The sequence below is a fragment of the Halomonas sp. NPDC076908 genome (genome assembly GCF_050269715.1).
Lineage (GTDB): Bacteria > Pseudomonadota > Gammaproteobacteria > Pseudomonadales > Halomonadaceae > Vreelandella.
This window is the reverse complement of the sequence record NZ_JBNNIW010000005.1, coordinates 1-56,325: the sequence shown is the minus strand read 5'-3', so window position 1 is coordinate 56,325 and position 56,325 is coordinate 1. Positions and strand designations below refer to the sequence as shown.

General features: G+C 52.9%; 56 protein-coding genes (1 of these 56 only partly in view). 33 read left to right on the top strand and 23 right to left on the bottom strand.

The window, feature by feature from the left end; translation table 11 throughout:
• Positions 1-111, bottom strand: partial view of a 2-isopropylmalate synthase gene (locus ACQKE4_RS04335; protein ID WP_427387066.1) — the start only. Its footprint begins 1,581 nt before the window's first position; only the first 111 of its 1,692 coding nucleotides appear in the window; it begins with the start codon at positions 109-111; its stop codon lies off the left edge, out of view.
• Between the two features lie 208 nt (positions 112-319).
• Here ACQKE4_RS04335 and ACQKE4_RS04330 point away from each other — a divergent pair, with 208 nt between their 5' ends.
• Positions 320-805 carry an Lrp/AsnC family transcriptional regulator gene (locus tag ACQKE4_RS04330; protein WP_427387065.1) on the top strand — a complete coding sequence of 162 codons (486 nt, stop codon included), beginning with the start codon at positions 320-322 and terminating at the stop codon, positions 803-805.
• Between the two features lie 108 nt (positions 806-913).
• A complete protein-coding gene (locus ACQKE4_RS04325) occupies positions 914-1,270 on the top strand; it encodes a RidA family protein (RefSeq protein WP_427387064.1) in 357 nt (118 codons plus the stop codon).
• Positions 1,271-1,305: 35 nt separating this feature from the next.
• Here ACQKE4_RS04325 and ACQKE4_RS04320 read toward each other — a convergent pair whose 3' ends face one another.
• From ACQKE4_RS04320 to ACQKE4_RS04305, 4 genes are all read right to left on the bottom strand, one after another.
• Positions 1,306-2,169 (bottom strand): MurR/RpiR family transcriptional regulator, encoded by an 864-nt coding sequence (locus ACQKE4_RS04320; protein WP_427387063.1) that lies wholly within the window; start codon positions 2,167-2,169, stop codon positions 1,306-1,308.
• On the bottom strand, positions 2,159-3,925 hold the full coding sequence (locus tag ACQKE4_RS04315; protein WP_427387062.1) for an EAL domain-containing response regulator: 1,767 nt from the start codon (positions 3,923-3,925) through the stop codon (positions 2,159-2,161). The genes ACQKE4_RS04320 and ACQKE4_RS04315 overlap by 11 nt, the downstream gene beginning before the upstream one ends.
• Positions 3,922-4,284 (bottom strand): response regulator, encoded by a 363-nt coding sequence (locus tag ACQKE4_RS04310; RefSeq protein ID WP_427387061.1) that lies wholly within the window; start codon positions 4,282-4,284, stop codon positions 3,922-3,924. Before ACQKE4_RS04310 ends, ACQKE4_RS04315 begins: the two co-directional genes overlap by 4 nt.
• An 88-nt stretch (positions 4,285-4,372) precedes the next feature.
• Entirely contained in the window at positions 4,373-5,728 is a 1,356-nt protein-coding gene (locus ACQKE4_RS04305; RefSeq protein WP_427387060.1) for an aldehyde dehydrogenase family protein, read from the bottom strand.
• 247 nt (positions 5,729-5,975) lie between these two features.
• Between ACQKE4_RS04305 and ACQKE4_RS04300 the strand changes: the two genes are divergently transcribed.
• The 12 genes from ACQKE4_RS04300 to lpxL all read left to right on the top strand — a co-directional run bounded on the left by ACQKE4_RS04300 (position 5,976) and on the right by lpxL (position 16,586).
• On the top strand, positions 5,976-7,124 hold the full coding sequence (locus ACQKE4_RS04300; protein ID WP_427387059.1) for a GNAT family N-acetyltransferase: 1,149 nt from the start codon (positions 5,976-5,978) through the stop codon (positions 7,122-7,124).
• Between the two features lie 136 nt (positions 7,125-7,260).
• Positions 7,261-7,596 carry a cell division protein FtsB gene (ftsB, locus tag ACQKE4_RS04295; RefSeq protein WP_290835361.1) on the top strand — a complete coding sequence of 112 codons (336 nt, stop codon included), beginning with the start codon at positions 7,261-7,263 and terminating at the stop codon, positions 7,594-7,596.
• A complete protein-coding gene (ispD, locus tag ACQKE4_RS04290; protein ID WP_427387058.1) occupies positions 7,593-8,303 on the top strand; it encodes a 2-C-methyl-D-erythritol 4-phosphate cytidylyltransferase in 711 nt (236 codons plus the stop codon). Before ftsB ends, ispD begins: the two co-directional genes overlap by 4 nt.
• 13 nt (positions 8,304-8,316) lie before the next feature.
• Entirely contained in the window at positions 8,317-8,799 is a 483-nt protein-coding gene (gene ispF / locus ACQKE4_RS04285; RefSeq protein WP_427387057.1) for a 2-C-methyl-D-erythritol 2,4-cyclodiphosphate synthase, read from the top strand.
• The gene (gene truD / locus ACQKE4_RS04280; RefSeq protein WP_427387056.1) at positions 8,796-9,827 is read left to right on the top strand and encodes a tRNA pseudouridine(13) synthase TruD; all 1,032 of its coding nucleotides are present in this window, start codon (positions 8,796-8,798) and stop codon (positions 9,825-9,827) included. Before ispF ends, truD begins: the two co-directional genes overlap by 4 nt.
• 52 nt (positions 9,828-9,879) lie before the next feature.
• A complete protein-coding gene (surE, locus tag ACQKE4_RS04275; RefSeq protein ID WP_427387055.1) occupies positions 9,880-10,626 on the top strand; it encodes a 5'/3'-nucleotidase SurE in 747 nt (248 codons plus the stop codon).
• Positions 10,613-11,290 carry a protein-L-isoaspartate(D-aspartate) O-methyltransferase gene (locus ACQKE4_RS04270; RefSeq protein ID WP_427387054.1) on the top strand — a complete coding sequence of 226 codons (678 nt, stop codon included), beginning with the start codon at positions 10,613-10,615 and terminating at the stop codon, positions 11,288-11,290. Before surE ends, ACQKE4_RS04270 begins: the two co-directional genes overlap by 14 nt.
• On the top strand, positions 11,287-12,246 hold the full coding sequence (locus ACQKE4_RS04265; protein ID WP_427387053.1) for a DUF368 domain-containing protein: 960 nt from the start codon (positions 11,287-11,289) through the stop codon (positions 12,244-12,246). Before ACQKE4_RS04270 ends, ACQKE4_RS04265 begins: the two co-directional genes overlap by 4 nt.
• A gap of 18 nt (positions 12,247-12,264) precedes the next feature.
• Entirely contained in the window at positions 12,265-13,344 is a 1,080-nt protein-coding gene (locus ACQKE4_RS04260) for a peptidoglycan DD-metalloendopeptidase family protein (RefSeq protein ID WP_427387154.1), read from the top strand.
• A 184-nt stretch (positions 13,345-13,528) separates the two neighbouring features.
• Positions 13,529-14,503: an RNA polymerase sigma factor RpoS gene (gene rpoS, locus ACQKE4_RS04255; protein ID WP_427387052.1), complete on the top strand. Its 975-nt coding sequence runs from the start codon at positions 13,529-13,531 to the stop codon at positions 14,501-14,503.
• Between the two features lie 55 nt (positions 14,504-14,558).
• Complete coding sequence (gene alr / locus ACQKE4_RS04250; protein ID WP_427387051.1) at positions 14,559-15,659, top strand: alanine racemase; 1,101 nt, start codon at positions 14,559-14,561, stop codon at positions 15,657-15,659.
• A 12-nt stretch (positions 15,660-15,671) separates the two neighbouring features.
• Positions 15,672-16,586 carry an LpxL/LpxP family Kdo(2)-lipid IV(A) lauroyl/palmitoleoyl acyltransferase gene (lpxL, locus tag ACQKE4_RS04245; RefSeq protein ID WP_427387050.1) on the top strand — a complete coding sequence of 305 codons (915 nt, stop codon included), beginning with the start codon at positions 15,672-15,674 and terminating at the stop codon, positions 16,584-16,586.
• A gap of 90 nt (positions 16,587-16,676) precedes the next feature.
• On the opposite strand, the gene speD is transcribed toward lpxL, so the two are convergent.
• From speD to ACQKE4_RS04225, 4 genes are all read right to left on the bottom strand, one after another.
• A complete protein-coding gene (gene speD, locus ACQKE4_RS04240; RefSeq protein ID WP_427387049.1) occupies positions 16,677-17,471 on the bottom strand; it encodes an adenosylmethionine decarboxylase in 795 nt (264 codons plus the stop codon).
• A 235-nt stretch (positions 17,472-17,706) separates the two neighbouring features.
• Positions 17,707-18,126: an OsmC family protein gene (locus ACQKE4_RS04235; RefSeq protein WP_427387048.1), complete on the bottom strand. Its 420-nt coding sequence runs from the start codon at positions 18,124-18,126 to the stop codon at positions 17,707-17,709.
• Between the two features lie 101 nt (positions 18,127-18,227).
• Positions 18,228-18,884, bottom strand: a complete 657-nt coding sequence (gene murU / locus ACQKE4_RS04230) for an N-acetylmuramate alpha-1-phosphate uridylyltransferase MurU (RefSeq protein WP_427387047.1) — start codon at positions 18,882-18,884, stop codon at positions 18,228-18,230.
• Between the two features lie 17 nt (positions 18,885-18,901).
• Positions 18,902-19,924, bottom strand: a complete 1,023-nt coding sequence (locus ACQKE4_RS04225; RefSeq protein ID WP_427387046.1) for an aminoglycoside phosphotransferase family protein — start codon at positions 19,922-19,924, stop codon at positions 18,902-18,904.
• A 70-nt stretch (positions 19,925-19,994) separates the two neighbouring features.
• Here ACQKE4_RS04225 and ACQKE4_RS04220 point away from each other — a divergent pair, with 70 nt between their 5' ends.
• Genes ACQKE4_RS04220 through apaG form a run of 5 tightly spaced genes read left to right on the top strand, consistent with a single transcriptional unit; the run spans position 19,995 to position 25,824 of the window.
• Positions 19,995-22,445 (top strand): LPS-assembly protein LptD, encoded by a 2,451-nt coding sequence (locus ACQKE4_RS04220; RefSeq protein ID WP_427387045.1) that lies wholly within the window; start codon positions 19,995-19,997, stop codon positions 22,443-22,445.
• A gap of 37 nt (positions 22,446-22,482) precedes the next feature.
• Positions 22,483-23,505 (top strand): peptidylprolyl isomerase, encoded by a 1,023-nt coding sequence (locus ACQKE4_RS04215; RefSeq protein ID WP_427387044.1) that lies wholly within the window; start codon positions 22,483-22,485, stop codon positions 23,503-23,505.
• Positions 23,505-24,596, top strand: coding sequence for a 4-hydroxythreonine-4-phosphate dehydrogenase PdxA (gene pdxA / locus ACQKE4_RS04210; RefSeq protein ID WP_427387043.1), 1,092 nt, complete (start codon positions 23,505-23,507; stop codon positions 24,594-24,596). Before ACQKE4_RS04215 ends, pdxA begins: the two co-directional genes overlap by 1 nt.
• A 26-nt stretch (positions 24,597-24,622) precedes the next feature.
• Entirely contained in the window at positions 24,623-25,450 is an 828-nt protein-coding gene (gene rsmA / locus ACQKE4_RS04205) for a 16S rRNA (adenine(1518)-N(6)/adenine(1519)-N(6))-dimethyltransferase RsmA (protein WP_427387042.1), read from the top strand.
• Positions 25,447-25,824, top strand: coding sequence for a Co2+/Mg2+ efflux protein ApaG (gene apaG / locus ACQKE4_RS04200; protein WP_427387041.1), 378 nt, complete (start codon positions 25,447-25,449; stop codon positions 25,822-25,824). The genes rsmA and apaG overlap by 4 nt, the downstream gene beginning before the upstream one ends.
• 5 nt (positions 25,825-25,829) lie before the next feature.
• Here the strand turns inward: apaG and ACQKE4_RS04195 are convergent, their stop codons facing one another.
• A complete protein-coding gene (locus tag ACQKE4_RS04195) occupies positions 25,830-27,296 on the bottom strand; it encodes an FAD-dependent oxidoreductase (protein ID WP_427387040.1) in 1,467 nt (488 codons plus the stop codon).
• The gene (locus ACQKE4_RS04190; RefSeq protein WP_427387039.1) at positions 27,296-27,475 is read right to left on the bottom strand and encodes a hypothetical protein; all 180 of its coding nucleotides are present in this window, start codon (positions 27,473-27,475) and stop codon (positions 27,296-27,298) included. Before ACQKE4_RS04190 ends, ACQKE4_RS04195 begins: the two co-directional genes overlap by 1 nt.
• A gap of 199 nt (positions 27,476-27,674) precedes the next feature.
• Between ACQKE4_RS04190 and ACQKE4_RS04185 the strand changes: the two genes are divergently transcribed.
• Positions 27,675-28,487 (top strand): symmetrical bis(5'-nucleosyl)-tetraphosphatase, encoded by an 813-nt coding sequence (locus ACQKE4_RS04185; protein WP_427387038.1) that lies wholly within the window; start codon positions 27,675-27,677, stop codon positions 28,485-28,487.
• Positions 28,488-28,510: 23 nt separating this feature from the next.
• Positions 28,511-29,647: a polynucleotide adenylyltransferase gene (locus ACQKE4_RS04180; protein WP_427387037.1), complete on the top strand. Its 1,137-nt coding sequence runs from the start codon at positions 28,511-28,513 to the stop codon at positions 29,645-29,647.
• A 16-nt stretch (positions 29,648-29,663) separates the two neighbouring features.
• Here the strand turns inward: ACQKE4_RS04180 and folK are convergent, their stop codons facing one another.
• Both folK and folB read right to left on the bottom strand, forming a co-directional pair.
• Positions 29,664-30,212: a 2-amino-4-hydroxy-6-hydroxymethyldihydropteridine diphosphokinase gene (gene folK / locus ACQKE4_RS04175; RefSeq protein WP_427387036.1), complete on the bottom strand. Its 549-nt coding sequence runs from the start codon at positions 30,210-30,212 to the stop codon at positions 29,664-29,666.
• Complete coding sequence (gene folB / locus ACQKE4_RS04170; RefSeq protein ID WP_427387035.1) at positions 30,209-30,589, bottom strand: dihydroneopterin aldolase; 381 nt, start codon at positions 30,587-30,589, stop codon at positions 30,209-30,211. The genes folK and folB overlap by 4 nt, the downstream gene beginning before the upstream one ends.
• 103 nt (positions 30,590-30,692) lie before the next feature.
• On the opposite strand from folB, the gene plsY reads away from it, so the two are divergent.
• Positions 30,693-31,265, top strand: coding sequence for a glycerol-3-phosphate 1-O-acyltransferase PlsY (gene plsY, locus ACQKE4_RS04165; RefSeq protein ID WP_427387034.1), 573 nt, complete (start codon positions 30,693-30,695; stop codon positions 31,263-31,265).
• Positions 31,266-31,286: 21 nt separating this feature from the next.
• Here plsY and tsaD read toward each other — a convergent pair whose 3' ends face one another.
• Positions 31,287-32,345, bottom strand: a complete 1,059-nt coding sequence (tsaD, locus tag ACQKE4_RS04160; protein WP_427387033.1) for a tRNA (adenosine(37)-N6)-threonylcarbamoyltransferase complex transferase subunit TsaD — start codon at positions 32,343-32,345, stop codon at positions 31,287-31,289.
• Positions 32,346-32,584: 239 nt separating this feature from the next.
• Here tsaD and rpsU point away from each other — a divergent pair, with 239 nt between their 5' ends.
• The 3 genes from rpsU to rpoD all read left to right on the top strand — a co-directional run bounded on the left by rpsU (position 32,585) and on the right by rpoD (position 36,931).
• Positions 32,585-32,800: a 30S ribosomal protein S21 gene (rpsU, locus tag ACQKE4_RS04155; RefSeq protein WP_008956349.1), complete on the top strand. Its 216-nt coding sequence runs from the start codon at positions 32,585-32,587 to the stop codon at positions 32,798-32,800.
• A 208-nt stretch (positions 32,801-33,008) separates the two neighbouring features.
• Positions 33,009-34,853, top strand: a complete 1,845-nt coding sequence (dnaG, locus tag ACQKE4_RS04150; RefSeq protein WP_427387032.1) for a DNA primase — start codon at positions 33,009-33,011, stop codon at positions 34,851-34,853.
• Positions 34,854-35,086: 233 nt separating this feature from the next.
• Positions 35,087-36,931, top strand: coding sequence for an RNA polymerase sigma factor RpoD (gene rpoD, locus ACQKE4_RS04145; protein WP_427387031.1), 1,845 nt, complete (start codon positions 35,087-35,089; stop codon positions 36,929-36,931).
• Between the two features lie 191 nt (positions 36,932-37,122).
• Here rpoD and ACQKE4_RS04140 read toward each other — a convergent pair whose 3' ends face one another.
• The gene (locus ACQKE4_RS04140; protein WP_427387030.1) at positions 37,123-38,694 is read right to left on the bottom strand and encodes an AbgT family transporter; all 1,572 of its coding nucleotides are present in this window, start codon (positions 38,692-38,694) and stop codon (positions 37,123-37,125) included.
• 192 nt (positions 38,695-38,886) lie between these two features.
• A complete protein-coding gene (locus tag ACQKE4_RS04135) occupies positions 38,887-39,534 on the bottom strand; it encodes a hypothetical protein (RefSeq protein ID WP_427387029.1) in 648 nt (215 codons plus the stop codon).
• A gap of 201 nt (positions 39,535-39,735) precedes the next feature.
• Here ACQKE4_RS04135 and ACQKE4_RS04130 point away from each other — a divergent pair, with 201 nt between their 5' ends.
• Positions 39,736-41,106 (top strand): L-serine ammonia-lyase, encoded by a 1,371-nt coding sequence (locus tag ACQKE4_RS04130; RefSeq protein WP_427387028.1) that lies wholly within the window; start codon positions 39,736-39,738, stop codon positions 41,104-41,106.
• A 56-nt stretch (positions 41,107-41,162) separates the two neighbouring features.
• Here the strand turns inward: ACQKE4_RS04130 and ACQKE4_RS04125 are convergent, their stop codons facing one another.
• Positions 41,163-42,059, bottom strand: a complete 897-nt coding sequence (locus tag ACQKE4_RS04125; RefSeq protein WP_427387027.1) for a LysR family transcriptional regulator — start codon at positions 42,057-42,059, stop codon at positions 41,163-41,165.
• Positions 42,060-42,233: 174 nt separating this feature from the next.
• Here ACQKE4_RS04125 and ACQKE4_RS04120 point away from each other — a divergent pair, with 174 nt between their 5' ends.
• From ACQKE4_RS04120 to mtgA, 3 genes are all read left to right on the top strand, one after another.
• Positions 42,234-43,343 carry an S-(hydroxymethyl)glutathione dehydrogenase/class III alcohol dehydrogenase gene (locus ACQKE4_RS04120; RefSeq protein ID WP_427387026.1) on the top strand — a complete coding sequence of 370 codons (1,110 nt, stop codon included), beginning with the start codon at positions 42,234-42,236 and terminating at the stop codon, positions 43,341-43,343.
• 88 nt (positions 43,344-43,431) lie between these two features.
• Entirely contained in the window at positions 43,432-44,286 is an 855-nt protein-coding gene (gene fghA / locus ACQKE4_RS04115; RefSeq protein WP_427387025.1) for an S-formylglutathione hydrolase, read from the top strand.
• 10 nt (positions 44,287-44,296) lie between these two features.
• A complete protein-coding gene (gene mtgA / locus ACQKE4_RS04110; protein WP_427387024.1) occupies positions 44,297-45,013 on the top strand; it encodes a monofunctional biosynthetic peptidoglycan transglycosylase in 717 nt (238 codons plus the stop codon).
• A gap of 35 nt (positions 45,014-45,048) precedes the next feature.
• Here the strand turns inward: mtgA and ACQKE4_RS04105 are convergent, their stop codons facing one another.
• Positions 45,049-45,738 carry an EAL domain-containing protein gene (locus ACQKE4_RS04105; protein WP_427387023.1) on the bottom strand — a complete coding sequence of 230 codons (690 nt, stop codon included), beginning with the start codon at positions 45,736-45,738 and terminating at the stop codon, positions 45,049-45,051.
• A gap of 108 nt (positions 45,739-45,846) precedes the next feature.
• Positions 45,847-46,779 (bottom strand): DMT family transporter, encoded by a 933-nt coding sequence (locus tag ACQKE4_RS04100; protein ID WP_427387022.1) that lies wholly within the window; start codon positions 46,777-46,779, stop codon positions 45,847-45,849.
• Positions 46,780-46,925: 146 nt separating this feature from the next.
• Between ACQKE4_RS04100 and ACQKE4_RS04095 the strand changes: the two genes are divergently transcribed.
• From ACQKE4_RS04095 to ACQKE4_RS04085, 3 genes are all read left to right on the top strand, one after another.
• A complete protein-coding gene (locus ACQKE4_RS04095) occupies positions 46,926-47,318 on the top strand; it encodes a DUF4168 domain-containing protein (protein WP_290835435.1) in 393 nt (130 codons plus the stop codon).
• Positions 47,319-47,546: 228 nt separating this feature from the next.
• Positions 47,547-49,457 (top strand): DUF294 nucleotidyltransferase-like domain-containing protein, encoded by a 1,911-nt coding sequence (locus tag ACQKE4_RS04090; RefSeq protein WP_427387021.1) that lies wholly within the window; start codon positions 47,547-47,549, stop codon positions 49,455-49,457.
• A gap of 1 nt (position 49,458) precedes the next feature.
• Positions 49,459-50,184: a 3'-5' exonuclease gene (locus tag ACQKE4_RS04085; protein WP_427387020.1), complete on the top strand. Its 726-nt coding sequence runs from the start codon at positions 49,459-49,461 to the stop codon at positions 50,182-50,184.
• Between the two features lie 81 nt (positions 50,185-50,265).
• On the opposite strand, the gene ACQKE4_RS04080 is transcribed toward ACQKE4_RS04085, so the two are convergent.
• The 4 genes from ACQKE4_RS04080 to ACQKE4_RS04065 all read right to left on the bottom strand — a co-directional run bounded on the left by ACQKE4_RS04080 (position 50,266) and on the right by ACQKE4_RS04065 (position 55,201).
• Positions 50,266-51,906: a BCCT family transporter gene (locus ACQKE4_RS04080; protein ID WP_427387019.1), complete on the bottom strand. Its 1,641-nt coding sequence runs from the start codon at positions 51,904-51,906 to the stop codon at positions 50,266-50,268.
• A 218-nt stretch (positions 51,907-52,124) separates the two neighbouring features.
• Positions 52,125-53,000 carry a glycine betaine ABC transporter substrate-binding protein gene (locus tag ACQKE4_RS04075; RefSeq protein WP_427387018.1) on the bottom strand — a complete coding sequence of 292 codons (876 nt, stop codon included), beginning with the start codon at positions 52,998-53,000 and terminating at the stop codon, positions 52,125-52,127.
• 168 nt (positions 53,001-53,168) lie between these two features.
• Positions 53,169-53,999: an ABC transporter permease gene (locus ACQKE4_RS04070; RefSeq protein ID WP_427387017.1), complete on the bottom strand. Its 831-nt coding sequence runs from the start codon at positions 53,997-53,999 to the stop codon at positions 53,169-53,171.
• On the bottom strand, positions 53,999-55,201 hold the full coding sequence (locus ACQKE4_RS04065; protein WP_427387016.1) for a quaternary amine ABC transporter ATP-binding protein: 1,203 nt from the start codon (positions 55,199-55,201) through the stop codon (positions 53,999-54,001). The genes ACQKE4_RS04070 and ACQKE4_RS04065 overlap by 1 nt, the downstream gene beginning before the upstream one ends.
• A 485-nt stretch (positions 55,202-55,686) precedes the next feature.
• On the opposite strand from ACQKE4_RS04065, the gene ACQKE4_RS04060 reads away from it, so the two are divergent.
• Positions 55,687-56,106 carry a hypothetical protein gene (locus ACQKE4_RS04060; RefSeq protein ID WP_427387015.1) on the top strand — a complete coding sequence of 140 codons (420 nt, stop codon included), beginning with the start codon at positions 55,687-55,689 and terminating at the stop codon, positions 56,104-56,106.
• Positions 56,107-56,325 lie beyond the last annotated feature (219 nt).

Here is a 56,325-nt window from a genome sequence, read left to right as displayed (position 1 = left end):
GTCTTCGCTCACCCAGATGGGGGCGTGTTCCAGATCACGATCCGGCCATTGGCGATTGAAGGCAGGCACACGGGGCGCCGGGCGATATTTGCGATGATCGAAAGCAGGCATGATGGATTTCCTAAACATAGCAGTGTAGACATGGCAGGGTGATTGGATCGGTTGCTTGTGGCGACCGTAGTAGCTTGTTCACTGTTTTTGGCAGTTGACTTAGTGTAAAAGGATTGGCGCGCTAGGTTCTTGCGAAGATAGGGATAATGGAGGGATAATTGGCAGAGACTATCTTTTAAGTAAATATTTTTGGCAGGAGCTGCTTTTTATGGCCGTAGCGCCCCTCATGTTGGATCGTTTTGATCGCCATATCTTAGATATAGTGCAGTTAGAAGGGCGCATTAGTAATCAAGAATTGGCGGATCGTATCGGGCTGTCTCCTTCGCCCTGTTTACGCCGCGTGCGCGCCTTGGAAGAGCACGGTTTGATATTACACTATCGTGCCGAGGTGGATGCTCGGCAGCTGGGTTATCAGTTAATGGCGTTACTGCATATCTCCATGGATCAGCATACGCCTGAGCGGTTTGATAATTTTGAGCGTCATATACGCGAGATACCCAATGTGGTCGAGTGCTTGATCATTACCGGACAGGCGGCTGATTTTCAGCTCAAGATTTTGGTGCGGGATATGGACGACTACCAACATCTGCTGCTGCACGTAATTAACCGTATTGAAGGTGTCACCGGTGCGCATACCAGCTTCGTGTTGCGGCGTGTGTTTGAGCATCGGCCAGTGCCCACGGATAAAGGTTGATGCACAAGGCCGCTAAGCTTAGAAAAGCTAGTTAAAAAGACACTCGCTAGCCAAGGAGTTACCAAGCGGTTTAGACTGATTTTTTTATACATTTTGGGATTTTGCACCATGACTATTCAACGACACGATACAAAAGCCCGCATGAGCCGCGCTGTGATTCATCAAGGGGTGGCATATTTGTGTGGCCAGGTAGCTGGCCCTGAGGCTCGCAATGGCGATATCACAGTACAAACAGAAAGCATGCTGGCGCGAGTGGATGCGCTGTTAAAAGAGATTGGCTCAAGCCGTGAACAGTTGCTGAGCGCGACGGTTTATTTAAAAGAGGGTGGTGACGTTACCGCCATGAATGCAGTGTGGGATACCTGGGTACCCGAAGGATACGCACCGGCGCGCACCTGCGTATGCGCACCGCTCCCCTCAGATGAACTCAAAGTGGAAATTACCGTCACCGCCGCTGTGAGCTAACAGCTTTCTATTCACCCCTCTCGACTTACCCTTAACTATTTAACAGGCTTTTCCAGCGGAAAGCGGGTGTCGCGTAGGCTGTCTTTGATCTTCTTAAGGTGCGGTAGAAAATCTTCACCGCGCCTTAAGGTAACGCCTGTGGCCAGCGCATCAATCAGCGTTAACTGAATGACGCGTGAGGTCATCGGCATGTAGTGGTCGGTGTCTTCGGGCGTGGCAACATTTAGTGTAGCGGTACACTCATTAGCTAGAGGGGAGTTAGGCGCGGTAATACCAAGTACCACCGCGCCAGCGTCTCGGGCAAGGCGGGCAATATCCACCAACTCCCGGGTGCGTCCGGTGTAGGAGATAATCACCACCACATCCCCTGTATGACACGCTGCCGCCACCATGCGCTGCATCAGTACATCAATGTAGGCCATCACCGGTAGGTTAAAGCGGAAGAACTTATGTTGGGCATCTTGGGCAACAGCCCCGGAAGCGCCTAAACCAAAAATGTGAATCTGCTTAGCCTGAGTGAGATAGTCAACCATGCGCTCAACGGCGGTGATATCAATTTCACGCTGGGCTTCATCCAGGGCCGCAATGGTAGCGCCAAAAATTTTGTGGGTGTACTGAGTAGCAGAGTCGCCGGGTTCCACTGCCCGCGTCACATAAGGGGTGCCGCCTGCTAAGCTTTGGGCAAGTTTGATTTTAAAATCTGGGTAGCCTTTGGCGCCAAAATTGCGACAAAAACGGTTGACTGTTGGTTCGCTCACGCTGGCTGCCTGGGCCAAGCTAGCAATACTAAGGCTGGTGGCTAACGTTGGGTCCTCAAGAATTACATTGGCGACTTTACGCTCCGAGCGGTTGAGTTCTTCTAGACGTTCGCGTAAGCGGTCAAGTAAGTCATGAGCCATTGATGATCTCCGGGTGAGGTGTGGAACTAAGTGGCTTCCATTCAGTGCACCATGTCACAAATGCTTCCGCCGGTAGTGGTCGGGCATAAAAATAACCTTGCGCAGCTTCACAGCCGATGGAACCCAAGTACGCTGCTTGTGCTGAGGTTTCAATGCCCTCGGCCACCACATCGCAGCCTACGCTGTGGGCTAATTGTGTGATGGTGTGCGCTAGTTGGCGGTCAATTTCATTGGTTTCAAGATCCCTAACAAAGGCACGATCAATCTTTAACGTCGAGAAGGGCAGCGTTTTAATATAGGCCAGCGACGATTGACCAGTGCCAAAGTCGTCAATGGCAACGGCTATATTCATATCGGCTAATTGGGCAAGCTGCTGCCGTGCGTGATTCATATCGCTCATTAGCCCCGATTCGGTCACTTCAAGGGCTAAAAAACGTTCGGGAATTTGCTGCTCTGCTAAGCGCGCCAGCAGTTGTTGGGCAAAGTCTTTGCGTGTTAACTGTCGTGCGGCTACGTTGACAGCAACGTGGAAGTCGTCATTAAGTAGACCCAGCGCACGCCATTTAATGATATGGCGCATAGCTTCATCAAGCACCCAGTCACCTATTAAGAGAATATCACCACTGGCTTCTGCTAGCGGAATAAACTCGCTAGGTGAAATAAGACCGAGCTCAGGGTGCTGCCAGCGTAGCAGAGCTTCTGCGCCAAGAATTTTGTGATCAGCCAGCGAGATTTTAGGCTGAAAGGCAAGTGACATCTCACCACGCTGGGTAGCGCCACGAATGGCCTGTTGTAGATGCAACTGATGGCGCTGCTTCTCTTCCAGCGCTGGGGTGTAGCATTGAACGAATAGCGACTCTTGGGGTGGTAGCGCTAATGCAGCCATGTGTACCAGTCTTTCAGTGTCAAAGTAGCCTTGTTCTCCGCTAATCCCAATGCGAGCGCTAACGGGTAGTAGGAGGTCTCCTAGCGCCTGATCTTGCTCGAAACACTCAAGTATCCGATCAGCTAATTGAAGTAGCTTGCCTTGATTAGCAGTCGGTGTGATGACCAGCAGTTCGCTACCGCCCCATAAGCCAATCAGGCAATCAGCGTCGAGCGTTTGGCGAAGCTGCTGACTTATAAAATACAGCAACTGGTCGGCTATCCGGTAACCGTGCAGCCGCACAATATCATCCAGGCGATCAAGGGCGATAAACAGAAGCCCGGTTCCGGAGGCTTGCAGCGAGGCCGCTTGAAGGGCTTGATCTAATCCACGCCGATTGGGCAACTGCGTAATCGGGTCGGTGCGTGACTGCCAATCCAGCTCTTGAGTGCGCTTAGCAATCATCAACTCTAGGTAATCAGCTTGTTTGTCGCGCATTTGGTAGCGGTGCTCAACGTTAAGCGTGTTGCGTATCCGCTGCAGGACTTCATCTTGCTTGAAAGGCTTGGTGATGAAGTCACGTACTCCCATGGCGAGAGCGCGCTGGCGAGTGTCATCATCAATTTGAGCTGTCAGTACAATGATCGGCGGCATCTGCTCGGCGAAGTGCTTGCGTAATCCATTAATAACCGCATAGCCATCTAAATGTGGCATGCGGATATCTAAAAGCAGCAAGTCTGGTAAATGCTGTTGGCAGTGGGCAATTACTTCTCGGGGGTCATTAATGCCATGAACATTTTCGAAGCCATACTCATCAAGCAAATCGAGAATTAATGCAATGTTGATCGTGTTGTCGTCGACCACTAATAGGTGTTTTTCGGTAAGGCTCACGGCGCCTTCCTTAACGCAGGACGTAAGTACTGGTTGAGCGTTTTACTGAGTGTGTCAATATCAATAGGTTTGGTGAGGTAATCGGCAAATCCGGCAGCTAAGCCATAACGCAGGTCGCGCTCCATGGCGTTGGCAGACAGTGCAACAACATTGATATGTTTGAGTCTGGGATCTTGTTGCATCACCGCTAGCGCTTGATAACCGTTCATGCCGGGTAAATGAATATCCATCAGCAATAAATCGGGCATTGAGTGACGCATAATTTCAAGCCCCATTTCAACGGGCGAATCTAAAACCTGTAAAGCATGCAAGGCCGCCAGGCGTTCTGCTTCATTATGAGGAGTATCTGGGGCTTGCATGGCCTTTCCAAAGCAGTGAATTTATAAAACATACCATAAGGTCGTTATAACGATAGCTAATTAACTATCGGTCACTAAGACATAAGCTTTAACCGACGCCTAAAAGTTTCATTAGCCAGCGTCGGTAAGGCGGATAAAGCATACGGCTTAGGTTTCGTTTAGGTTGAGTAAACACACTGCGCATATGACTGAATCGCTCAAAACCATGGCGGCCGTGATAGGCGCCCATACCACTTTCACCGACGCCGCCAAAGGGTAGCGAAGGTACTGCGTGGTGGAGTAACGTGGCATTAAATACCAGTGCACCTGAGTGCGTTTCATGAAGTAGCTGTTGCTGTAAGCCTTTTTCATAAGTAAACGCATAAAGTGCTAACGGGTGCGGGCGTGCATTGACATAGTCTATGGCAGCCTGCATATCGCTTACGCCAATCACTGGCAGGCAGCGGCCAAAAATTTCTTCACGCATTACCTGCAGGTCTTGATGGGGGTCGATAATTAACGCAGGGGCATGGCTGCCTTGGTCGATGACCCTGCAGCCATGGTCAGCAGCTTCAGCCAGCATGGCCTCCAGTCGCTGTTGGTGTATGGCATTAATCGGCTGGGTTGCCGCTTGGTCGTCGGGGCGCTGCTGTTGAATGGCATGGCTTAACGCTTTAACCAAGTCGCTAATACGGCGGCTTTCGACCAGCACATAATCCGGGGCGATGCAGGTTTGTCCGCCGTTCATGGCTTTACCGAAAATAATCGCTGCAGCAGCTTCGTCCAGGTTCGCATCGCCCGCGACGATAGCGGGGGACTTGCCGCCAAGCTCCAACGTAGTAGGCGTTAAATTGGCTGCAGCCGCCTGCGCGACCTGACGGCCTACCGCCGTAGAGCCGGTAAACACTAAGTGATCAAACGGCAAGTGGCTAAAGTGCTGCGCTACCTCTACACCGCCTTCCACCACGTGGAGCTCTTCCGGGGTAAAGTATTGTGGCACCAGTCGTTTTAGCAGTGCGCTGGTAGCTGGGGAGTGCTCGCTAGGCTTTAGCATAACGACATTACCCGCGGCAAAGGCATCCACCGTGGGCATTAGCGCCAAGCTCCATGGGTAATTCCAGGGCGACATCACGCCTACTACGCCCAGTGGCTGAGGTGTGACTCGGGCACGGGCAGGCATGAGCCGCAATGGCATAGTGGCGGACACGGGGCGCATCCAGTGCCATAAATGACGTTTTGCATGGCGGATAGCGTGAATTACCGCACTGATTTCAGCCATGCGTATTTCAACGTCACTGCGCTGACCAAAGTCCGTCTGAATGGCGCGTATAATCTCGAGCTGATGATGTTGGGTCATGCGCGCTAAACGGGCCAAACGGTCGCGGCGAACCTTCAGCGATGGGTAGGGCATCTGGCTGGCAGCTTGGCGCTGCGTTTGGAAGTCTCCCATTATGTCGCGCGTCATGACCTCTCCTTGTGTGCCGCTACCGGCGTTTAGCAATATGGCAATTTATACAAGCTGTTTATACAAACTATTTATGCAAAACATTCAAGTAAATGGTTTGTATGAGTTGTTGGTGTGACTAGTTAGTGTGACTAGTTAGTGTAAAGTGACGCAGACAATTTTACATCGCGTTAATCCTGCGCTTGCTGTCACGCTTATGCCCACTATTAGCTCTGCACTCCCTTGGAGGTGCTATGTTGGAGGTGCTATGCCGTTAAGCCCCTTGTCGTTATCCATTCTACCTGCCATTGGTGCCGTAACGGCAAACCAGTGGGATGCGCTGGTAGATAACGATCAGCCTTTTTTGCGTCATGCCTTTTTACACGCCCTAGAGGCCAGTGGTTCGGTCAGCGCAGCCACTGGCTGGGAGCCATGTCATTTAAGTGTATGGCAAGGGGAGCAATTGGTCGCAGCAATGACGATGTACCGTAAGCAACACTCCTACGGGGAGTATGTATTTGATTGGGGCTGGGCAGAAGCCTTAGAGCGTGCTGGCGGCCGCTACTATCCTAAAGCACTCAGTGCCGTGCCGTTCACGCCGGTTCCCGGGGTGCGCACGCTAATCGCAAAGCACGCCGATGCAGATGCAGTGCGAACGTTGTTGGCCGAGGCGTGGCGTGAACAGTGTGTTAGCCAGGCGCTTTCTAGCTGGCATCTTCTGTTTGCAAATGAAGAGGATATAACCGCCTGGCAAGCGCAGTGCCCCGAGCTGATCACTCGCGAGGGCGTGCAGTTTCAGTGGCGCGACCGTGGTTTCGGCGATTTCGATGGCTTTTTAGCAAGCCTTACCTCGAAGCGGCGCAAAATGATCAAGCGCGAACGGCGCCTGGTCGACGACCAAGGTTTAACAGTATCGCGTCTGGAGGGTGAGGCCATCACTGCAGCGGATATGGCACACTTTTATCGTTGTTATACGATTACGTACCACGAACGTGGCCGCCCGCCGTACTTGAACCATGATTTTTTTGAGCGGCTTCGCCTGAACATACCGGAAGCGCTGGTGCTGGTACAAGCGTTTCTGGATAAGCGCCCGGTGGCGGCCGCGCTCTATTTTCGGGGCACCGATACGCTCTATGGGCGCTACTGGGGGAGTGAGATAGTCGCTGACTGCTTGCACTTTGAGGCGTGTTACTACCAGGGGATTGATTACTGCCTGGAAAATGGTTTGATCCTGTTTGACCCAGGCACGCAGGGGGAACACAAATTAGTGCGCGGTTTTGCTCCCCAGCGAGTGCGCTCGTTGCACTATATTCGCCACCCAGGGCTTGCTGCCGGTGTCGCCCAGTTTTGCCAGGAAGAGAGCGACCATGTCAGCGCCTATCGTGAAGCGGCGTTTGACGCGCTGCCATTTAAATAAACCGGGTTAATAAACAGAGTTAATAAACAGAGTTAATAAACCTAGCTCGCTGGTGTTGCTCCTAGATGGCATAATGCGCGCCCATAAGCGTGACGATGCAAATTAATTTCAGCCGATAGTGACCAGGAGAGCAGCAATGCGCAAATGGCTAGTGATAACGTTGCTCGCAGTGTTGGCCCTGCTTCAGTATGAGTTGTGGTTAGGCAACGGCGGCTGGAGAGATTTGCAAAATGTAGAGCAGCGCGTGGCCGTTCAAGAGGCAGCCAATGTGCCCATGCGGGAGCGTAATGCTCGGCTAGCGGCAGAAGTAATGGATTTAAAAACCGGTTTAGATGCCATTGAGGAGCGCGCACGTAGTGATATGGGGATGGTGCGTACCGACGAGCAGTTCTTCTGGGTGCCAGGCGTAGCAATCGAAACGGAACTGATGGGTATTAATGCGGGCTTGATAACCCAGGAGCCTCGGCAGTGAGTCAACCGTGGCTGATTGTGCCTGCGGCTGGCCAGGGTCGCCGCATGGGTGCAGACAAGCCTAAACAGTATTTAACCCTATTTGATAACCAGCCCATACTGGCGCATACGCTGGCGCGCTTGCACAGTGCCTTTCCTAGCGCTCGCTTAGTGCTTTGTTTAGATGACGATGATCGCTGGTTTTCTCCTAGCTGGGTACCTTTCACTGATTGGCAGCGGGTGCCGGGTGGCCGTGAGCGTATGGACAGCGTATTAAATGCCCTGCATGCGATGGTGGCTCAGACGGACGACATAGTAATGGTGCATGATGTTGCCCGCCCATGTATTACACCGGGCGACCTGCAGGCACTTTATCAAGCCGCATCGACTCACCCGGCGGGCGCTCTTTTGGCGATGCCGGTGGCGGATACCATGAAACGCGGTGATGCACAGTGCCTAAGTGTGCGAACGGAGCCACGTGATGGCCTATGGCACGCGCTAACGCCCCAGGGCTTTCGCTACTCACTATTACGCCGCGCCTTGGAAATCGCTCGCCAGCAAGACACGCTGGTGACGGATGAAGCGTCGGCGGTTGAGGCATTGGGCGAATGCCCGCAATTGGTAAGCGGCCGGCGTGATAATGTGAAAGTTACCCACCCAGATGACTTAGCGTTGGCTGCCGCGATTATGGCGGCGCAAGCCGCTCATACGCCTGAACGGTCTTGTTAATTAGGAGCTTATAATGCGTATTGGCCATGGATTCGATGTACACCGCTTCGGCCCCGGCGACCACCTTATGATCGGTGGGGTAAAGCTGCCGTTTGAACATGGCTTTATCGCCCATTCCGATGGCGATGTGCTGCTGCATGCCATTAGCGATGCGCTCTTGGGGGCCTGTGCGCTGGGTGATATTGGCCATCACTTTCCCGATACAGATCAGGCATGGGCAGGGGCTGATAGCCGTGAGCTGCTGCGCCACGTGGTGAGTCTTGTCCGTGCACAAGGTTATGAAGTAGTTAATCTCGATGCCACGCTCATGGCACAAGCGCCAAAAATGGCACCTCATATTGAAAAAATGCGGGCCATTATTGCTGCCGACGTAAACGTTGAGCTTGGACAAGTGAACGTTAAAGCGACCACCACCGAGCGGCTGGGCTTTACCGGGCGCGGAGAGGGCATTGCTGCTGAAGCCGTTGTGCTGCTTAATCGCGCAGGCGCTGAATGATTAATCTGACTGATTGGCAACGCAGCCTAGATGCTCAATTTGGCCCGCCTAAGCCAGGCCAATATCGTGCCCAGCCGGAAGATTTCTGGGTAGACGAGCAGCTCGATTTTACCCCCGAAAAACATGGGGAGCACTTATGGTTACGCGTTGAAAAGCGTAACCAAACTACCTTGGATGTGGTAAAGATATTAAGCCGGGTTTGTGACGTGACACCTCGTGACATTGGCTATTCCGGTATGAAAGATCGCATCGCCGTGACACGCCAGTGGTTAAGCGTACATTTACCTGGGAGAGATGCACCGACAGGGCTTGAGCAGTCGCTGAATGAACTAGGCGTTATAGTCGTTGAACAGGTGCGTCACCCGCGTAAACTCAAGCGTGGCGTACATCGTACTAATCGGTTTGTTTTACGCATTAGCGGTGCTGCGATTAACAGCGAAAACTTTATCCATCGCTGGGAGATGCTCTGCCAGCACGGTGTGCCTAATTATTTTGGTCCCCAACGTTTTGGTCATGAGGGGCGAAACCTTCAGCGTGCAGAGGCGTTACTTAACCGAGGTTGGCGTAAACGTGACGACCGCCAGGGTATGATGCTCTCTACGGCACGCAGTTTTTTGTTTAATGAACTATTGAGTGCTCGTTTGGCGGATGGCACCTGGTGTCAGCCTCTGTCGGGCGATACCTTGATGCTGGACGGCACGCAAAGTGTATTTAATGTCGATGCCGCTGATGCAACGTTGGCTGCGCGTGCTGCCGAACTGGATGTTCACCCTACCGGTGTGATGTGGGGAGTTGGTGAGCCTAGTCAAGGTGATGCGGCCGTTTATGAAGCTCAACTGTTAAAACAGCACCCTGTGTTATGTGGTGGTTTAGAGCGTAGTGGGGTAAAACAATCACGCCGAGCACTGCGAATGCGGCTGCTTGAGCCTCAGCTTGCGTGGGAGACTGATACTGTTCAACTCTCATTTGCACTACCACGCGGAAGCTTTGCCACGGCCGTACTTGGCGAGCTGATGTTAGTGAACTGACAGTTGTGAGCTGACTCAGCCACCAGCGCAGGAATGATCAAGGAGACCTGCTATGCGGCGACTGCTGCTTTCAAATGATGATGGAGTGCATGCACCTGGACTGCGGGCGCTTTATGATGCGTTATTAGCTCATGCCAATATCCGTGTTGTTGCTCCTGATCGGGACCGTAGCGGCGCCAGTAATTCGCTTACCTTGTCGCGACCACTTTCTTTAACATCACTTGATAACGGCTTTTACAGCGTTGATGGCACTCCCGCTGATTGTGTCTATTTGGGCGTGCATGGAGTGTGGGACGAAAAACCGGACCTGGTCATTTCAGGCATTAATCACGGCAGTAATCTTGGTGATGACGTGCTCTATTCTGGAACGGTGGCAGCGGCCATGGAAGGGCGCAATTTAGGCATGACCGCTATCGCTATGTCGTTGTGTGGCGAGCGCCATTTCGACACCGCGGCAAGGGTCGCTGCCACCTTGATTGGTGCCGCTGATCAGCTTTCACTACCGCCGCGTACGCTGTTGAATGTTAATGTGCCCGACGTGCCTTGGGAGGAGATCAAGGGCGTTAAGGTGACACGTCTGGGCTATCGTGGCCCGGCCGAGAAGCCGTTAGCGGTTCAGGATCCGCGTGGGCGCACGCGCTACTGGATTGCGCCCGTCGCGGCGAATGCTGATGACGGTGAAGACACCGACTTTGCTGCCATTGAAGCAGGCTATGTGTCTATTACGCCGCTACAAACAGATCTTACGCGCCACCCCGCGCTTAACGATGTACAGGATTGGCTGGATGTATTCGCCTGATCTATCCCCAGGTGAGCTGCGCGGTCGAGGAATGACCTCTCAGCGCACCCGTGACCGTATGGTTGAGCGCTTACAACAGCAAGGCGTTAACGATGTGCGAGTACTGGAAGTAATGGCCAGCGAGCCTCGTCATCTATTTATTGATGAGGCGTTGGCCCATCGTGCCTACGAAGATACCGCTTTGCCGATTGGTTTTGGTCAAACGATATCACAGCCATTCATTGTGGCGCGCATGACAGAGCTTGTCTTACGTGCCTCACCTCGAAGGGTGTTGGAACTGGGCACAGGCTCAGGCTATCAAACGTTAATTCTGTCGCGGCTGGTAGAGGAACTTTACTCCATTGAACGCATTGGTGCCTTGCATGAACGTGCAGTGGAGCGTTTGCGTCGGCTGTCAGCGCCGGCCACGCTAGCAATAGCTGACGGCGGCTATGGTTGGCCTGAAGCCGCCCCTTTTGATGTTATTTTGCTAACCGCCTGCGCCCAGACACTGCCCACATCTTTGTTAGAGCAGTTAAGTCACGACGGGGTGCTTATTGCCCCTCTGGAAGAGCCTGATGGTAGCCAATGGCTTACTCAGGTAAAACGCATTGGAAGTGCCTTTGAGAAACGTCGGCTTGAGCCTGTACGTTTTGTACCTTTACTGCAAGGAGTAGTGGATTGAAGCGGCGACCCTTGGGAATATTTTTACGTGGCGCAGGGATGGGCGCTGCCGATGCGGTACCTGGCGTATCGGGAGGTACAATTGCCTTTATTAGTGGTATTTATGAAGAGCTGATTAACACCATTAAACAGTTTGGCCCAAGTGCGATTGGGGTCTGGCGCCAGGGGGGCTGGCGAGCCCTTAGTGTGCACTTGAACCTTGCTTTTCTGGTGCCGCTGTTAGCGGGTGTTGCCATCAGCTTGTTTAGCGTAGCGCATTTGGCGCTTTGGTTAATGGAGGCGCACCCGCTGTTGTTGGACGGCTTCTTTTTTGGCCTGGTGGCGGCATCAGGGTTAGTGGTTGGTCAGGCTAGTAGCAGATGGAAATTATGGTATCTACTGCCGTTAATTGTTGGCTTGTTGTTGGCTCAGGCGTTACCAGGCATGATGCCGCTGGTGCTGTTAATCGGCAATGAAGCGGTGGTCGTCATGGTTGCAGGCTGTATAGCAATAAGCGCCATGCTATTGCCGGGCGTATCAGGTAGCTTTCTATTGCTCACAATGGGACTCTACGGCACCATTATGGGTGCCATTCGCAGTTTTGATATTGGGATTATTGTGCTTTTCGGCATGGGCTGTGTCGTGGGTCTCGCGCTTTTTTCACGATTTTTATCATGGCTATTGCGACGTCATCACACCGCTACCATGCAACTACTATTAGGCTTTATCGTCGGTTCGCTACCGGTACTGTGGCCATGGCGAGAATTACTACGCTATCAAATTGGACCCGAAGGGCAAATGATTCCTCTCGATCACCGCTATTTGTTGCCCGCTGACTACGCCGCATTAACCGGCGCCTCAGCACAAGTGGCTGGAGTGATCGTGCTCATGGCCTTGGGAGCACTGATTGTCGTGCTTCTCAACCGGCATGCCGTTCGTCGGCCAACTGAGTCTCAACCTAGCGCTGAAAAGGAGTAGCTTTATATGCAACTGCATATGCGTAAAATTTTTATGATGTCGGCGCTGGCATTGGCAATTGCTGGCTGTGCTAACCAACAAGGCGGTTCTCCCCAAGTGCGTGATTTGAGCGATGCGCGGCAGGCGGTAGAGAGTTCGCCCCAATATACGGTGAAAGCAGGCGATACCCTTTATGGCATTGCTTGGGAACACAATCTGGATTATCGCCAATTAGCGGCAATGAATAATATTGACGCGCCTTATCAAATTCGCCCAGGGCAAGCGATTGCACTGCGCGAAGGTGCTCCCTCGACCGCCAGCAGCCAGCCGCCTGCTACTGCGTCTGCCTCAGGTAGCCGCGGTGTCGTAGCGACGGGGCTTCGGCCACAGACCGCCTCAGTGGCGAGTGAAGAGCAAGAGCTGGATTGGCTATTGCCGGATGAATCCGCCATTCAGCGTAACCAGCGCCTCACTGCTGAACGCGAGGCTGTAGATGCTGCAGAGCAGGTGGCCGAAGCGTCTATTAGTAGCAGTTCGCCAGCGGCTGTGTCAGAACCTGAACCCGAAGTGGTAGCGGCTGTTTCCGAGCCAGAGCCAACACCTGAGCCTGCTCAGCAGCCCGCCCCTCAGCCAGAATCTGAGCCGGAGCCACAGCCACAGCCACAGCCACAGCCACAGCCTGAACCTGAAGCCGCTCCAACAACAGCTAGCGTAGACCGCTCATCACGCACCTACACGCCTGTTGATACGGTAAATTGGCAATGGCCTACTGACGGGTCCGTAGAAGGGGAGTTTGGGCAGGGTCAGAGCATTACTGCCGGGATTGATATCACCGGCCAAAAGGGGCAACCTGTTAGAGCAGCGGGGCCTGGCATTGTGGTCTATGCGGGCAGTGGTGTAAGAGGCTATGGCAACCTCATTCTTCTCAAACATAACGACCAATACCTAAGTGCTTATGCGCACAACGATAGCTTGCGCGTTAAGGAAAACGATGTTGTTGAAGCCGGGGAGGTAATTGCCACGATGGGTGATAGTGATGCTGAGAATGTCAGGCTGCACTTTGAAGTGCGTCGTGATGGGCAGCCTCAAAACCCCTTAGACTTTTTACCTTCCCGCTAACCTGATTTACAGGTGCAAGGGGGTAAGTGCTGCTTAAAGTGGCGCCGTTTTACTTGGAAGTTGCCCGAATGGTTGGATTCGAGCGTCATATAACAATTGTCACATAATAATATGGTATGCGTTTTAGAATGCATGCCTTTGACTTTACAAATGGCGGGTAGGCGACATAACGAGGGGTAAGACCATGAGTATGTTGGAGAAGGATCTACAGGAGGTTGACCTGGATGCTGTCGAAGAGGCACTTGAAGACACCGATGATGACGTCACGGTAGAAGAGGATGCCTTTGAAAAAGCACTAGGGCGTGAGGATCGTCAATCGAACCAAAGCTTGGATGCTACGCAAATCTACCTCAACGAAATCGGTTTTTCGCCACTTTTAACGCCGGAAGAAGAAGTCTATTACGGCCGCTTAGCACGCAAAGGGGACCCGATGGGTCGCTCGCGGATGATTGAATCCAACCTCCGGCTAGTGGTGAAGATTGCTCGCCGCTACTTAAACCGCGGTTTAACGCTGCTGGATTTGATTGAAGAGGGCAACCTTGGCTTGATTCGTGCGGTTGAGAAATTTGACCCTGAACGGGGCTTCCGCTTTTCAACCTATGCCACATGGTGGATTCGTCAGACCATTGAGCGTGCGCTAATGAACCAAACGCGTACTATTCGTCTGCCGATTCACGTGGTGAAAGAGCTCAATATTTATCTGCGTGCAGCGCGTGAGTTAACGCAAAAGTTTGACCATGAAGCCACTGCTGAGGAAATTGCTGAACATCTTGATAAACCGGTCGAGGTGGTAAAGAAGATGCTCGGCCTGAATGAGCGGGTATCATCAGTTGACTACCCGATGGGGGGCGAGAGCGATAAGCCGCTGATTGACACATTGGCTGACGATGAAGTGCAAGGCCCAGAAGCGTGTTTGGTGGATGGTGACGTTAAAGAGCACGTTGACCTTTGGCTGGATGAACTGAGCGAAAAACAGCGTGAAGTCGTCGTTCGCCGCTTTGGTCTGCGTGGGCATGAGTCCGCCACTTTGGAAGAGGTGGGCGCAGAAATTGGCTTAACCCGCGAGCGTGTTCGCCAAATTCAAGTGGAAGCGCTCAAGAAACTACGCCGCTCACTGGAAAAGCAGGGCCTCTCTCTGGAAGCTCTCTTTGAAACTTAAGTGAAAGCGAAGCAAACCTAAGCGGTACGTAAGCAAAACAGAAGCGAGACCATGCATGCGCCCGCTAGAGGCTCATATTGACCTGGACGCCTTGCGTCATAACTATCAATTGGCGTGCCGCTGCGCGCCGCAAAGTCACTCTGTGGCGGTGATCAAAGCCGATGCCTATGGTCACGGCGCTGTTGCCTGTGCCAAAGCACTGGAGAGTCAGGTGCCAGCGTTTGCCGTGGCGTGTATCGAAGAAGCGATGACGCTTCGCAAAGCCGGTATTTCCAAGCCGATTGTGCTGCTCGAAGGCATCTTTAGCGTGGATGAGTTAACGCTGGTGGATGCCCAAGGCTTTTGGATCGCGGTTCACAGCCAGTGGCAGGTCGATGCGCTGCTAGCAGCTACGCCGCGGCAGCCAATCCCGGTATGGTTAAAAGTCGACTCGGGCATGCATCGCTTAGGCTTTTCGCCCAACGAAGCCGCTGACATCTGGCGGCAGCTCCTAGCCGCGCCTAATGTAACGGCGCTCCATCTAATGAGTCACTTCGCCACGGCTGATGCCCAGGATAATCACTATTTCAGCCAGCAAATGGCCCAACTTCAGGCGCTAGCACGGGATTTGAAAGCGCCACTGAGTTTGGCTAATTCACCGGCCACCTTGGCGTATCCGGTGGCGCACGGTGACTGGAATCGGCCGGGCGTAATGCTGTATGGCAGTGACCCATTGGAAATGGCCAATGAGATCAGCCAGCAGCTAAAGCCGGTAATGACGCTGTGCTCTGAAATTATTGCGTTACGCCAGCTGGACGAAGGCGAGCCCGTGGGCTATAGCGGGCGCTGGCGTGCCCCGCGGCCTTCGCGCATCGCAGTGGTTGCCTGCGGCTATGGCGACGGCTACGATCGCCATGCCAGGGATGGCACGCCCGTGCTGGTCAATGGTCAGCGCTGTGCTATTGCCGGCAAAGTGTCGATGGATATGCTCACTATCGATGTGACAGATATACCTGATGCCACGCTTGGCAGCGAGGTAGTGCTTTGGGGAAGCTCCAGGAATGGTGCCGTTCTCAGCGTAGATGAAGTGGCGCAGCACTGCGATACGATTAGCTATACGCTATTAACAGGGGTACTGCCAAGGGCGCCGCGGCGTTATCATGGCGGTTCTGCTTAATCGGTTGTTGCTATGTCGAAATCTCGTTATCCGCGCTCGTTTGCCCACCCTCGCTATTGGCCTACTTGGTTAGCGATAGGGTCGATGTATGTAGCTGCCTGGTTGCCCTGGCGATTGAAGATCATGATGGGTAAAGGTCTTGGGCTTCTGGCATGGCGTTTTGCCAAGCGTCGCCGCCATATTACCCGTACCAATATTGCACTGTGTTTTCCGAACAAAAGTGCTGATCAGCAGCGGCAGTTGGTGAAAGATACTTTTATCGCCAACGGTATTGGCCTAATCGAAACCGCAACGGGCTGGTGTCGGAATGCTGAAGGCTTGCGCCATCGAGTGGCCTATCAAGGTCAGGAACACCTCGTCCGCGCGAAAGCTCAGGGCAAAGGTGTATTGGTAGTGGGTATTCACTTCTCGACGCTGGATTTAGGTGGTGCGCTGCACTCGTTATTCTATCCTGCGGATGTGGTCTATCGCGCCCATAATAATCCGTTGTTTGAGCGTTTTATGACCCGTGCGCGCTCACGTATTTTCGGTCAGGCGATTGATCGTCATGACCTGCGCGGCGTGGTAAGGCGACTCAAAGCGGGCCACATTGTCTGGTATTCGCCAGATCAAGACTTTGGCCGTGATGTGAGCGTGTTTGCACCATTGTTTGGTCAGCAAGCGTCCACCATTCGTCTAACTGCCAAAATAGCGCGTATGACCGGTGCGCCCGTCGTGCCGCTGATGTTCCATCGCAACCCAGATAATCGCACCTATACCATTGAGTGCTTACCATCGTTCGATGGCTTCCCCAGCGGTGACGAACAAGCAGACGCGGCAAAGGTGAATCAATTTATTGAGCTTGCTATACGCAAGCACCCAGAACAGTACCTTTGGTTGCATCGCCGGTTTAAGACCCGGCCCGAAGGCGAACCGAGTGTTTACTAAGATATTGGCTATCTTGCTCCGTTTTTAAGTCATTGATTTAAAATAAAAAAACCGGCATGTAGCCGGCTTTTTGACACTCACTGGCTAATATCAATCCAAATTACGCGAGTAGAAGATTTCCAACATCTCTTTGCGTAAACGACTTTCGATATCCCGCGCTTCTTCAAAAGTAATATCGCGGCGCGACGTGCCGAACAGATAATTATCTAACTCAAAGTCTTTGAGCAGCATTTTGGTATGAAACATGTTCTCTTGATACACATTGACATCAATCATTTGGTAGGCCTGCTTGGTATCTTCTGCCAAATAGTCCTGAATCGATGTAATGTCATGATCAATAAACAGTTTTTTACCGTCTACATCGCGGGTAAAGCCGCGTACACGGTAGTCCATAGTGACAATGTCAGAATCAAAGCTGTGGATCAGATAGTTTAGCGCTTTCAATGGGCTGATATGCCCACAGGTAGAGACATCGATATCCAGACGAAAGGTACTGATGCCATTGTCAGGGTGCGACTCAGGATAGCTGTGCACAGTGACATGGCTTTTGTCCAAATGGCCGACTACTGTTTCAGGCAGCGGGCCAGGGCCTGGTTGAATCTGCTCAGGAGCCGCGTCATCCAGTTCATGCTCAGCAATCAAAATGGTCACACTGGCGCCGTGGGGTTCGTAATCCTGGCGAGCGATATTGAGCACATGAGCGCCAATAATATTGGTGACGTCTTTGAGTATCTGAGTCAAACGTTCGGCATTGTATAGCTCATCGATATAGTCGATATAAGCCGCACGCTGCTCTTCAGTTTTGGCATAACAGATGTCGTAAATGTTGAAGCTCAGCGAGCTAGTCAGGTTGTTAAACCCGTGGAGTCGGAGATTGTCTGTCACGTCCGAACCTCCTTGTGGCAGATGAAGACACCCCGACGAGCCAGCGTCGGAACCGATAAGACATTGTCACCGTACTTAAATAGGAAGGTGAAACAAGCGGGCGTATTATGCCCGCCCTGGCGACGGGTTGCATCCGGCCAAGCCATCTTTTTTACGGTGGTCCAGTTTAATGCGCGCCAACAATCATCAAAAACGCTGGATACGGTCAGTGAGCGCTGGATGCGCCAAGCGCGGCTCAAGCCTCGATAATCTCGAAAGAGTGAGTGATATCAACGCCGCCTTTCACTAGCATGATTGATGCACTGCAGTATTTTTCGGCAGAGAGTTCAACGGCGCGCTGAACTTGCTTCTCTTTAAGAGCGTGACCTGTGACGACAAAATGTACGTGAATCTTGGTAAATACCGAGGGCACTTCATCAGCGCGTTCGGCATCTAGCTCTGCCACGCAATCGGTGACATCCGCACGTGCTTTATCAAGGATGTTAAGCACATCAAAAGCGGTGCAACTGCCCATGCCCATTAGCAGCATTTCCATGGGGCGTGGGCCGGTATTACGGCCACCCAGGTTGGGTGGGCCATCTATGACAACGCTATGACCACTGCCAGATTCCGCCACAAATTGACGACCGTCAGTCCATTTTACCCGTGCTTTCACGTTGCTCTCCTCATCTAGATGACGCAAGGTAGGTCGCGCAGCATAACATCTCTTGGCCTGCGCGCCTCTCTTCCCTGACTCCCTTACTTATAAGATGTCATTTAATGTAGCTGGCTTTCCAACGCGGCCAGTCGTTCCGGTGTGCCCACATCTACCCAGTAACCCGTGAAATACTCACCGCTTACCCGGTTCTCATCCATGGCGGCTCGGAGCAGAGGCGCTAGGGCAAAAGCGCCTTCGGGTTGCCCCACCAATAGCTTAGGGTGAATCACGCTAATGCCTGCAAAGGTTAAGCGTGGGGTGTCAGTTTGATTGACACGGCCTTCATTAAAGCCAAAGTCTCCATTTGGGTGATGGCTTGGGTTATCCACCAGCATCAAATGAGCCAAATCGGGTTCCTTTAGCGCCTGAAAAATGGGCAGGGCGTCGCACCACACGTCACCATTGATCAGTAGGAACGGTGCTTTGCCAAGCAGTGGCAGGGCTTTTTGAATGCCGCCGCCTGTTTCCAGTGGCGTGGTTTCATGGCTCCAGTGAATGCGAACGCCATAAGCGCTGCCATCGCCTAGGGCGTCGACAATCTGATCAGCACGGTAGCTGACATTGATGACGACTTCATGAATGCCTGCATCGCGAAGGCGCTCCAAGTGGTGCACGATAAGTGGCTTACCAGCGACGGGTAATAGCGGCTTTGGGCAGTGGTTGGTGAGCGGACGCATTCGCTTGCCAAGCCCCGCGGCCAGTATCATCGCTTTCATGGCGCAATTTCCTTTGATTAAAGAGTGTCCGCTAAGCGTTGCGTTATCGCAGGCCGCAGCGTTGTATGCACCCACTGGGTAAACTCAGCCAGCGCTGGTTCATTGGAGAAGGTTAGCGCTAACAGGCTGTCTTCCAAGTGATTCAAAAAGTGTGGCAGGCGCTCAAGGTAGCCGCTTTTTTGATCACGCAGTGTTAAGCGGCAGAAAATCCCCAGCACTTTTAGCGAGCGTTGAGCAGCCATGGCGTGACATTGAGCTAAAAATGCAGCGGCGTCCACGCTCTTGGGAAGCCTGCCATCGAGACGGGCCTGCTGATAAAACGTGTTAACCAAGTCACTAAACTGTTCGCTGGTAAAGCGGCAGTAACGACCTCGCAATAGTGAGATAGCGTCATAGCTGAGCGGGCCGGCCACGGCGTCTTGAAAGTCGATCATAAACAGACGCTGGTCGTGCACCATCAGGTTCATGGCGTCGAAATCGCGATGGACGGTGACTACCGGCTGTGCCAAGGCTTGCTGAATAAGCTGTTCACGGAGGGGTTGCCAGCTTTCTGGCGTCGGCAGCTTTAACCAAGCGTTAAGACACCATTCAGGGAACAGGTCCAGCTCGCGGCTGAGCAACGCTGCATCATAGTTGGGTAATTCGGTGGGGCCTGCGCGGTTCTGCAGGTCAGCGATGAGTGTTAGTGCCTGTGTATGATAGGCCTGGGTGGTAACATCATCGCTAAACAGCGTTTGTAGTGGCGTGCACCCTAAATCTTCTAATAAAAGAAAACCGTCCGCTAAGTTGGCGGCATGCACCTTGGGGACCGGCAGCCCGGCACTATGCCAGCGTTTGGCGATGGTCACGAATGGCTGTGAGTCTTCCTGTTCGGGGGGGGCGTCCATGACCACCTGAGTGGTGCCATTAGGCAGTGTTAGGCGAAAATAGCGGCGAAAACTTGCATCGCCAACGGCGGATGAAAGCGAAATATCAGCCTCGGAAAGGCCGTTTTGTTGTGCCGCCCACGAAGTTAGGGCGTTAATCCGATATGAAGACATGCAAGCTCCTGGCTGGTCGGGCATCATGCTGGCTGTATAATACCGATTCTGGATGCCAAGGATAACGAACATGGGCAAGCGATTTTCGCGCACATTGCCGGTTGCGCATACATTAGTGGGCAGTTTGCTCGCAAGTGCCTCGTTTACGGCAGTGGCTCAAGGCCAGGTCATGTCCGCGGAAGCGTTAGATTGGCAGGCCTGGGAACAAGCTGAAGCGGCTGGTCAATTATGCCGCGGGCGGTATGTCATGCCCAGTTACCGTTTGCCCCCCGCAGATAACCCTGAAGCGCTCTCGCTGGAAGCCAGCGATGTCGACTATGCGGCGGATGGTGAGGCGCTCTTACGTGGCGATGTCGTCTTGCGGCGAGGCAATGAAGAGCTGGAAGCAGAACGGATATTTCTACCCGCTGACCGTCAGCAGGTCGATGCTGAAGGCAATATCGCGCTGCGCGATGGGTTGTCTCTGATTCGCGGCGATCAGGCCATGCTCAGGCTCAATGAAGATCGCGCCACACTGGGGAATAGCCAATTTGTGCTCTATGAGCAACATCTGCGTGGCCAAGCGGGTCAGTTGGAACAAACCGGCGAATCTCAGTACCGTTTACAAGATGCCAGTTTTACCACCTGCGATCCTGGCGCCAACAGCTGGCAGCTAGTGAGTAGCGATATTCAGCTGGATCAAGCATCAGGTTTTGGTACCGCGCGACATGCGCGCCTGCATGTGAAAGATATCCCCGTGTTTTACTGGCCATGGCTGCGCTTTCCTATTGACGATCGCCGTCACACTGGGCTGCTGTCGCCTTCTATAGGTTTCTCCGCAGATGGGCTCGATTATGCTCAGCCATTTTATTGGAATATTGCCCCTAACCATGATGCCACGATTACACCGCGTTGGATGACTGACCGCGGTTTGCTAATGAATGGTGAGTATCGCTACTTATTTTCTGAAAGCGAAGGCATCATTGAAGGCGGCTATTTGAGCAGTGATGATGGTGGCTCCGGCGGCGATGCGAATCGTTTTGAGGGCGATGATCGTTGGTATATTGATGCTCAGCATGCCGGGCGGGTAAGTGAGCGTAGCAACTATCAATTGCGTTATGGCGCAGCCAGCGATGGTCGCTACTTCGATGATTTTGGTGGCGAGTTTGGCAACAATGACCGCACCAGTATGGAGCGTTTGGCGCAGCTTGATTACCGTGGCGAGCGCTGGCAATTAGATGCCCGTGCCCAAGGGTATCAGCGCCTTGAAGATCCGTTGAGCGATCCCGATAAGCCTTTTTACCGGCTGCCAAGCCTAACGGCGAACTCTAACTGGAACCTGGGCAACGGCCTGTATAGCGAGTGGCGCTCGAATGCTACCTACTTCTGGCGCGATGTTGATGAAAGACTAGTGCCAGAGCGTGAAGCTGCCACCGGTAGTCGGATACATCTAACCCCCGCCTTTGGCTGGCGCTACGAGCAGCCTTGGGGCTATGTGGAGCCACGTACCGAGCTTTGGAATACGGCCTATCAGCTGGATTATGGCGAACGAGTCACCGATCGTGATGATTCACCCACACGCAGCACCGCGATTAGCTCAATTGATAGTGGATTAATATTTGAGCGTGAGTTGGAGCTGGCTGGCCGTGGTTATCGGCAAACGCTGGAACCGCGCCTTAACTACGCCTATGTGCCCCGCACGGATCAAAGCGAACTGCCTGAGTTTGATAGCCGCGAGCGTGCCTTCTCCTGGGATCAGCTATGGTCAGCGCATCGCTTTTCCGGCGCTGACCGTGTGGGCGACCTAAACCGGCTCTCCTATGGTGTACAGTCACGCTTGATGGAAGATGCCTCGGGTCGTGATCGGCTGACTTTCGGAGTAGGGCAAAGCGCTTATTTTGATGATCGTCGAATCGATAGCGATGGTGATCCCGACACACTCCCAGACCGCCCAGAAGATAATCCGAACGTTAACCCCGAAAGCTTTTACCAAGCTACTCGTGACCGTTCGCCGATAGTTTCTCGCCTTGATTGGCAGATTAATGAACGTTGGAGCAGTGGCTACGAGTGGCTCTACGATGATCAACGCCAACAGACCGAGCGTTCAAGCGTTGATGTGCGTTATCGTCATCCTGAAGGCCATGTAGTGAACCTTGGCTACCGTTGGGAGATCGAAGGGTTTGATCCAAGCGTCATACCTGGCGACGATGGCTTTCGCGATTACAATCGCGAGGAGTGGGACTTGTCGTTTGCATGGAAAGCCAGTACCAGCATTGATTTGATTGGCCGCTACCTGCACGATCAGTCTAATGATCGTTCGCTGGAGCAACTAGCGGGTGTGCAGTGGAATAATTGCTGTTACGGCCTGCAGCTCGTATGGCGGGAGTGGATTGATGATGCCGATACCGCTCGTATCGATGATGACTTTAATGATCGAGGGTTGTTTTTGCGTTTTGTATTCCGCGGCTTAGGCGGCGTTGGTCAAGAAGCGGACAGCTATTTTGAACAGACCATTCCTGGCTATCGCCCAACTACCCTATAACGACATCCATAGAATGGCGACTGAAAAGAGACGTGTTATGAAAATGAGAAAGCCCCTGCTAGCCCGTATGCAACAGCTCTCTGCAGGTAGCCTGCTAGCCCTATGCGTTGGTGCGGGCATTGCCCTTTCACCGCTCACGTTACATGCGCAAAACTTCCAAACCACCCAGCGTCAGGCACTAGATAGCGTAGTAGCCGTGGTTAATAACGGTGTGATTATGCGCAGCGAGTTAGACGACCGCATTGCCCAAATTGAGCAGCAGGCCCAGGCCCAGGGCGGTACACTGCCTCCGCGTTCCCAAATAGCCCCCCAGATGCTTGAGCGCATGGTGATGGAAGAGATTCAACTGCAGATGGCACGCGATGCTAATCTCAGTATTGATGACACCGAACTAAATCGCCAAGTGCGCACTATCGCTGAATCTAACGGCATGACCTTGGATGAATTTGCTGATGCGGTGGAAGCAGACGGTATGACGCTGGCCAGCGTACGCGACGATATTCGTCGTGAAATGCTGATGCGTCAGGTGCAGCAGCGTCAAATCAGTAATCGAGTGTCGGTCAGTGAGCGAGACGTTGAGCGCTTTTTAAGCCAGCAGGGCCAGTCAGGCGAACAGAACTTTATTGAAGAGACACGTGCCCGTCACGTACTCATTGCGTTGACGCCCAACCGCGACGAGGATCAGGCGCGAGCGCGGGCAGAAGAGGTCCGCCAGCGGTTATCTCAAGGCTCAGATTTTGCATCGGTGGCGCGAGAGTTTAGTGATGATAGCGGTACTGCGCTTAACGGTGGAGAGCTTGACTGGGTGCGCCCAGGCCAGACCGTTGCCCCCTTTGAAGAGGCGATGCGCGCGCTAGAGGTTAACCAGGTATCTCAGCCGGTACGCTCTCAGTTCGGCTATCACGTTATTGAAGTGCTGGATCGTCGGCGTCAGGACGTTACCCAGGAGAGCCAGCGCGAACAGGTTCGCCAAGCCATTTTTCAGCGTCGTGCCAATGAAGAGCTAGAGAGCTGGCAGCAAGAGATCCGCTCGCAAGCCTTTGTCGATATTCGTCTCTAATGGTCGCTAGTGCTTTGGCAGAAGGTAGTGCTTTGTTGATAGACAGCCCTTTGCCGGTAGTGGTTACTACCGGTGAGCCAGCGGGTATAGGTCCAGAGCTCACGCTGATACTAGCAGCGCAGAGTCAGTGGCCGGCCAATACGGTGGCGATTGGTGACCCTTCTATGCTGCGTGAGCGAGCAGCAGAACTTCAGTTAAACGTTACCGTCGTGGAGTGCTCACCCGGCGGTGAACTACCCCATGGCGCTACTCTTTTGCCTGTTTGGCCTGTTGCGCTTAACGTGCCTGCTACGCCCGGCTGCCTTAACCCCGCCAATGCTGACTATGTGTTAGCCACCTTGGCGCTGGCGGTTGAGGCATGCCAAGACGGTCACGCTGCTGCCATGGTGACTGCACCACTGCACAAAGGTGTGATCATTGAAGGCGGTCATCCAGGTTTTACTGGCCATACCGAATGGCTGCGCGATGCCTGTGGTGTCGAGGAAGTCGTGATGTTGCTCGCCACCGATGTGGCCCTGCATGCGACTGTTCCCAGTTGGCAAGGCAGCGGCGATTTGCGCGTCGCCCTGGTGACGACCCATCTGCCGCTGCGCAATGTGGCAGAGGCTATTACTTATGACCGAGTTACTCGCATCAGTCGCTTACTGGCGGCCGATTTACAGCGCCAGTTTGGGATTACCAAACCACGCATCGCCGTATGTGGTTTAAACCCCCACGCCGGCGAAGATGGGCATCTTGGGCGAGAAGAGTTGGATATTATCATTCCGGCACTTGATACATTGCGCGGCGAAGGCATGGATATTGTGGGTCCGCTGCCTGCGGATACGCTGTTTACCCCTCGACACTTAGTAGGTGTCGATGCCGTACTGGCGATGTACCATGATCAAGGCTTGGCGGTGTTAAAATACGCAGGCTTTGGTCAGGCTGCCAATATTACGCTGGGCCTTCCGCTGGTGCGCACCTCGGTCGACCATGGCACCGCCCTGGATCTTGCTGGTAAAGGCTTAGCTGATCCTGGCAGTTTAAAAGTAGCCATGACGCTTGCGCGCCGTTTGGCCTCGCAGCGTTTGCTGCAAAACACTCCCGATTGAATCTGCACTCCAAGGAATACCGCTTGATGTCTACTGTGCCCCAGCACCGCGCTCGTAAACGCTTTGGTCAAAACTTTTTACGTGACCTCGGCATTATTTCGCGGATCGTTCGCGCTGTTGGCCCGCGTTCGACAGACCGTCTTGTCGAAATCGGCCCAGGCCAAGGGGCATTGACCGAGCCGCTGCTGGAAGCGGCAGGCCATTTAGAAGTGATTGAGCTTGACCGTGACCTGATTCCCGGCCTGCGCGTCCAGTTTTTTAACTACCCTGACTTTGTGATCCATGAAGGCGATGCGCTAAAGTTTGATTTCGCGGCACTAAAAGGTGATGGGCCAGCGCTGCGTGTCGTGGGGAATCTGCCCTATAACATCTCTACACCGCTGATTGTCCACCTGCTAGCAGCGGGTGATGCAGTGGAAGACATGCACTTTATGCTGCAAAAAGAAGTGGTAGAGCGCTTAGCGGCAGAGCCCGGCGGGACAGATTGGGGGCGTCTCTCGGTGATGGCGCAGTACTACTGTCATGTTGAGCAGCTGTTTATTGTACCGCCGGAAGCTTTTGTGCCGAGGCCCAAAGTCGACTCCGCGATTGTGCGCTTAACGCCCCATGAGAAGCTGCCGCATGTCGCGGATGACCCAGCGTTATTGTTTGAGTTGGTTAAGCTGGCGTTTGGTCAGCGGCGTAAAACACTGCGCAATAACTTTAAAGGGCGGGTCGGCCCAGAGACGCTAGAAGACCTGGGTATTGACCCGATCCGCCGACCGCAAACCCTGAGCGTGGCGGAGTATGTCGCCATTGCCAATCGCGTTGCTGCCGATGAGCAGGCGAGTAACGAGAAGGGCACATCAGCGTGAGTGGCTTAGTCATTGAGGTCAGTGTTACACCCAGTTACCGTATAGATGAATCGAACGATTCAGAGTCGCGTTACGTGTTTAGCTATACCGTGACTGTGCAAAATAAAAGCCCCCATAGCGTTCAGCTTATGGCGCGCTACTGGAAAATCACCCAAGGCAGCGGAGATTGCCAGGAAGTGCGCGGTAAAGGCGTGGTGGGGCAGCAGCCACTGATTGGTCCCGGTCAGAGTTTCCGTTATACCAGCCGTGCAATTCTTCAGACGCCAGTAGGGGTAATGGAAGGTGCCTACACGTTGTTAGACACCTCGACTCAACGAGCCTTTGAAGTAGTGATCTCACCCTTCCGACTGGCCGCCCCGATGCAGCTTCATTAAGCGCTTTATGAAACAGCTGCAGGTTGGTCATCTTGCGCTAATCGGCTCCCCAAGTGGTCACAGAGGCGTAGAGCCAATTGCACCAAGGTTAATGTGGGGTTGGCATGGCCTCCACTGGCAAACACGCTGGAGCCCGCTACGTAGAAGTTATCCTGAGCAAATAAACGGCAATCGGGATTAACAATGCCTTCCTCGGCATTAAGACTCATACGCGTGCCGCCCATATGATGACGACCTGCTAGCTCACCATCGGTAGGCAGTTGCACAGGGGTATCGGCGAGCCAGTCAGCTAACTGCAAACGCCCCAGTTCATTAGCACGCAGGTAGTCGCCGAGCACTAGCATGCTTTCTCGAATGGTGTGGCGATCTAATTCTGATTGCCGCCATACCAGCCGGCTACGGGGAACACCCAGTTCATCTAGCTCATCGCTCAACTCAACGCGATTGTCATACTGGGGCTCTTGCTCCCAGGCAGCTCTCAATACTGCGCCGTGAATAACCTGGCCCTGGGCTTGCCAAGTGCTTAGCCGCCCAGCCAGTGTGGGCGCTTGCTCTGCGAGTTCGTCAGTTAGTTCCTGAGTAGCCTCTGGGTTCATACGATGCAAGCGTAGCCCGCAATTGAGAGTTTGACGTGAGGCGATAGTGCTAGCCGTGGGGGAAAGAAATACGTTGTACTCATCGTCCAGGCCGAGTGCTGCCGGATTGAAAAGCAGCGCTTTACCTACCGTGGCGTGAGGGTGCTCCATCCAATAACGGCCAAGGGTGTCATGCTGGGGAATAAGCTGCCCTTGGGTTTGTTGATTGCACCATAGCAGCAGTCGAGAGTTGTCAATGCCGCCGCAGGCCAGTACAAAGTAGCGTGCCCGCACCTGACGAAGGTCGCCTTGATAATTTTTGAATGTGGCACTGGTTACCTTGCCGTCTTGCGTTTCCAACGCGACTAAGTTAGCCGTCAGGCAGCATTCAAGTGTGGTCGACTCGCTAAGTGTCTCGGCATATTTATCTTTTAAGCGCGTCGGATTACCCAGTGAAAAATAGATGCGTTTTAGACCTGACCCCGGGATTGGCTGATCGGCAGGGGTAGGCGTTAAGTCAAGCATGCTCGCGGCAGCACGGTAGTACGGTGCCAAGGCATCGCGGCCGACTGGCCAAGCTGTCTCACTGGCGGCTGTTTTGGCGCTAAAATCGTAGCGGTCCAAAGGGCGGCAAACGCCTCCCCAGTGGTTGGTCGACCCGCCTAAATAGCGTAGCCGAGCACCATACAATGGAATATAAGCATCGCCGACAGTTTCGCCCCGGTAGCTGTCTTGAGAGCGTTCACTATAGTCGGCGTCACCGCCCTCACAGAGCAGCACACGATGCCCTTGCTTGCTCAACGTGATTGCCATGGAAATGCCTGCAGCACCCCCGCCAATAATGCATACATCCACGTCATTGCTATGTTCGCTGATATCCTCGAAATCGATATACATCAGCGGTCACTGGCATTCAGCAGCCAGCCATTTACCATAACGGCAGCGGGGGGTTTAGATGTCTTAGCGGTGTTGGCCTGCGCGACAGGCAGTAAGGCGGTGCCGGGCAGCAGTAACGCACCGATACCGGCAAGTGTTGCCACTTTCAGTAGTCCACGTCGGGTATGATCCGTTGTCATCGTCGTATTGTTTTCCTTAACAGCGGCGAGGCAGAGGCTTCGCTGAGCACGTTGGTTTCTTGGAGGTTGTTTATAGTGGCGCAGGTTGGCTGTTTGCACCAGTTCAATTGTCACATTAAGCACCAGCCCCCCATGGTGGGCGTTAGGCAAGCATGGGGATGTTACTATTTAGCAAACTCATCTAATCAAAGGCCCTTGCATGAGTACCTACGCAATCGGCGATTTACACGGCTGTCACCAAGAATTTATAGCGTTACTTGATCAGCTGAGCTTCAACCCCTCGCGAGATACTCTTTGGCTAGTGGGCGATTTGATCAATCGTGGGCCAGCTTCACTTGAGTGTCTGCAAGAAGTAAAGGCATTGGGTAGCGCTGCGCGTACGGTGTTGGGTAACCACGATTTTCATTTGTTAGTGGCCGCTCGAGGCGGTGGCAAACTGAAAAAAAATGATACTTTGAGTGATGTTCTTAAAGCCCCTGATCGAGAGGGGCTGCTGGATTGGTTACAGAGCCTGCCGTTAAGCGTTCATGAGGGCAATAAAGTAATGACACATGCGGGGCTGCTTCCCCAGTGGGGCGTGGCACAAGCCGAAGCCTTAGGCCGGGAGGTGCAGGAGGCACTTGCCAGTGAAACGTCCGGTGATTTTTTAACTCGGCTATTTGGTAATCAGCCGGATAGTTGGCAAGACGATTTAGACGGCATGGAGCGACTGAGGTTGATCGTCAATGTCTTCACCCGGATGCGTTTTATTGATACCCATGGGCGTTTAGAGTTTGCGGCAAAAGAGGGGTTGGAAAGTGCTCCAAAAGGCTTTCAGCCCTGGTTTCAATATCCTCGTACCGATGATGCTCACCTGTTGTTTGGCCACTGGGCAGCACTGGAAGGTAAAGTCCCGCAGGCACGCGTGACCGTCGAGGCGTTAGACACTGGCTGCGTATGGGGTGGGCGTTTAACGGCACTCAACCTTGCTAACGGCGAGCGTATAAGTGTGCCCAGCCAGCAGGTAAACTAGCAGTAGGGGAAATAGAGAACACCATGGAAAAGAGTGGCACAGAAACACGCGCTGATTCTCGCTTAGCGGGCCTTAAGGTCTATCGTGTGGGAGGCGCAGTGCGCGACGCTTTACTAGGTTGCCCCGTCTACGATAACGACTGGGTGGTGGTGGGCGCCACGCCAGATGATATGCGCAAGCGTGGTTTTAAACCGGTGGGCCGTGACTTTCCGGTTTTTCTGCACCCTGAAACGGCCGAAGAGTATGCCTTGGCTCGCACAGAACGTAAGTCCGGCCACGGCTATGCGGGGTTCGAGGTCCACGCAAGTCCCGATGTAACGCTGGAAGAGGATCTGCTGCGGCGTGATTTGACCATCAACGCCATTGCCGAGAGCAGCGAGGGCGCTTTGACCGACCCGTTTGATGGGCGGGGGGATATTGAACAGCGCGTGCTGAGACATATCTCATCAGCCTTTAGTGAAGACCCGCTGCGGGTGTTGCGTACCGCCCGCTTTCTGGCCCGCTACGCGTCGCTGGGGTTCACGATTGCGCCCGAGACCCTGGCGCTGATGCGTGAGGTAAGTCACAGCGGTGAGCTTGAGCACTTGGCCGCCGAACGGGTGTGGGTAGAGACCGAAAAGGCGCTGGGCGAGCCAAGTCCAGAGGTCTATTTTACGACCTTAAAACGCTGTGATGCTCTCGCTATTTGGTGGCCGGAGCTAAAAGAAGAACTGCTAAAACAAGGCTTGGTTGCGATGGCGAAGACGCCTGATGCCGGTGCGTCAGCAGTGTCCCACTGGCGCTATGCACAGTTGGTGTCGCCGCTGAGTGACGAACAGCGAGAAGCTTTAGCGGAGCGGTTAAAACTGCCTAATGCAGTGTCCCAGCTTGCTCGCCATGCCGCGCTTACCCATAAATTGCTAGATTCCGCGCTGAGTGGCCCGAACGTACTGTTCTGGCTGGAGCGTTTGGATAGCTGGCGCAAACCTGCCCAGGTGGAGGAGCAGTTGGCCTTGGTGAATGTGCTCGCGCCTGAGCAGGTCCGGCGACTTGATAGCGCTTGGCAATCTGCACGTAAGGTCAGCCCTCAGGCATTAATAGCGGAAGGGTATCAAGGGGCAGCACTGGGGGAGGCATTGCGAGAGCGACGTGGGCAAGCCGTAGCGGCTGCGCTAGCGTAGCGGGCTTGTCAGAAAGTTATCGTCTTACAGTGGCAAGCTGTGGTTGAGCATCAGCCTGGGAGACCCAGCGTCCGCGCCAGCGAAAATCGATCGGCCAAAGCCGCTGACTGCCTACTTCGAAGGCTTCCCATAGTGTTGCATAGGCCTTGCCACAGAGAGGATGGCGCTCAGTGGGCAGTAGCTCAGCAAGCGGCTGCAAGACAAAGGCGTTGTCGGTTATTTCACCACGCGGTAGTAAAACCTCGTCGATGATGCCGCAGGTATTGCCCACGGTGAGCAGATCAATATCCAGCGCCCGAGGGCTAAACTTAGCCGTGCTGGGCAGTCTGCCATGTTCCGCCTCAAGCTGTTTTGCCCAAGCCTGAAGTTCGCCGGGTGTCCAATCGCTGTGAAAGGCGACCACTAAATTATAGAAATTACGGCTGTCAGCAAAACCAACAGGCTCGCTTTCAAATACACGGGAGATCTGTAAGTGGCCGAAGGTATCGGCAAGCGCATCCAGGCAGCAGAGAATATGTTGAGTGGGATTAATATTGCTACCTAAGCTAACGGTCACTAGATTCATGCGCCGGATACCTGCGTTGCCTCCGGCAGGTTGCCGCGAGTAATTTCCAGGCCAACGCTTCGGGCATTGGGTACTGCGCCCGGCTTACGCACCGTTAGGCGCAGCCAAGTAATCGGAAATTCTGTTCGTAAACACTCCGCGAGACGTTCGGCAAAGGTTTCCACCAAAGCAAATTGATGAGCGTCGGCAAACTGCTGGATACGCATGCAAATGGCGGCGTAATCCAAGGTGAGGTGTAAATCATCGGTGGCTGCTGCCGAGCGAATATCGGTGGCCAGCGCCAGATCTAAGCTCAATGACTGTTGAATCGAACGCTCCCAATCGTACGCGCCAATGACGGTCTCAACGCTTAACGCTTCAATCAAAATGCGGTCCATTTGCCTTCTCCCTGCTGCAACAAGCCGGGGATTGTACGTTAGGATGGGTGTGAACGACAGCGAGTAGGGCTATCGAGATGGTCTATAAAGCGAGCATGCAGCCATGGTATGGATAGTAGTGGGCTATTTAAGCGGTAGCTGGTTAGCGGCACTGAGCGTCTGCCGTTTGGCTGGCGTGGGCGATCCCCGCCAACATGGCTCGTTCAATCCTGGCTTTTCCAACGTGTTACGTCTTTATGGTCCGCGCTTAGCGGCAGCCACGCTGGTGCTGGACGCCTTGAAGGGTATGCCTGCCGTGCTAGGGGCAAAAATAATGAGCTGTCCGGTATGGTTGCAGGGGGTGGTGGGGCTTGCGGTCCTGCTCGGCCACAGTTTTCCACTGTGGTATGGCTTTCGTGGCGGTAAGGCGGTTGCCAGTGCCTTTGGCGTGCTATTGGTGTTGGTGCCTAAAGTGGCGCTACTAAGCGCGCTGATTTGGGCGCTATTGGCATGGCGGTTAAGAACGGCAGCCATGGCCTCATTGGTGAGCGCTGCGGCAGCGCCGCTAATATGCGCTTGGTTTACGCCGCAATATGTCTTGGTCGTGGGAGGGTTCAGCCTACTGGTGCTGGCCCGCCATGGGCTTAATATTCGCCGCCTTCGCCGCGGTGAAGAGCCGCCGTTTCGCGGCTCTTAATTTGTGGCGCTTAATAGGTGATTAGCGTTGATCGGCAGATGCTGGCGGCGTCAGTTGATCGAGCGGCCAGCGGGGCGTTGCCTGTATGATGCCTGGGGCATCGCACTCGCCAGCGGCCAAGCGTTGCGCACCCACGTAGGCAATCATTGCGCCGTTGTCAGTGCAGAAGCGACCGCGCGGGTAGTAGGCGCGGGCTTGGCGCTTTTCGCACTCCGCGTGAAGCCGTTCGCGTAGGCGCTGATTAGCGCTGACACCGCCTGCAACCACCAGGCGTTTTAGGCCGGTTTGGTCTAGCGCCCGCCGACACTTTATTACCAATGTATCAACCACGGCCTCCTCAAAGGCGCGGGCAATATCAGCGCGGGCTTGGTCGTCGAGTTCATTGGCGGTGTCTAGCTGGCGGATTGCCGTCATAGTGTGGGTTTTTAATCCCGAAAAGCTGAAGTCGAGCCCAGGTCTGTCGGTCATTGGCCTAGGAAAGCGAAACCGTTTGGGATTGCCCTGTTCGGCGAGCTTGGCGACCTGAGGCCCACCTGGGTAGGCTAGCCCTAACATCTTGGCGGCTTTGTCAAAGGCTTCACCGGCGGCGTCATCGACAGACTCGCCGAGCAGTTGATAGCGCCCTAGTCCTTTTACCTCAACCAGTTGGGTATGGCCGCCAGAGACTAATAGCGCCACGAAAGGAAATTCAGGCGGCTCATCTTCCAGCATAGGTGCCAACAGGTGGCCTTCCATATGATGCACGCCGAGTACGGGAATATTAAGCGCGCGAGCCATGCCGTGGGCCGTGCTGGCGCCCACCATCAAAGCGCCAACCAAACCAGGCCCGGCAGTATAGGTGATGCCGTCTAAATCCTGACGCGTCAGCTGGGCGTCGCTGAGTACCTGCTCAATCAACGGCAGCAGTTTACGGGTGTGATCGCGAGAGGCAAGTTCGGGCACCACACCACCAAATTCCGCGTGCATGGCAATTTGGCTATACAGCGCATCGGCCAGCAGCCCCTTGCCACCTGTCATCGAGGTGTCGTAAAGCGCGACGCCAGTTTCATCGCAGGATGTTTCAATGCCCAAAACACGCATAAAAAAGGGACTCTTTGAAGGTTCTGTTTAAGCGTTCTATGCAGATGCCGCAGTGAAAAAAATATAAGGCCAATAGTTTAGCATTGTCGTTGCCTGCGAGCGTAAGCATTTGCAAAGATGGCCAACGGAGACTAGACTACTGTGCGCTGTAAAACTGGGTCGTACACCGCATGCTTAATCGCTAATGGCAGTGTACGTACTATCCGAACTCAAGACTCCTTAAGGTAGGTGAGTGCTTAATGCCTTCTGTAAAAGTACGTGATAACGAGCCGTTTGACGTCGCCCTGCGTCGCTTCAAGCGTTCTTGCGAAAAAGCCGGTGTTCTTTCCGAAGTACGCCGCCGCGAGCACTATGAGAAGCCGACTGCTGAGCGTAAACGCAAAGCGGCAGCTGCCGTAAAACGCCACGCTAAGAAAGTGCAGCGTGAGCAAAAGCGTTTCGAACGGCTCTATTGATCCGTACCCGAGGGGGCCGGAGCAGTTAGCTGGTCGTCTCAAGAGGGATGCCAAGCGGCCGCCACTAGGTGGCCGTTTGTTTTTTTGACTAATCATTGCTGATTAAGTCCATCGCTGTTTAAGGTGATCTGGCAATGGGTCCGATGACCCTAAGCTGTGGTTTATAACGTCAGCGAATCAGCGCTATGCGCGAGGATGCCCGCAGTTCATGGCAGGCCAAATTCCACAACGTTTTATCGATGACCTGTTAGGCCGCGTTGATGTGGTCGAGGTGGTGGGTGAGCGTGTGCAGCTTAAAAAGGCTGGCCGTAACTATTCTGGGCTATGTCCCTTTCATCAAGAGAAAACCCCATCGTTCACCGTGAGTGCGGATAAGCAGTTTTATCACTGCTTTGGCTGCGGGGCCAATGGTAATGCACTACGCTTCTTGATGGAGTACGACAAACTGCCGTTTCCCGAGGCGGTAGAGCAGTTGGCCGGGCGGCTTGGTATTGATGTGCCCCGCGAAGGTACCGATGACCCTGGTGCCCAGCAGCGCGAAAAAAAACGTAAAGAGGGCGTTAACCTGCTTGAACTCGCCGCGAGCTTTTATCGCGAGCGTTTGAAAATGCAGGAAGGCCAGTCAGCGCAGCGTTATCTCACCGAGCGTGGGCTTTCCGCTGAGGTGATCAAGACCTACGGTATTGGCTATGCCCCAGGCGGTTGGGAAGCGTTAAAACTGCATCTCAGCGAGCGGGGTATAGGTGAGCCGGTTCAGGTTGAGTATGGCTTGCTGATTCATCGCGAAGATACCGGACGTACCTATGACCGCTTTCGCGATCGGGTAATGTTCCCGATTCGTGACCTGAGAGGGCGCACCATCGCTTTTGGTGGTCGGGTAATGGGCGACGAACAGCCTAAGTACTTGAATTCGCCAGAAACGCCAGTGTTTCACAAGGGGCGCGAACTTTACGGCTTGTATGAGGCTCGCCAGGCAGCCAGCAAGCTTGAGCAGTTGGTGATCGTGGAAGGTTATATGGATGTGGTGGCCTTGGCCCAGTATGACATCTATAACGCCGTCGCAACGCTGGGTACCGCCACCACGGAAGACCATCTTAGCCGGCTGTTTCGATTGGTTAGCCGTGTGGTGTTCTGTTTTGACGGTGACCGTGCAGGCAGGCAGGCAGCTAGTCGGGCGCTGGAAACCGCGCTGCCGCAAATGATTGATGGTCGTGAAGCGCGCTTTCTATTTTTACCTGAAGGTGATGATCCTGACTCTTTGGTGCGCCGTGAAGGTACTCAGGCATTCCAGGACCGTGTGACCTGCGCGATGCCGCTTTCCGAGTTCCTGTTTGAACAGGCGGCCCAGGGGCGTGATTTAAACACGGTCGAAGGACGGGAGCGGTTCGCCAGCCAAGTGTTAATGGCATTGAACAAAGTGCCTGAAGGCATGCTCAAATCGCTACTGCTTGAGTCATTGGCGCAGCGTAGTGGCTTGGCGCAGGAGCAGTTAAAGGTGCTGCTTGAGAGGCGTGCTGAGACAGATCAGCAGCGTCATGTGCAACACCAGCCTGAGCAGTTTGAAGATGACGCTTCGTCCGCTGCTGTCATGCAAGCGGCGACTGTACCGCCGTCGCGTTCACGCTCTCAGGCACTCTCCCCGGTTGGGCGTATCGTGCAGTTATTGTTACATGAGCCCAATTTGGTGGCCGCGCTGCCTGACCATTTGGAGTGGCTGCCCGACGATGATGATGCACCGTTGTGCCGGGAACTGATTTCGCTGCTCAAGGCTGGGCGTTACCGCAGTCCGCAGGTAGTCTTGGCGCATTTTCAGGGTAGCGAGCAAGGCTTTGCTTTAGCGGCTTTCGCAAAGCGTGAACTGTTAATGCCTAAGGCTGACCGAGAAGCCGAACTTCATAGTTGGGTACAACATCTTATTGATATACAGCGTAAACGCTCTCCCCAAGAAGAGCTCGAAACGCTGCTAAGCTTAGAGCGCTCGGGACAAAAGCTTGATAAAGCTCAAAGTCAGCGAGTAAAAGAGCTGTTGACGGAGCTGGCTCAGCGCCACTAAGTAGTAAGGCGGTGTTCTGTACGTTAGGGGTTGAATTCTTGACGTCTTGACACCAGATATAAGGTCAGCCACCAAGCGCTGGCCTAACCGAACAACCTAACACACCTGAATGACCGCGCAAATACGTCGAGCTGGAAAATTTCTCCCAGATTAGGCTATACTGTTCGGCTTGTTGAGTTTAATCGATTCAGCGCACCAGGTGTTTCATTCTTCTTCGTCGAGATAGGGTTTCTATGGCTGGAAATGCGCAGCAGCAGTCACGTCTGAAGGAGTTGATCGCTCGAGGCAAGGAACAGGGCTACCTGACCTATGCCGAGGTCAACGACCATCTACCCGAGGATATCGCCGACCCGGATCAAGTGGAAGACATCATTGGCATGATTAACGACATGGGTATTAGTGTCGTTGAAGAAGCGCCAGATGAAGACACTTTGATGATGTCGGATCACTCCACGGACGAGTCCGCTGCGGAAGAGGCCGTTGCGGCCCTTGCCGCCGTGGAAAGCGATGTAGGCCGCACCACTGACCCCGTACGCATGTATATGCGTGAAATGGGCACGGTTGAGCTTCTGACCCGTGAAGGCGAAATTGAAATCGCCAAACGGATTGAAGAGGGTACCCGTGAGGTGATGTCGTCCCTGGCCTATTTGCCGGGAGCCGTCGCGTCTATTCTGGACGCCTATGATGCTACTCAGGATGAGGAAGCACCGGGTCGGCTGTCAGATCTGTTTTCTGGTTTCATTGATCCCGATGAGGGTATTCCGGGTGTAGCAGAGGCCGAAGTGCCTGAGCCGGAACCCGAGCCCGAGATTGACGACGACGTCGATAGCGACGATGAAGACGAAGACTCCACAGCCACTGAAGGCGGTCCGGATCCTGAAGAAGCGCGCGCGCGCTTTGAGCAGATTCGTGAACAAAACGCCTTGGTAGAAGCCGCGTTTGCAAAACATGGTCGTGGCAGCTCTGAACTAAAGGCTGAACAGGCTCGTTTGGCGGTGCTTTTCTCGCCCATCAAGCTGGTGCCCAAGCACTTTGAGCGCTTAGTAGGTCAAGTGCGTATCAGTGTTGAGCAGGTGCGCGCTCAAGAAAAAGCGGTGATGCAGCTGTGCGTCAAGAAAGCCAAGGTGCCGCGTAAAACGTTTATCAAGTCGTTTCCTGGTAATGAGTCGCGTAAAACGTGGCTGGACGATTTCCAGGCAGCGCAGAGTAAGTATGCTGACCGTCTTGAACCACTGCGTGCAGACATTGCGCGAGCTCAGCGCAAGATCGCTTTTGAAGAAGATATGGTGCAACTCTCGGTTGCCGATCTTAAAGAAGTGAATCGCAAACTCTCGATTGGTGAAGCGAAAGCACGTCGCGCTAAGAAAGAGATGGTTGAGGCCAACCTGCGTTTGGTTATCTCGATTGCCAAGAAGTATACCAACCGTGGTCTGCAGTTCTTGGATTTGATCCAAGAAGGCAACATTGGCTTGATGAAAGCGGTCGATAAGTTTGAATATCGCCGCGGCTATAAGTTTTCGACCTACGCCACATGGTGGATTCGTCAGGCGATTACCCGTTCGATTGCCGATCAGGCGCGCACCATTCGTATTCCGGTGCATATGATTGAGACGATCAATAAGCTCAATCGTGTGTCGCGTCAGATGCTGCAGGAGATGGGACGTGAGCCGACGCCTGAAGAGCTAGGTGAGCGTTTGGAAATGCCTGAAGATAAAGTCCGTAAGGTGCTCAAAATTGCCAAAGAGCCGATCTCCATGGAGACGCCGATTGGTGACGATGATGATTCACACCTGGGTGACTTTATCGAAGATGGCACTATGCTGCTGCCGATCGATATGGCCACCGGTGAAGGGCTTATCGAAGCGACGCGCAACGTGCTAGGCGGCCTTACTGCCAGAGAAGCGAAAGTACTGCGTATGCGCTTCGGTATTGATATGAATACTGACCATACGTTGGAAGAGGTAGGCAAGCAGTTTGACGTAACCCGTGAGCGAATTCGTCAGATTGAAGCCAAAGCACTGCGTAAGCTGCGCCACCCAAGCCGCTCTGAGCCACTACGTTCGTTCCTGGACGAGTGAGTGCAGTAAGCAATGAGTGGTAAGTAGTGAATGGTAAATAGTGAATGGTAAATAGTGAATAGTAAGTAGTGAATAGTAAGTAGTGAATGGTAGGTAGTGAAGAGTGAGTGGTGAATAGCAAGTAGCCGCTAAGACCAAAAAGCCCGCTGTTCTCGGAACAGCGGGCTTTTTGCGTTATGCCATTTAAGCGCTTACAGCGTGTAGTAAGTGGCAGAACCGGGTCCGACGGGTAGGCCAAACACAAACACCCACACGAAGAACAGCAGGCTCCAGCCAATCAGCATAAACATGGTGTAGGGCAACATAATGGCGACGAGAGTGCCAATCCCCATATCTTTGCGGTAGCGGGCGGCGATTGCCATGATCAAACCAAAATAGCTCATCATCGGTGTAATCAAGTTAGTCACTGAATCACCAATCCGGTAGGCCGCTTGGATCACTTCTGGAGCGTAGCCCATCAGCATCAACATCGGAACAAATATCGGGGCCGTAACCGCCCACTGGGCCGAGGCACTGCCTAACGATAGATTGACGATGGCACACATAAGAATAAACAGTGCGAAAAGCCCAGGGCCGCTTAACCCAAGCGTCTCTAACATGCCTGCCCCTGCAACAGCGGTAACGGTGCCAAAGTTGCTCCAATTGAACAGTGCCACGAACTGCGCTGCAAAAAATACCAGAACGATATATAAGCCCAGGCTACTCATGCTTTTTGCCATGGCATTGACCACATCGCGGTCATTATGCATGGTGCCGGCAAGCCGACCATAGGTAAAACCCAGTACAACAAAGGAGACTGCAACGACTACTACAATGCCGCGTAAGAAGGGTGAGCCGCTGACTAGACCTGTTTCAGGGTTACGCAGAATGCCACTTTCTGGCACCACCATGGCGACGAGCAAGGCAACAATCACCAGAAATGTTAGGCCAGTCCCTTTGAGTGCGCGCTTTTCATTGTCGGATAGCCCTTCCATGCGCTGCTGGTCAATATCGTCTTCAGCATAGGCCGAATCAAATTTTCCTAGTTTGGGCTCAACAATATACTCGGTCACCAAGCCACCAATAATGGTGACAAAGAAAGTGCTGACAAACATAAAGAACCAGTTGGCTTCAGCTCCCACGATGTAAGCGGGATCAAGCAGACGGGCAGCCTCTTGAGTAATTCCTGAGAGCAGCGGATCTACCGTGCCGATCAGCAAGTTGGCACTATAGCCACCGGATACCCCACAAAATGCCGCTGCCAAGCCTGCTAGCGGATGACGTCCCAGTGAATGGAAAATCATCGCCGCCAGTGGAATCAACACCACGTAACCCAATTCTGAAGCCGTATTAGACATGATGCCCGCAAAGACAACCGCGTACGTCACAATACGTGGTGAGCGGTTGAGTACCAGCGCGCGCATACTGGCGGAAAGTAACCCAGAATGCTCGGCAACCCCTACGCCCAGCATCGCTACGAGAACGGTGCCGAGGGGCGCAAACCCTGTAAAGTTGGTCACCATCTCAGTGATTAAACGCCGCAACCCTTCGGCATTGAGCAGCGAGTTGACGGCGATCCATTCGCCTTCATTGGCGGGGCGCGGATCGGCGACAGAGACGCCAAGAGCACCGGCAATGCCACTGGCAACGACGACCAGCAAACATAGGATCGCAAATAGCGTCACGGGGTGTGGAAGTAGATTGCCAAGCCACTCAACGCTATCGAGGAAGCGCGTAAAAGCGCCCCGCTTTAGGTTTTCTTCACGATTTTGTGGATTTGTCATAAGGTTTATATCGTCAATGTGGGTTTTTTTAGTGGAAGACGTGCCTAGAAGGCGTGGCAGCCGACACTACGTTGAAGTGTGTCAGGCCGCAAACGGCTTTTTGCATGACGAGATTTGAAAAATGAAACGCCGCCCTAGATGACACCAGGGCGGCGTTTAGTCATTGAATTTAGCAAATAGTAAAAGGGACGCTTAATTGGCGACGCGGCGTGCCTTATGAATACGCAAGGCGAGCAGCAGTAATTCAAGGGTTGCGAACAGGATTAAGCTATAGCCGAGTAGCTCAACGACTTCTTCGGCAACGTCTTTAAATTCACGCACATAATTATCTTCGAGTACCGCGCGCCAAAAAATCTGACGGCCATACAAGCGCGAAAACACATAGGTCGTTAGCACACCTGCAGCGAACAGGCCAAAGGCAAAGGTGTTGCTATAGCAGGCGAATTCCTCAATAAAGCGGCGCCGTTGAATCACCACCCACACAATTGAGGGAATCACGATTAGCGACACCACTACTTTCCACGTATTGCGCGCAATATACTCGTCAAAAAAATAGTCTTGCTCGCGGACTAAAGAAGCAGCAATAAATGCCAATAGCAGCAGGGTGATCGTCGGCCATACTTTTAGTACGTGACGAACATAGATCAGCATTAGGCAGCATGTAGCTAGTATGACCGTCTGCGTAAATTCAGTAAATCCAAGCTCGGTAAAGCGCACAGACGGAAGATAAATCGCTTCAAGATAGGCGCCTTGAGCGATGCCGCCAATAAACAGCACATAAAGCGTTGCTCGCAGCAGGGTGGTGCGAAAATCAATAGGCCAAGCAGGAGGGGGAAGCATACGACATCCTTATCGAAAATAGCGCCTATGCGACAGTAAGTAAGCCCAGCGCGACAGTAAATATGCATAGTTGAATGTTCATTATATCGTCACACTTATTTACTTGCACGTCGATATTTCGGTTAAAGGCTCGACGTTTGGTGGTTGGCGCTGCAAAGTAGCTAATAATTAAGCAATGATAATGTTGTGAGGCGTAATCACATGGCTATTAGTGTTTTTGATCTATTCCGCATTGGCATCGGCCCTTCCAGCTCACATACGGTCGGCCCGATGCGGGCAGCGCGGGATTTTGCCTTAGCGCTTGATAAAGAAACCGCTATTACTCGGCTAGTGATAACGCTACATGGCTCGCTTGCCGCCACTGGAATCGGTCATTGCACTGATAAAGCGGTCATCATGGGCTTGATGGGTGAAGCGCCCGATAGTATTGACCCCGACAGCATTGATGCAAGGTTGACGTCACTGGATGAGGGTGCCCCACTAGTGCTGGCTAATGGTCAGCAGATCAGCTTTTCACGTCGAGATGATGTGCTGTGGGACGAGACCTGCTTGGCTTTTCATCCTAACGCGATGATCTTAAGTGCTTATCAGGGTGACGAAGTAGTCCAGACGAACACCTTTTACTCGCTTGGCGGCGGTTTCTATGTCGATCAAGCAAAAGCAGATAAAGGTGAGGTGGGCGAAGACACCACTGAACTCCCTTTCCCCTTCAATACCGCCGCTGAGCTTCTTGCCCTGTGTCAACAGCACCAGCTGCGCATTAGCCAGTTAATGTTGGAAAACGAGAAAGCCTGGCGTACTGAAGCGGCCATTCGTGAAGAGCTGCTAACCATTTGGCATGCCATGAGCGACAGCATTGATAACGGCCTGCGCGCTACCGGACATTTGCCCGGCGGATTAAATGTACGCCGGCGAGCACAGATGCTCCATCAGGCGCTGCTCCATCCGCCCACCAACCAGCGCATGATTGTAACGAGTTTTACCGTTATGGACTGGGTGAATGTATTCGCCTTAGCGGTTAACGAAGAGAATGCTGCAGGCCGACGCATGGTCACCGCGCCCACTAACGGTGCAGCGGGCATCGTACCTGCTGTATTGGCGTATTATTTAAAATTTGAGCCCGATGCCTGTGATGCTGATGTGGTGGATTTTCTACTCACCGCTGGCGCTGTGGGTATTTTATGCAAAAAGAATGCTTCTATCTCAGGCGCTGAAGTAGGTTGCCAAGGCGAAGTAGGGTCTGCCTGTGCAATGGCCGCTGCCGGGCTTGCCGAAGTATTGGGTGGAACGCCAGGCCAGGTTGAAAATGCCGCTGAGATCGGCTTAGAGCATAATCTTGGTTTGACCTGCGACCCTGTGGGAGGGCTGGTTCAGGTGCCCTGCATTGAGCGTAACGCGATTGCTTCGGTTAAGGCGATTAATGCCGCCCGCATGGCGATGCATGGCGATGGCGAACACTTTATTTCGCTGGATAAGGTGATTCGCACTATGCGCGACACTGGCCGAGATATGCAGGATAAATACAAAGAGACATCTAAAGGCGGCCTCGCTGTTAACGCCATTGAGTGCTAAATCATTAACTTCTAGATCATCAAGTGCTGGCTCATCAAGTGCTTAGTAATCGAACGCTATGTCAGCGGATTACGAGGCAGCAAGCGGTCGATGTTGGCGACTAGATAATCGACTAACTGACGAATTTTAGGCGACAGGTGGCGGTGGCGAGGATAAACCGCCCATACGGCGGTATCGTGGTGCTGAAAGGGTTCCAGCACAGCCACCAGCTCGCCGCTGGCAAGGTACGGGGCAACGTAATAGTCCGGCAACTGAGCCAATCCTAATCCTTTACGTGCTGCATCTAACAAAGCAGGGCCAGAGTTGCCGGTCCAGCATCCCTCTACGCGCACTTCACGTCGCTGGCCGTTAACCTCAAACAACCAGTTGGGTCGCGAGCCAATCAGGCAGCGATGCTGATTAAGCTCCCCGAGCGTGTGGGGGCGTGGCGCTTGGCGAAAGTAGCTTTGTGAGCCAACGATATATTCGCGCCGATCGCAAAGGCGCCTAGCGATTAAGCTGGAATCTTTTAACACTCCCATGCGAATTGCAATATCGTAACCCTCCTCAATCAGCTCAACCGGCCGGTTGGTAAAGTGCATATGAACGTCTAGCTGAGGGTGTAAACACTGAAAGTCATTAACTAATGGCGCGATAAAGCGCTCACCGAAAGTAGTTGCCGAGGTAAGTTTCAGCAGCCCATTGGGTTTGGCCTGGAGTTCGCTAAGTGCCTGCTCAGCATCGCGCAGCCCATCAAACAGGTGGCGACAGTGTTCAACATAAGTGGTACCCGCATCGGTTAAGCGTATTTGACGGGTGGTGCGATATAGCAGCTGTACGCCAAGCTGGTTTTCGAGCTGACTAACTAAACGGCTAATATGGGATGTCGACACTTTCAAATGGCGAGCAGCGGCCGAGAAGGTTCCCAGGCGCACCACTTCAACAAACGCTTCAATACGGCCCCAGTGCTGCATGTTGGCTCCTAGCTTTAATTGATGGTGGCTTGAATGGATTGTTGCTCAGTGGCAATAATCTTATGAGTGTATCCCGCTTTATCAACTGCGCCCAGCTGGCCTACACTGCAAGCACTGAAAACAAATCGAGCAGCAGGCTAATGCTTGCTGTTGGCGATCCATAAGGAGTGATAAATGAAGTCACGCGCAGCTGTTGCATTGGAAGCGGGCAAGCCGCTAGAACTCGTTGAAATTGATGTTGAAGGCCCGAAGGCGGGAGAAGTGCTGGTTAAAATGGCCGCCACCAGCGTTTGCCATACTGATGCTTACACGCTTTCAGGTGCTGACCCTGAAGGGAACTTCCCCGCCGTGCTTGGCCATGAGGGGGCAGGGGTTGTGCAGGAAGTTGGTGAGGGCGTCACAAGCTTGAAACCGGGCGATCATGTGATCCCGCTTTACACTGCTGAGTGCGGTAAGTGTAAGTTCTGTTTATCGGGAAAAACCAACCTATGTGGCAGCGTGCGCGCTACTCAAGGAAAAGGGGTAATGCCAGACGGTACCTCGCGTTTCTCTCTAGATGGCAAAATGCTCCATCACTACATGGGTACGTCCACATTTAGTGAATACACGGTGTTGCCTGAAGTGTCGCTGGCGGTAGTGTCAAAAGAAGCGCCAATGGATAAAATCTGCCTGCTCGGCTGCGGTGTAACCACTGGCATTGGTGCGGTGCTCAATACTGCCAAAGTAGAGCCAGGCGCCACGGTGGCGGTATTTGGCTTGGGGGCGATTGGTCTCGCTGTTATTCAAGGCGCGGTGATGGCCAAAGCGGGTCGCATTATTGCCATCGACGTTAATGCCGATAAGTTTGAGCTAGCCAAGCAGTTCGGCGCGACCGACTGTGTGAACCCTAAAGAGTATTCTGACTCCATCCAGCAAGTCGTTGTTGATATGACCGATGGCGGCGTGGATTACTCGTTTGAGTGTATCGGCAACGTTAATGTGATGCGTTCGGCGCTTGAGTGCTGCCATAAAGGCTGGGGCGAATCGATCGTGATTGGGGTGGCTGGTGCTGGTGAAGAGATCTCTACCCGCCCATTCCAACTGGTGACTGGTCGCGTCTGGAAAGGCTCCGCTTTTGGCGGCGTGAAAGGTCGCAGCGAACTGCCAGGCTATGTAGATCGTTATATGAACGGTGAAATTAATATCGACGATTTTATTACCCACGATATGCCGTTTGAAAAGATCAATGAAGCGTTCGATTTACTGCATGCAGGTAAGAGCATTCGTACCGTGCTGCATTACTAAGTATTATCACTACTAAGATTATCGCTAGTACGTTTAAAACGCGGTGGGTTCTGCCTGCCGCGTTTGCTGCATTTAAAGGAACCTGCCCATGAGCATGAGTGAAACTTTAGAACTGGTGTCTGCTAACCGTAGCTTCGGTGGCTGGCATAAGCGCTACCGCCATTACTCCCGTGCGCTGGACTGCGACATGGTGTTTGCCGTTTACCTGCCGCCCCAGGCAGAGAACGAGCGCGTACCGTTGCTTTGGTGGCTCTCTGGGCTGACCTGTAATGATGAAAACTTCATGCAGAAAGCGGGTGCTCACCGCTTAGCGGCTGAGCTAGGTATTGCGATTGTTTGCCCGGATACTAGCCCACGAGGAACCGATTTACCCGGTGAGCATGAAAGCTTCGATCTGGGTTCTGGGGCTGGGTTCTACGTCAACGCGACTGAGGAACCTTGGAAGTCGCATTACCGCATGTACGACTATGTGGTAGAAGAGTTGCCTTCCGTAGTGCGCCAGCACTTTCCGGTCAATGGCCGCGAATCTATTAGCGGTCACTCGATGGGCGGGCATGGCGCGCTGATCCTGGCACTACGTCACCCAGGGCGCTTCCGGTCGGTATCGGCCTTTTCACCCGTGGTCAATCCAATGAACTGCCCATGGGGTCAGCAAGCGTTTACTGCTTATCTCGGCGAAGATGAGTCGCGCTGGCGCCAGTATGATGCCTGCGAATTGGTCGCTAACGGTGCTTCACGTCAACGCCTGTTTATCGACCAGGGCGAGGCGGATCAATTTCTGGAAGAGCAGCTTCAGCCTGAGCGTTTAGAAGCCGTTTGTGAGGCGCATGACCACCCACTAACGCTGCGCCGTCAGCCGGGCTACGATCATAGTTACTTCTTTATTGCCTCGTTCATTGAGGATCATCTGCGCTATCATGCAGACCACCTTATGAAGCGTTAAGGATAACTGAATGCACAATCGCTCGCTGCGCCGTTTCATGCGTCTACTGTGGCGCTTTGTGTGGCGCGGCGTGTTGGCGTTTGCGCTCTTTTCTGTGGCGCTGGTACTGCTATTTAGCGTAGTGCCTCCTCCTGGTTCAATGGTGATGGTGGAGCGTAAAATACAGAGCTGGGTCAACAGTGAGCCGATTCGTATACAGCGAGAGTGGCGCAGCTGGGACTCTCTCTCTGCTAACGCCAAATTAGCGGTAATAGCCGCTGAAGATCAGCGCTTCCCACATCACCGCGGCTTTGACCTCGTTGAGTTACAGCGCGCATGGCAAACCAGTCGTGACGGTGGGCGATTGCGCGGTGCCAGTACGTTAAGCCAACAAACCGCTAAAAATGTGTTTTTATGGAGCGGACGGAGTTGGACGCGTAAAGGCTTAGAGGCATGGTTCACCTTGCTGATTGAGACACTGTGGAGTAAGCAGCGCATTTTGGAGGTCTATCTGAATGTCGCGGAATGGGATAGCGGTGTGTTTGGCATAGAGGCTGCTTCCCAACACTACTTCGGTACTTCCTCTGAAGCGCTGACTGAACGCCAAGCAAGTCTGCTCGCCGCCATCTTACCTAGCCCGCGAACGCGCAGTGCTTCTCGTCCGGATGCGCAGGTTGAGCGGCGTAGCCAGTGGATACGCCAGCAAATGCGCAACTTAGGGGGGGCTGGCTATTTAGAAAATCTGTAGCCTAGCGGCTCTATTGTTAAGAGCCTAGGATAGTGCTAGTCATACTTAGTGTCATCAACGACTGCCAAGGCTTCCAGGTTCGGGTAGGAAAAGTAGTAACCCTGTTGAACGGGAAGACCTAAAGAGAGCAGGCAACGAGACTCCTCACGGGTTTCAACACCCTCGGCAATCAGCTGTATGCCCAGTGTTTCCGCCAGCGCTACAATGCTGCTTAATATAGCTTGGCGGCGCTTACTACTATCGCACGCCATTACCAATTCACGATCAATTTTAAGCGTGTCAGGCCTCAAGTCGGTCAATAAGTCGAGATTGGCATAGCCGTTACCGAAGTCATCCAGTGAGGTAGTGAACCCCATTTCGTGATAACGCTCAATAATATTACGCATATGTTGGCGGTCATTGACCCGCTCGGTTTCGGTGATTTCGAAGTTTAACCGCTCGGTAGGCCAGCCCACCCGGCGCGCTGTCTCAAGTGTGGCTTGAATGCACGCCTCCGGCTCATAGACAGCGTTAGGCAAAAAGTTGATAGAGAGCCGTTCTTGCATGCCCAATTCGCTAGCAAGCTCAATCGCCTTTATGCGGCATGATTGGTCAAATCGGTAAAGTAAATCGTCAGTAACCTGATTTAAAATGGAAAAAGCTGATTCCCCATTGGGGCCGCGCACCAAGGCCTCGTAATAGAGGGTTTTCCGTTGATTAACATCAACGATCGGTTGAAATGCCATTGTAAATGCAAAAGGTACTGGTGAATCGCAACGCTTACAGTGCCCGTTCACCCTGGCACAGTGGTGTTGTGCTGACATGTTTATCCAAGCCTTGGCATTAAATTATCGTTATCCCGCTTTATTAGCAGGTTTTCGAACCACCATCACCACCCCGATAATGGCTACTACCATTCCTGCTAGTCCTAACAAAGGTAGACGCTCGTCAAACAGCCACCACGCTTGAAGCGCTGTGACCGGCGGCACAAGATAAAAAAGACTCGCAACCCGCGAGGCTTCCCCCTTTTTAATCAAGGCCATCAGTAACAGGATAGCGGCTATTGAGAGAATCAATACCAGCCAAGCAAGCGTCAGTACAAAGGTACTGCTCCACTCCACCTGACGGGTCTCAAAGAGTAGTGCACCGCACCCCAACAGAGCGCCAGCCGCCAAATACTGAATAACTGCTCCAGAAAGTAGCGGCATCGTGGTGCAGTAGCGCTTTTGATACAGCGTTCCCAGCGAAATACCGAGCAAAGCGGCGGTGACGCAGAGTAGAGCACTAATACCGAAGCCATCGAAGAGTGCATCACCCATTTCCAGCTTACTACCTAACACTAAGCTTATCCCGAGCAAGCCTAGTATTAGGCCCACCCATTGGTGCCTGGAAAGTGTTTCACCCAATAAAGGCCCGGCAAAAGCGGCGGTCAAAAGCGGCTGAAGTCCTACTAGCAGGGCCGCTAAGCCAGCGGGCATGCCTAAGTAGATACCGTAGAAAACACCGCCCAGATAAGCACCATGGACAAGAAAACCCGATAGTGCGATGTGTGTCCATAACCTGGGCGATGAGGGCCAAGGAATTCGTATTAATAGTACCAGCGGAATCAAAAGTATCAGGGTGAACACAAAACGAATAAACAAAAACGTGAAAGGTTCTGCGTAGGGCAGGCCAAATTTAGCCCCAATAAACCCGGTACTCCAAAGTAAGACAAAAAGTGCGGGCATCGCTGTCAGCCCTGCTGAAGCTCGATCCACTGATCGTAAGTTATTGAAAATATTTCTCATATGGTTCCTGTGGTGGCATGCTGCAAATGAATTATTTGTTACTTACTGTTCTTTTGGTTACTAAGTTTTACATATTTAGTTGAACCTGATGGGAAATGGCGCGTCACAGTGGGCACATCCATAACGTGTAAATGAGGTTTCTTACTATGCAACGTTTAACTGCTCTGTTCTCTGCTGCTCTGCTCGCTACTGGTTTAATGGCTACCACGGCCCACGCCCAGCAGGAGCAAGATCCCGCTCAAGATCCGATGGCTACCCAACAAGCTGCACCTGCCCAGGATTTTTCTGACGACCAGCTCCAGCAGTTTGCCGATGCTTCTCAAGAAATCGCTGTTATTTCTCAAGAGTACACTCAGCGTCTGCAGGAAGCGGAAGATGAATCAGCACAGCAGGAAGTGCGCACCGAAGCCAACGATCGTATGATCGAAGTGGTTGAAGACAGCGGCCTAGATGTTGATACCTTCAACGCGATTGGTCAATCTATTCAGCAAGATCCTGAAATGATGCAGCGCGTTCAGGAAATGGCTAATCAGTCATAAGCATCATGATGGCGCTCTGATTGGGAGCATCAGTTGAGGTTACTGTTTGCATTGGGGTGGTAATGCCTCAGCAAGAGCTTCTATCAACGTGACTCTTATCATTAAAAGCCCGGCACTCACAGTGTCGGGCTTTTTATTGCGTAAGATTTATGCTCAGCGGGGTTTACGTGGTCTGGCCGCCCCTCCACACTTTACATCGCATATGACCAGTAAGCCTTAGGAGGCGGTATGGACGTCGAGTTGTTAGAAATACGCCAACATATGGGCCGTTTCCCTCCATTTGATGGGCTCTCGGATGAACTGCTCGATGCGATTGCTGAGCAAGTAGAGGTTAGCTACTTCAAAACAGGCAGCGACATCTTAGTGCTCAACGAGACCCTTAATGACTTGTGTTATATCCGCAGCGGCGCCGTCGAGGTTTATCGTAGCCAGGGAGAGCTCTATAACCGTTTGGGTGAGGGCGATATTTTTGGTCATTTCAGTTTGCTGCGAAATCATAAGGTGCGATTTCCTGCTAAGGCTATTGAAGATAGCTTGCTCTATTTTATCCCCAATACGGTCTTTCAGCGGCTGTGTGAAGAGGATGACCACTTTGCCGATTTTGTAGAGCTAGAGCGGCCACGGCTGGAAACTGCCGCTGAGCAGCAAAAAAAGTCTAATGACATGATGGTGACGCGGATACGTAAGTTAGTAACCCGCTACCCGGTCATGGTCGAAGCATCTACCAGTGTTCAGCTAGCGGCTCAGCAGATGAGTGAAGCCCAAGCATCGGCGCTGCTGGTAATAAAAGAGGGTAGTAATAATCCGCGCTTCAGTTTTGAAGACAGCGAAGGGTTGACGTGGCAAATGTGTGGGATTTTAACCGACAGCGACTTTCGCACTCGCATTGTAGCGGAAGGCTTGTCGCCTCTGGCACCGGTAGGCGAGGTGGTGTCCTCCCGGCTTATTACTATTCAATCAGATGCTTCTATCTATGAAGCAATGCTGACAATGCTGCGTAGCAACGTGCACCATTTGCCGGTTATTTACCGTCAGCGCCCCGTAGGCGTGGTGCATTTATCCGACATTATCCGCTATGAAACCCATAGCGGACTCTATCTTGTCAGCAATATTTTTAACCAGTCCAGTGCCCAAGGACTTGCGCGCCTAGCGCCAGATGTAAGAGCAGCATTTGTGCGTATGGTGCAAGAGGGCGCTAACTCACAGATGGTGGGCAGTGCGCTCTCCACTATCGGCCGTAGCTTTACGCGGCGTTTGCTGGAAATGGCTGAAGCGGAGCTGGGGCCGCCGCCGGTACCTTACTGCTTTATGGTCAATGGCTCCATGGCGCGCAATGAGCAAAGCATTGTGACCGACCAGGATAATGCGCTGATCCTATCTGATGATTTTGATCCTAAACTGCATGATGACTACTTTTATGCGCTGGCCAAAATTGTCAGTGATGGGTTAGATACCTGCGGCTACACCTATTGCAAAGGTGATGTAATGGCTACCAATACCCAGTGGCGTCAGCCGTTGAGAGTTTGGAAGCGTTACTTTCAGGACTGGATGGCGAACCCCACTCCGGAACGGCTGCTGCACAGTTCGATTTTCTTTGATTTAGATAGCTGCTATGGCGAAGACCACTACGTGGAGACGCTGCAAGATTTGATTGCCGAAACAGCGCCTAAATCGCCGCTGTTCTTAGCAGCAATGTCGCGCAATGCGCTTAATCGCACCCCACCGCTAGGGTTTTTCCGCACCTTTGTGATGGAGCAAGATGGAAAGCACAACAACTCTATCAATCTTAAGCGGCGTGGCACTGCTCCCATGGTCGATTTAGTGCGTATCCACGCCTTGGCCTGCGGCTCAAAAGCACAGAACACGTTCCAGCGCTTGAACGAGATTGGTAATACTCAGCTGTTGGCGACAGGAATGAGCGAAAAGCTAAGCTACGCCTTTGAGTTCTTGTGTATGTCTCGGGTGCGCCATCAGATGATTGATCTGCAGGAAGATCGCCTGCCTGACAACAATATCGAGCCGGAAAACGTTGAGGACAGCGAACGTCACACCTTGAAAGACGCCTTCCAGGTGCTCAGTAATGCACAGAAGTTTTTGAAGTTTCGCTACCCAATGCCTGCCCAGCGGCAGGGGCATTAAGATGAAGGGAATACGTCCGCGTCAAAAAATAACCCAGGCCGACTGGATAGGCTATATGGCTCAAAGGGCACAGCAGGCGCGTAATCCAGCCATTCAGCAGTTCTTCGCTACCGCGCTGCCTGACCCGGAAACGCCGATTGCTGACGTACCTATGGTGGCGATGGATCTTGAGACAACAGGGCTAGATGAGCACCGCCACGCGATAGTCAGTATCGGCTTGGTGCCGTTTACGCTTAAGCGTATTAAGCTTGCCGAACGGCGCTACTGGGTGGTGAACCCTTCGCGGCCACTGGCAGAAGCCTCTATTGCTTTCCATCACATTACCCACTCGGAGATCGCCCAGGCGCCGGATTTAGATGTGGTACTGGATGAGTTGCTAGCGCAATTAGCTGGGCGCTTAGTCGTGGTTCACTTTCGCAATATTGAGCGTCCCTTTTTGGATGCTGCCGTTAAGGCTCGTCGTGGGGAAGGGGTGCTGTTTCCGATGATTGATACCATGTCGCTGGAAGCGAGGCGACATCGCCAAACACTGTGGGCGCGTTTTTGTCGCTGGCTAGGCCGCCCGCCGGTTTCTATTCGCCTGCATGCCAGCCGCGAGCGCTATGGCTTGCCTGCTTATCAAGGGCATCATGCGTTAGTAGACGCACTAGCCACTGCAGAATTGTTACAGGCGCAAATTGCCACCCACTACCGGCCCGAAACGCCGCTAAAAGACATCTGGTGTTGAAGGCCATCGGCTATTAAGGGGCACAGTAAAAAACAGGCAACCCAGTGGGTTGCCCGTTTGCTTACTAGCGTTAAGACGTTTTTAAACGGCTTTTGGCTCGCTCATCAATCCCTTGATGATCGCATAACACGCCACCAGCAGAATGATCGTGAACGGGAAGCCGGTGGATACCGCCATGGTTTGTAGTGCAGTTAAACCGCCACCTAACAGCAGCGCAATCGCAATCGCCCCTTCAATGATTGCCCAGAACACGCGCTGAGGTGTCGGTGCATCGACCTTACCGCCAGCGGTGATTGAGTCAATCACCAACGAGCCTGAGTCAGATGACGTTACGAAGAACACGATGACCAGCACAATGGCGACGAAAGAGGTGATCTGTGATAGCGGTAGTTGCTCAAGCATGATGAATAGCTGGAGATCAACGCCTGCGTCACGGACGGCTTCAATGCCTTGGCTTACATACTGGTCAATGGCGGTGCCGCCAAAGGTGGTCATCCATAAGACGGATACTGTGGACGGCACCAGCATTACCGAGATTAGAAATTCACGCACGGTACGGCCACGGGAAACCCGTGCGATAAACATACCTACATAAGGAGACCAGGAGATCCACCACGCCCAGTAGAAGGCCGTCCAGCCTTGGCTGAAGTTGGCGTCTTCACGACCGAATGGATTAGATAGCGCAGGCAGGTGAACCACATAGTTGAGCAAATTCTCAAAGAATCCGGTGGCAATCAGTAGGGTAGGACCAACCGCGATGACAAAGAAAAGTAGCATTGCCGCCAGTATAATGTTGATTTTGGAGAGCAACTGAACGCCCTTATCAACACCGGCAACAATGGATCCAATAGCAATAATCGTAATACCCACGATCAATAGGATCATGGTGATATCACTTTCCGGCGCGCCAAACAGGTAGCTTATACCCGCAGCGGCTTGGGTAGCACCAAGGCCAAGGGAAGTAGCGAGACCAAACAGTGTGGCGAATACAGCCAGAATATCAATCACATGGCCTGGCCAGCCCCATACGCGTTCACCCAAAATAGGGTAAAACACTGAACGCATGGAGAGCGGTAGCCCTTTATTGAAAGAGAATAAAGCAAGCGATAGTGCGACGACGGCGTAGATGGCCCAAGGGTGCAAGCCCCAATGAAAAATGGTGGCCGCCATACCTAGTGCAGCAGCAGCGGCTGCATCACCTTCCGCGCCGCCCAATGGTGCCCAGCTGTCACCATCGAGCGAGGTGCCAAAATGGGTTAGGGGCTCATTCACGCCGAAGAACATTAGCCCGATGCCCATGCCAGCAGCAAACAGCATGGAAAACCAGCCCACATAAGTGAAATCGGGCTTGGCATCGGCGCCGCCAATGCGGATTTTACCCAATGGTGAGAAGATCAAACCAATACACAGGATAACGAAAATATTGGCGGCAGAAATAAAGAACCATGACAAATTGCCGGTTAAAAAACCGAAAATCGCGTCATACATAGGCGCGATGGTATCTTGCAGCGCAAGGGTCAGGATAACGAATAGCAGCACAACCAATGCCGAGATAGTGAAAACCTTGCCGTGTAGGTCAAGGTTGACACCCATGGTATTGGTCGTGATGTTGTCTTGGCCGATTACGTAATCGGTATCAATCAGATTCGCCGGGCCATCTGGGGCAGGAATGCCTTCAGAAACCGGCTCTTCATCGGGGCGTTTTGGGTCGTGGTTATCCACTGGAGCCTCTCTATTTTGATCAAGAAGAGTCGATCAAGAAGTGTCGATCAGAAACCAAAATGTGGCTATTAACCAACATCACATGGCGCGCTTTCGCGCTCACAATAGCAAATCTGATAAAACAACATTCAACGTACTGTAAGCAAGGGCGCACAAAACACTGTTTACAACGACAAAAGAGGGCCGAAGCCCTCTAATGCGCTATACAAGCAGGCGAATTAGTTATTGAGCCACTGCTCAACCACCTCCTGATTGTCTTCAACCCACTGCTTAGCGTTCTCGTAAGGATCGCTGCCATCTTCCTGGTTCATAAGCATAACTTCGCCCATTTGTTCAGGGGTCCACTCGAAGGCATCAAGAATGGCATAGGCTTCCGGCATATCCTCTGCCAGCCCTTGGCGTACAACGGTGTGAATCTGCTCCGCGCCGCCGAAGACTTCTTCAGAATCTTCTAGATACTTTAAATCCCAGCGCGCGAACATCCAGTGTGGTGTCCAGCTAGTAACCACGATGTCTTCTTCGTTATTAATAGCATTGCTGAGGGCCGCTACCATGGTGGCATCGCTACCACTACGCAGGCGCAGCTCAAGGTCATAGGTATCCACGGCCTCTTCAGCGAGGCCCATCAGGCCTGCACCGGGGTCAATACCGATGATCTCGTTATTAAAGCTGTCTGCGTTGTCGTTGAGATCGGCAATCGAATCAACGTCGGTATACTCAGGAACCACCAGGCCTAGCTTAGTGCCATCTAGATTAACACCGAGGTCTTCAACGCTATCACCGATACGCTCCATATAATCAGCGTGAGTCGTGGGCAGCCAGGCGGCAACAATAGCGTCTGCATCGCCAGTAGAGAGGGCTTGGAACATAGCCGCAGCGGAGAGTGACGTTAGGTCAACCTCATAGCCCGCTTGCTCAAGCGCTGCCGCAATAACGTTGGTCGACGCCACTTCGGAAGACCACTCAACGTAGGCCAAGTTAATCGTGCCCTTGTCTTCTTCAGCCAGGGCGGCGCTGCTGATAGCGACACCGGCACCGACTACTAAAGCTAGTGAAGCGAGGCGGATACGTAGGTTCAATGTGCGATGTTTCATTCACTTTCTCCCTTGGGTATAAATTATTTATCAATACACGGCATCACATACACGTTTAACGATACCTTGTGTTAACAATACTTCGTGTTTGCTGCCAAATACAGCATGGTTAGCAAGAAGCGACTTAGCAAGCGTTTGGCTCAACGCAGCCACTTCAGCTGTTCTTCTCTATTGTCGGGTTCTTCTAAGCGACTGGGTTAAGCGATCAAGCAGCATAGCCAGGATGACGACCGCAATCCCCGCTTCAAAACCATCGCCCGGACGCAAGCGTTGAATAGCGCGCCAAACTTCGCTGCCTAAGCCGTCAGCACCGATCATGGCCGCGATGACCACCATAGACAGGGCGAGCATGATCGTCTGGTTAATGCCTGCCATCACGGTGGGCAGCGACAGCGGCAACTGCACTTTAAACAGCTTTTGGCTGCGCGTGGCACCGTAGGCGTCGGCGGCTTCGATCAGTTCTACGGGAACCTGACGAATACCCAACGTGGTAAAGCGAATAGCGGGAGGCATTGAGAAGATGACGGTCGCAAAGATGGCCGATACCGAGCCAATACCGAAAAATGGAATAGCCGGAATAAGGTAAACAAACGCCGGCATGGTCTGCATAAAGTCGAGTACCGGCATAATTACCCGGTAAAGTCGATTAGATAACGCCGCTGCAATACCCACGGGCAAGGCAATGATCACCGCGACCATGGTGGCAAACACCACCAGTGTGAGCGTCTCAATCATCGGGTTCCAGAGGCCCAGGTTCCAGATCAGTGCTAAGCCAGCAACAGCACCAATCGCTAAACGAGAACCTGCTAGCTTCCAGCAGAGCAGGGCAATTAACGCGAGTAATGCCCATTCTGGTAGCCACATTAGGCTGTCGTTTAAAGCATTAATGCCGGTTTGAGTGAAGCGCGAAATGCCCCGGGTAACGCCGGAGTACTCGCTGGTTAGCCAGGTCAGGCCACTTTCAATCCAGTTGCCCAGTGGGATGCGTGGGATTTCCATTATTGCTCTCCTGCCCGTGCCAGTTCATCCAATACGGCGCCTTTTACGACTACGCCCAGTAAGCGCTGCTGCTCATCAAGCACAGCAATGGGGTAGCTCTTTTCACTAAACATGGCGAACAGGTTTTGTAGCGGCTCGTCCGGAGGGACTTTTCGGAAATCTTGAGTTAAATAAGGCGTGATCGTGCTGGCGCCTTCTTCAATTGCCTGACTAGCGGCATCGGCTTCAAGCAGGCCGAGTAGGCGCCGGTCTCGATCGGTCACGTAGATTGAATCGATACTGTGGTCGCGCATACGGTGCAGCGCAGTACGAGGGCCATCGCTGTCGCGGGCGGTAGAGCGCAAAGGGCGCATGGCACTCTCAGCGGTCAAAATACGCGCCCGATCCACGCCCTCAATAAAGCGACGTACGTAGTCATCTGCAGGCTGGGTCAGGATCTCTTCGGGGGTGCCAATTTGCACCACTTCCCCATCTTTAAGCAGCACGATACGGTCACCAATATTCAGCGCCTCATCCAGATCATGGGTGATAAACACGGTGGTCTTTTGCATTTTTGACTGTAGTTGCAAAAGCTCTTGCTGCATGTCTTTGCGAATCAGTGGATCAAGTGCCGAGAAGGCTTCATCCATTAGCAGTACCGTGGCGTCGTTGGCCAAGGCGCGGGCTAAGCCAACCCGCTGCTGCATGCCGCCAGAGAGTTGATTAGGATAAGCATCCTCCCAGCCCTCTAGGCCCACTTGTTTCAGCGCGGTATGGGCGATCTTATGCCGCTCGGTTTTGTCTATACCGCGAATTTCTAGCCCAAACTCAGCGTTTTGCTGCACCGTACGGTGGGGGAATAGCGCGAAGTTTTGAAACACCATGGAGAAATGGCGACGACGACACTCCAGTAATGCTTTCTCGTTGAGCTTCGGAATGTTTTCACCGTCGATGATAATGTCACCTTCGGTGGTTTCAATCAGCCGATTAAGGCAGCGAATCAAAGTCGATTTTCCTGACCCAGATAGCCCCATGATGACCAGCAGTTCGCCTTCATATACATCAAAGGTGATGTTTGAAAGGCCCAGCGTTTGGCCGGTTTGCTCCAGAATTTCTGGTCGTTTCATGCCCTGATTACGCAGCTCAAGGGCTTTTTGCGGATGTTTGCCAAAAACTTTGCTTAAACCACGCACTTGAATTTTGACGGGTCGTGTTTCGTCCATCGGCGATGCCTATTTTAATAAAAGGTGTCGGGCAAAAATGGACTTGTGTCGTTACTCCGAACAGGCTGCCTGGCGGTGCTTTCTACAAAGATGAAAATCATGCTTCATAATTCTTTGTAAAGTGACGAGCCATTAACAGCGAGAACAGCGACACAACGCCATTTATAATGAAAATGAAGATTTAATCGCGTTATTTAATTAATAATTATTATACATATCTGAGTCCAATGTGTCACAACGCCTCGCTAATCAACGCCAATAGCGCCACATGTGTCATTTTTTACCCACCTGATTGACCTGATTTAAAGAGTGTTGTGGGATATTTTTTATATTAAGTGGTTGTTTTTTATTAAAGAAATTGAATTATTGGTTTTTTGGCATGATAAGTGTATTGATAGGCGTATACATTTATTAGTGCAGTTAATTGTTGTTTTACTTCTTTGGAAAACAGCAAGTTAGTTGACAGCTATCAGGAGGTGGGAATTATGGACAAGCAACCTAACCACATTTTGAAAGATCAGGGTAATGCCGATAATCGCAGCGCTAAGCGTTCACGCTGGTTAACGTTGGGTATGATGGCAACCGCTGCCAGTGTTATTGCCCTGGCAGGTTGCGGTGATAACGAAGAAGTTGCACCGCCTGCAGAAGAGTCAGCGCCCCTAGAGCAAAATTCAACGACTGAGCCTGCGCCAGGTATGAATGAAGAGCCTGCGATGGAGCAAGATCCTGGCTTAAACGAAGATCCGGCTGATCAAGGGACGATGACCCAGCCTGAAGGCGGTATGCCTGACGATACCATGGATGAGCCTGCTGAAGGCACCATGGATCCTGAAGATGAAGCTGGCTTTGGTGAGGGCACTGACCCAATGCCTGGTGCCGATGATGACGAAGTAACGACTAACTGATCCAGATCGTAAATACCAGTCGCTAGTGAGTACCGCTCCCTACGATGGTAAATCGACTCAGCTGTTTGTTCCCTGCGGCTGCTCCACACGATTTATCATCCTTTCACCCCCGCGCCCGCGGGGGTTTTTTTGTGCGCCCGGCACGGGCGCACTCCTGGAGGTGCAAGTCCTCCCGTAAGCTGGCCACAGCGAACGAAGCGAAGCGCAACTGCGGAAGGG

Excerpts from the sequence above, each read along its gene's own strand:
- ACQKE4_RS04330 (WP_427387065.1), top strand. The coding sequence starts at position 320 with ATGGCCGTAGCGCCCCTCATGTTGGATCGTTTTGATCGCCATATCTTA.
- ACQKE4_RS04325 (WP_427387064.1), top strand. The coding sequence starts at position 914 with ATGACTATTCAACGACACGATACAAAAGCCCGCATGAGCCGCGCTGTG.
- ACQKE4_RS04320 (WP_427387063.1), bottom strand. The coding sequence starts at position 2,169 with ATGGCTCATGACTTACTTGACCGCTTACGCGAACGTCTAGAAGAACTC.
- ACQKE4_RS04310 (WP_427387061.1), bottom strand. The coding sequence starts at position 4,284 with ATGCAAGCCCCAGATACTCCTCATAATGAAGCAGAACGCCTGGCGGCC.
- ACQKE4_RS04305 (WP_427387060.1), bottom strand. The coding sequence starts at position 5,728 with ATGACGCGCGACATAATGGGAGACTTCCAAACGCAGCGCCAAGCTGCC.
- ACQKE4_RS04300 (WP_427387059.1), top strand. The coding sequence starts at position 5,976 with ATGCCGTTAAGCCCCTTGTCGTTATCCATTCTACCTGCCATTGGTGCC.
- ftsB (WP_290835361.1), top strand. The coding sequence starts at position 7,261 with ATGCGCAAATGGCTAGTGATAACGTTGCTCGCAGTGTTGGCCCTGCTT.
- ispF (WP_427387057.1), top strand. The coding sequence starts at position 8,317 with ATGCGTATTGGCCATGGATTCGATGTACACCGCTTCGGCCCCGGCGAC.
- truD (WP_427387056.1), top strand. The coding sequence starts at position 8,796 with ATGATTAATCTGACTGATTGGCAACGCAGCCTAGATGCTCAATTTGGC.
- surE (WP_427387055.1), top strand. The coding sequence starts at position 9,880 with ATGCGGCGACTGCTGCTTTCAAATGATGATGGAGTGCATGCACCTGGA.
- ACQKE4_RS04270 (WP_427387054.1), top strand. The coding sequence starts at position 10,613 with ATGTATTCGCCTGATCTATCCCCAGGTGAGCTGCGCGGTCGAGGAATG.
- ACQKE4_RS04260 (WP_427387154.1), top strand. The coding sequence starts at position 12,265 with ATGCGTAAAATTTTTATGATGTCGGCGCTGGCATTGGCAATTGCTGGC.
- rpoS (WP_427387052.1), top strand. The coding sequence starts at position 13,529 with ATGAGTATGTTGGAGAAGGATCTACAGGAGGTTGACCTGGATGCTGTC.
- alr (WP_427387051.1), top strand. The coding sequence starts at position 14,559 with ATGCGCCCGCTAGAGGCTCATATTGACCTGGACGCCTTGCGTCATAAC.
- lpxL (WP_427387050.1), top strand. The coding sequence starts at position 15,672 with ATGTCGAAATCTCGTTATCCGCGCTCGTTTGCCCACCCTCGCTATTGG.
- murU (WP_427387047.1), bottom strand. The coding sequence starts at position 18,884 with ATGAAAGCGATGATACTGGCCGCGGGGCTTGGCAAGCGAATGCGTCCG.
- ACQKE4_RS04225 (WP_427387046.1), bottom strand. The coding sequence starts at position 19,924 with ATGTCTTCATATCGGATTAACGCCCTAACTTCGTGGGCGGCACAACAA.
- ACQKE4_RS04220 (WP_427387045.1), top strand. The coding sequence starts at position 19,995 with ATGGGCAAGCGATTTTCGCGCACATTGCCGGTTGCGCATACATTAGTG.
- ACQKE4_RS04215 (WP_427387044.1), top strand. The coding sequence starts at position 22,483 with ATGAAAATGAGAAAGCCCCTGCTAGCCCGTATGCAACAGCTCTCTGCA.
- pdxA (WP_427387043.1), top strand. The coding sequence starts at position 23,505 with ATGGTCGCTAGTGCTTTGGCAGAAGGTAGTGCTTTGTTGATAGACAGC.
- rsmA (WP_427387042.1), top strand. The coding sequence starts at position 24,623 with ATGTCTACTGTGCCCCAGCACCGCGCTCGTAAACGCTTTGGTCAAAAC.
- ACQKE4_RS04195 (WP_427387040.1), bottom strand. The coding sequence starts at position 27,296 with ATGTATATCGATTTCGAGGATATCAGCGAACATAGCAATGACGTGGAT.
- ACQKE4_RS04190 (WP_427387039.1), bottom strand. The coding sequence starts at position 27,475 with ATGACAACGGATCATACCCGACGTGGACTACTGAAAGTGGCAACACTT.
- ACQKE4_RS04185 (WP_427387038.1), top strand. The coding sequence starts at position 27,675 with ATGAGTACCTACGCAATCGGCGATTTACACGGCTGTCACCAAGAATTT.
- ACQKE4_RS04180 (WP_427387037.1), top strand. The coding sequence starts at position 28,511 with ATGGAAAAGAGTGGCACAGAAACACGCGCTGATTCTCGCTTAGCGGGC.
- folK (WP_427387036.1), bottom strand. The coding sequence starts at position 30,212 with ATGAATCTAGTGACCGTTAGCTTAGGTAGCAATATTAATCCCACTCAA.
- folB (WP_427387035.1), bottom strand. The coding sequence starts at position 30,589 with ATGGACCGCATTTTGATTGAAGCGTTAAGCGTTGAGACCGTCATTGGC.
- plsY (WP_427387034.1), top strand. The coding sequence starts at position 30,693 with ATGGTATGGATAGTAGTGGGCTATTTAAGCGGTAGCTGGTTAGCGGCA.
- tsaD (WP_427387033.1), bottom strand. The coding sequence starts at position 32,345 with ATGCGTGTTTTGGGCATTGAAACATCCTGCGATGAAACTGGCGTCGCG.
- rpsU (WP_008956349.1), top strand. The coding sequence starts at position 32,585 with ATGCCTTCTGTAAAAGTACGTGATAACGAGCCGTTTGACGTCGCCCTG.
- dnaG (WP_427387032.1), top strand. The coding sequence starts at position 33,009 with ATGGCAGGCCAAATTCCACAACGTTTTATCGATGACCTGTTAGGCCGC.
- rpoD (WP_427387031.1), top strand. The coding sequence starts at position 35,087 with ATGGCTGGAAATGCGCAGCAGCAGTCACGTCTGAAGGAGTTGATCGCT.
- ACQKE4_RS04140 (WP_427387030.1), bottom strand. The coding sequence starts at position 38,694 with ATGACAAATCCACAAAATCGTGAAGAAAACCTAAAGCGGGGCGCTTTT.
- ACQKE4_RS04135 (WP_427387029.1), bottom strand. The coding sequence starts at position 39,534 with ATGCTTCCCCCTCCTGCTTGGCCTATTGATTTTCGCACCACCCTGCTG.
- ACQKE4_RS04130 (WP_427387028.1), top strand. The coding sequence starts at position 39,736 with ATGGCTATTAGTGTTTTTGATCTATTCCGCATTGGCATCGGCCCTTCC.
- ACQKE4_RS04125 (WP_427387027.1), bottom strand. The coding sequence starts at position 42,059 with ATGCAGCACTGGGGCCGTATTGAAGCGTTTGTTGAAGTGGTGCGCCTG.
- ACQKE4_RS04120 (WP_427387026.1), top strand. The coding sequence starts at position 42,234 with ATGAAGTCACGCGCAGCTGTTGCATTGGAAGCGGGCAAGCCGCTAGAA.
- fghA (WP_427387025.1), top strand. The coding sequence starts at position 43,432 with ATGAGCATGAGTGAAACTTTAGAACTGGTGTCTGCTAACCGTAGCTTC.
- mtgA (WP_427387024.1), top strand. The coding sequence starts at position 44,297 with ATGCACAATCGCTCGCTGCGCCGTTTCATGCGTCTACTGTGGCGCTTT.
- ACQKE4_RS04105 (WP_427387023.1), bottom strand. The coding sequence starts at position 45,738 with ATGGCATTTCAACCGATCGTTGATGTTAATCAACGGAAAACCCTCTAT.
- ACQKE4_RS04100 (WP_427387022.1), bottom strand. The coding sequence starts at position 46,779 with ATGAGAAATATTTTCAATAACTTACGATCAGTGGATCGAGCTTCAGCA.
- ACQKE4_RS04095 (WP_290835435.1), top strand. The coding sequence starts at position 46,926 with ATGCAACGTTTAACTGCTCTGTTCTCTGCTGCTCTGCTCGCTACTGGT.
- ACQKE4_RS04090 (WP_427387021.1), top strand. The coding sequence starts at position 47,547 with ATGGACGTCGAGTTGTTAGAAATACGCCAACATATGGGCCGTTTCCCT.
- ACQKE4_RS04085 (WP_427387020.1), top strand. The coding sequence starts at position 49,459 with ATGAAGGGAATACGTCCGCGTCAAAAAATAACCCAGGCCGACTGGATA.
- ACQKE4_RS04075 (WP_427387018.1), bottom strand. The coding sequence starts at position 53,000 with ATGAAACATCGCACATTGAACCTACGTATCCGCCTCGCTTCACTAGCT.
- ACQKE4_RS04070 (WP_427387017.1), bottom strand. The coding sequence starts at position 53,999 with ATGGAAATCCCACGCATCCCACTGGGCAACTGGATTGAAAGTGGCCTG.
- ACQKE4_RS04065 (WP_427387016.1), bottom strand. The coding sequence starts at position 55,201 with ATGGACGAAACACGACCCGTCAAAATTCAAGTGCGTGGTTTAAGCAAA.
- ACQKE4_RS04060 (WP_427387015.1), top strand. The coding sequence starts at position 55,687 with ATGGACAAGCAACCTAACCACATTTTGAAAGATCAGGGTAATGCCGAT.